Annotated in this window: 56 protein-coding genes, 2 tRNA genes and 1 pseudogene; 25 read left to right on the forward strand and 34 right to left on the reverse strand. The window is 34.3% G+C overall.

Going from position 1 to position 57,671, the window contains the following annotated elements; genetic code table 11:
• Positions 1–104 (forward strand): annotated as a pseudogene (locus tag PHR76_RS03155) (IS1595 family transposase); the annotation flags it as partial.
• A 111-nt stretch (positions 105–215) separates the two neighbouring features.
• On the opposite strand, the gene PHR76_RS03160 reads toward PHR76_RS03155, so the two are convergent.
• Entirely contained in the window at positions 216–1,010 is a 795-nt protein-coding gene (locus tag PHR76_RS03160; RefSeq protein WP_300058485.1) for a DUF2797 domain-containing protein, read from the reverse strand.
• Positions 1,011–1,139: 129 nt separating this feature from the next.
• Here PHR76_RS03160 and PHR76_RS03165 point away from each other — a divergent pair, with 129 nt between their 5' ends.
• Both PHR76_RS03165 and PHR76_RS03170 read left to right on the forward strand, forming a co-directional pair.
• Complete coding sequence (locus tag PHR76_RS03165) at positions 1,140–2,672, forward strand: GH3 auxin-responsive promoter family protein (RefSeq protein WP_300058487.1); 1,533 nt, start codon at positions 1,140–1,142, stop codon at positions 2,670–2,672.
• The gene (locus PHR76_RS03170; RefSeq protein WP_300058489.1) at positions 2,669–2,830 is read left to right on the forward strand and encodes a hypothetical protein; all 162 of its coding nucleotides are present in this window, start codon (positions 2,669–2,671) and stop codon (positions 2,828–2,830) included. The genes PHR76_RS03165 and PHR76_RS03170 overlap by 4 nt, the downstream gene beginning before the upstream one ends.
• 19 nt (positions 2,831–2,849) lie before the next feature.
• Here PHR76_RS03170 and clpX read toward each other — a convergent pair whose 3' ends face one another.
• From clpX to PHR76_RS03205, 7 genes are all read right to left on the reverse strand, one after another.
• A complete protein-coding gene (gene clpX / locus PHR76_RS03175) occupies positions 2,850–4,082 on the reverse strand; it encodes an ATP-dependent Clp protease ATP-binding subunit ClpX (protein ID WP_300058491.1) in 1,233 nt (410 codons plus the stop codon).
• 80 nt (positions 4,083–4,162) lie between these two features.
• Complete coding sequence (gene clpP / locus PHR76_RS03180) at positions 4,163–4,822, reverse strand: ATP-dependent Clp endopeptidase proteolytic subunit ClpP (RefSeq protein WP_300058493.1); 660 nt, start codon at positions 4,820–4,822, stop codon at positions 4,163–4,165.
• A gap of 94 nt (positions 4,823–4,916) precedes the next feature.
• Positions 4,917–6,242 (reverse strand): trigger factor, encoded by a 1,326-nt coding sequence (tig, locus tag PHR76_RS03185; protein WP_300058495.1) that lies wholly within the window; start codon positions 6,240–6,242, stop codon positions 4,917–4,919.
• Between the two features lie 104 nt (positions 6,243–6,346).
• Positions 6,347–6,691, reverse strand: a complete 345-nt coding sequence (locus tag PHR76_RS03190) for a phage holin family protein (RefSeq protein ID WP_300058497.1) — start codon at positions 6,689–6,691, stop codon at positions 6,347–6,349.
• A gap of 34 nt (positions 6,692–6,725) precedes the next feature.
• Positions 6,726–7,490 (reverse strand): alpha/beta fold hydrolase, encoded by a 765-nt coding sequence (locus PHR76_RS03195; protein WP_300058499.1) that lies wholly within the window; start codon positions 7,488–7,490, stop codon positions 6,726–6,728.
• Positions 7,491–7,557: 67 nt separating this feature from the next.
• On the reverse strand, positions 7,558–8,640 hold the full coding sequence (locus PHR76_RS03200) for a glycosyltransferase (RefSeq protein ID WP_300058501.1): 1,083 nt from the start codon (positions 8,638–8,640) through the stop codon (positions 7,558–7,560).
• Entirely contained in the window at positions 8,640–9,593 is a 954-nt protein-coding gene (locus PHR76_RS03205) for a lysylphosphatidylglycerol synthase domain-containing protein (protein ID WP_300058503.1), read from the reverse strand. Before PHR76_RS03205 ends, PHR76_RS03200 begins: the two co-directional genes overlap by 1 nt.
• Positions 9,594–9,649: 56 nt before the next feature.
• Here PHR76_RS03205 and ruvC point away from each other — a divergent pair, with 56 nt between their 5' ends.
• The 5 genes from ruvC (at position 9,650) to PHR76_RS03230 (ending at position 13,335) form a co-directional block, all read left to right on the forward strand.
• The gene (ruvC, locus tag PHR76_RS03210) at positions 9,650–10,201 is read left to right on the forward strand and encodes a crossover junction endodeoxyribonuclease RuvC (protein ID WP_300058506.1); all 552 of its coding nucleotides are present in this window, start codon (positions 9,650–9,652) and stop codon (positions 10,199–10,201) included.
• Between the two features lie 204 nt (positions 10,202–10,405).
• A complete protein-coding gene (gene hemW, locus PHR76_RS03215) occupies positions 10,406–11,563 on the forward strand; it encodes a radical SAM family heme chaperone HemW (RefSeq protein WP_300058508.1) in 1,158 nt (385 codons plus the stop codon).
• Positions 11,564–11,687: 124 nt separating this feature from the next.
• Positions 11,688–12,458, forward strand: a complete 771-nt coding sequence (locus PHR76_RS03220) for a cyclase family protein (RefSeq protein WP_300058510.1) — start codon at positions 11,688–11,690, stop codon at positions 12,456–12,458.
• Positions 12,458–12,964, forward strand: a complete 507-nt coding sequence (locus PHR76_RS03225) for a GNAT family N-acetyltransferase (RefSeq protein WP_300058512.1) — start codon at positions 12,458–12,460, stop codon at positions 12,962–12,964. The genes PHR76_RS03220 and PHR76_RS03225 overlap by 1 nt, the downstream gene beginning before the upstream one ends.
• A 2-nt stretch (positions 12,965–12,966) precedes the next feature.
• The gene (locus tag PHR76_RS03230; RefSeq protein ID WP_300058514.1) at positions 12,967–13,335 is read left to right on the forward strand and encodes an MmcQ/YjbR family DNA-binding protein; all 369 of its coding nucleotides are present in this window, start codon (positions 12,967–12,969) and stop codon (positions 13,333–13,335) included.
• Between the two features lie 258 nt (positions 13,336–13,593).
• Here PHR76_RS03230 and PHR76_RS03235 read toward each other — a convergent pair whose 3' ends face one another.
• On the reverse strand, positions 13,594–14,982 hold the full coding sequence (locus PHR76_RS03235; RefSeq protein ID WP_300058516.1) for a dipeptidase: 1,389 nt from the start codon (positions 14,980–14,982) through the stop codon (positions 13,594–13,596).
• Between the two features lie 206 nt (positions 14,983–15,188).
• On the opposite strand from PHR76_RS03235, the gene PHR76_RS03240 reads away from it, so the two are divergent.
• Together PHR76_RS03240 and PHR76_RS03245 are read left to right on the forward strand one after the other, a co-directional pair.
• Positions 15,189–15,270: transfer RNA gene (locus PHR76_RS03240), tRNA-Leu, on the forward strand.
• A 562-nt stretch (positions 15,271–15,832) separates the two neighbouring features.
• On the forward strand, positions 15,833–17,893 hold the full coding sequence (locus PHR76_RS03245; RefSeq protein WP_366143566.1) for a M3 family metallopeptidase: 2,061 nt from the start codon (positions 15,833–15,835) through the stop codon (positions 17,891–17,893).
• Positions 17,894–17,958: 65 nt separating this feature from the next.
• Here the strand turns inward: PHR76_RS03245 and PHR76_RS03250 are convergent, their stop codons facing one another.
• The 5 genes from PHR76_RS03250 to PHR76_RS03270 all read right to left on the reverse strand — a co-directional run bounded on the left by PHR76_RS03250 (position 17,959) and on the right by PHR76_RS03270 (position 22,434).
• A complete protein-coding gene (locus PHR76_RS03250; protein WP_300058520.1) occupies positions 17,959–18,321 on the reverse strand; it encodes a nuclear transport factor 2 family protein in 363 nt (120 codons plus the stop codon).
• Positions 18,321–19,220, reverse strand: a complete 900-nt coding sequence (locus PHR76_RS03255) for a pseudouridine synthase (RefSeq protein WP_300058522.1) — start codon at positions 19,218–19,220, stop codon at positions 18,321–18,323. Before PHR76_RS03255 ends, PHR76_RS03250 begins: the two co-directional genes overlap by 1 nt.
• 82 nt (positions 19,221–19,302) lie before the next feature.
• Positions 19,303–20,223, reverse strand: coding sequence for a geranylgeranylglycerol-phosphate geranylgeranyltransferase (locus tag PHR76_RS03260; protein WP_300058523.1), 921 nt, complete (start codon positions 20,221–20,223; stop codon positions 19,303–19,305).
• A gap of 88 nt (positions 20,224–20,311) precedes the next feature.
• Complete coding sequence (locus PHR76_RS03265) at positions 20,312–21,250, reverse strand: mevalonate kinase (RefSeq protein ID WP_300058525.1); 939 nt, start codon at positions 21,248–21,250, stop codon at positions 20,312–20,314.
• A gap of 101 nt (positions 21,251–21,351) precedes the next feature.
• Positions 21,352–22,434, reverse strand: coding sequence for a diphosphomevalonate decarboxylase (locus tag PHR76_RS03270; protein WP_300058527.1), 1,083 nt, complete (start codon positions 22,432–22,434; stop codon positions 21,352–21,354).
• A gap of 84 nt (positions 22,435–22,518) precedes the next feature.
• Between PHR76_RS03270 and PHR76_RS03275 the strand changes: the two genes are divergently transcribed.
• Entirely contained in the window at positions 22,519–22,995 is a 477-nt protein-coding gene (locus tag PHR76_RS03275) for a TspO/MBR family protein (protein WP_300058529.1), read from the forward strand.
• A gap of 3 nt (positions 22,996–22,998) precedes the next feature.
• Here the strand turns inward: PHR76_RS03275 and PHR76_RS03280 are convergent, their stop codons facing one another.
• The 5 genes from PHR76_RS03280 to dnaE all read right to left on the reverse strand — a co-directional run bounded on the left by PHR76_RS03280 (position 22,999) and on the right by dnaE (position 30,010).
• Positions 22,999–23,574: a pseudouridine synthase gene (locus PHR76_RS03280; protein WP_300058531.1), complete on the reverse strand. Its 576-nt coding sequence runs from the start codon at positions 23,572–23,574 to the stop codon at positions 22,999–23,001.
• A gap of 227 nt (positions 23,575–23,801) precedes the next feature.
• A tRNA-Asp gene (locus PHR76_RS03285) sits at positions 23,802–23,875 on the reverse strand.
• An 86-nt stretch (positions 23,876–23,961) separates the two neighbouring features.
• The gene (locus PHR76_RS03290) at positions 23,962–24,888 is read right to left on the reverse strand and encodes a DUF58 domain-containing protein (RefSeq protein ID WP_300058533.1); all 927 of its coding nucleotides are present in this window, start codon (positions 24,886–24,888) and stop codon (positions 23,962–23,964) included.
• A gap of 174 nt (positions 24,889–25,062) precedes the next feature.
• Positions 25,063–25,380 (reverse strand): thioredoxin, encoded by a 318-nt coding sequence (trxA, locus tag PHR76_RS03295; protein ID WP_300058535.1) that lies wholly within the window; start codon positions 25,378–25,380, stop codon positions 25,063–25,065.
• A gap of 115 nt (positions 25,381–25,495) precedes the next feature.
• Complete coding sequence (gene dnaE, locus PHR76_RS03300; RefSeq protein ID WP_300058537.1) at positions 25,496–30,010, reverse strand: DNA polymerase III subunit alpha; 4,515 nt, start codon at positions 30,008–30,010, stop codon at positions 25,496–25,498.
• 380 nt (positions 30,011–30,390) lie between these two features.
• Here dnaE and PHR76_RS03305 point away from each other — a divergent pair, with 380 nt between their 5' ends.
• Entirely contained in the window at positions 30,391–32,157 is a 1,767-nt protein-coding gene (locus PHR76_RS03305) for a T9SS type A sorting domain-containing protein (RefSeq protein ID WP_300058539.1), read from the forward strand.
• A gap of 53 nt (positions 32,158–32,210) precedes the next feature.
• On the opposite strand, the gene PHR76_RS03310 is transcribed toward PHR76_RS03305, so the two are convergent.
• On the reverse strand, positions 32,211–32,594 hold the full coding sequence (locus PHR76_RS03310; protein WP_300058541.1) for an RNA-binding protein: 384 nt from the start codon (positions 32,592–32,594) through the stop codon (positions 32,211–32,213).
• 146 nt (positions 32,595–32,740) lie between these two features.
• Entirely contained in the window at positions 32,741–33,223 is a 483-nt protein-coding gene (locus PHR76_RS03315; protein WP_300058543.1) for a DUF6252 family protein, read from the reverse strand.
• A 221-nt stretch (positions 33,224–33,444) separates the two neighbouring features.
• On the opposite strand from PHR76_RS03315, the gene PHR76_RS03320 reads away from it, so the two are divergent.
• From PHR76_RS03320 to PHR76_RS03345, 6 genes are all read left to right on the forward strand, one after another.
• Positions 33,445–34,017, forward strand: coding sequence for a 30S ribosomal protein S16 (locus PHR76_RS03320; RefSeq protein ID WP_300058545.1), 573 nt, complete (start codon positions 33,445–33,447; stop codon positions 34,015–34,017).
• A gap of 12 nt (positions 34,018–34,029) precedes the next feature.
• Positions 34,030–34,554, forward strand: a complete 525-nt coding sequence (rimM, locus tag PHR76_RS03325) for a ribosome maturation factor RimM (RefSeq protein ID WP_300058547.1) — start codon at positions 34,030–34,032, stop codon at positions 34,552–34,554.
• A gap of 88 nt (positions 34,555–34,642) precedes the next feature.
• A complete protein-coding gene (locus PHR76_RS03330) occupies positions 34,643–35,350 on the forward strand; it encodes a methyltransferase (RefSeq protein WP_300058549.1) in 708 nt (235 codons plus the stop codon).
• A gap of 155 nt (positions 35,351–35,505) precedes the next feature.
• Positions 35,506–36,684 carry an acyl-CoA dehydrogenase family protein gene (locus PHR76_RS03335; RefSeq protein ID WP_300058551.1) on the forward strand — a complete coding sequence of 393 codons (1,179 nt, stop codon included), beginning with the start codon at positions 35,506–35,508 and terminating at the stop codon, positions 36,682–36,684.
• Between the two features lie 110 nt (positions 36,685–36,794).
• Positions 36,795–37,577: a DUF3050 domain-containing protein gene (locus PHR76_RS03340; RefSeq protein WP_300058553.1), complete on the forward strand. Its 783-nt coding sequence runs from the start codon at positions 36,795–36,797 to the stop codon at positions 37,575–37,577.
• Between the two features lie 2 nt (positions 37,578–37,579).
• The gene (locus tag PHR76_RS03345; RefSeq protein WP_300058554.1) at positions 37,580–38,296 is read left to right on the forward strand and encodes an SGNH/GDSL hydrolase family protein; all 717 of its coding nucleotides are present in this window, start codon (positions 37,580–37,582) and stop codon (positions 38,294–38,296) included.
• Position 38,297: 1 nt separating this feature from the next.
• Here the strand turns inward: PHR76_RS03345 and PHR76_RS03350 are convergent, their stop codons facing one another.
• From PHR76_RS03350 to trmB, 7 genes are all read right to left on the reverse strand, one after another.
• Positions 38,298–38,627 (reverse strand): 2Fe-2S iron-sulfur cluster-binding protein, encoded by a 330-nt coding sequence (locus PHR76_RS03350; protein WP_300058556.1) that lies wholly within the window; start codon positions 38,625–38,627, stop codon positions 38,298–38,300.
• A complete protein-coding gene (locus tag PHR76_RS03355) occupies positions 38,627–39,679 on the reverse strand; it encodes an NAD(P)/FAD-dependent oxidoreductase (RefSeq protein WP_300058558.1) in 1,053 nt (350 codons plus the stop codon). Before PHR76_RS03355 ends, PHR76_RS03350 begins: the two co-directional genes overlap by 1 nt.
• Before the next feature lie 109 nt (positions 39,680–39,788).
• Positions 39,789–40,031, reverse strand: a complete 243-nt coding sequence (locus PHR76_RS03360; protein ID WP_300058560.1) for a NifU family protein — start codon at positions 40,029–40,031, stop codon at positions 39,789–39,791.
• Positions 40,031–41,188: an Mrp/NBP35 family ATP-binding protein gene (locus tag PHR76_RS03365; RefSeq protein WP_300058562.1), complete on the reverse strand. Its 1,158-nt coding sequence runs from the start codon at positions 41,186–41,188 to the stop codon at positions 40,031–40,033. Before PHR76_RS03365 ends, PHR76_RS03360 begins: the two co-directional genes overlap by 1 nt.
• A gap of 225 nt (positions 41,189–41,413) precedes the next feature.
• Entirely contained in the window at positions 41,414–41,731 is a 318-nt protein-coding gene (locus PHR76_RS03370) for an MGMT family protein (RefSeq protein WP_300058564.1), read from the reverse strand.
• 8 nt (positions 41,732–41,739) lie between these two features.
• Positions 41,740–42,375: a LysE family transporter gene (locus PHR76_RS03375; RefSeq protein ID WP_300058566.1), complete on the reverse strand. Its 636-nt coding sequence runs from the start codon at positions 42,373–42,375 to the stop codon at positions 41,740–41,742.
• Between the two features lie 30 nt (positions 42,376–42,405).
• Positions 42,406–43,080 carry a tRNA (guanosine(46)-N7)-methyltransferase TrmB gene (gene trmB / locus PHR76_RS03380; protein WP_300058567.1) on the reverse strand — a complete coding sequence of 225 codons (675 nt, stop codon included), beginning with the start codon at positions 43,078–43,080 and terminating at the stop codon, positions 42,406–42,408.
• A gap of 70 nt (positions 43,081–43,150) precedes the next feature.
• Here trmB and PHR76_RS03385 point away from each other — a divergent pair, with 70 nt between their 5' ends.
• Positions 43,151–44,230 (forward strand): glycosyltransferase, encoded by a 1,080-nt coding sequence (locus tag PHR76_RS03385; protein ID WP_300058569.1) that lies wholly within the window; start codon positions 43,151–43,153, stop codon positions 44,228–44,230.
• Here PHR76_RS03385 and PHR76_RS03390 read toward each other — a convergent pair.
• Both PHR76_RS03390 and PHR76_RS03395 read right to left on the reverse strand, forming a co-directional pair.
• Positions 44,204–45,247, reverse strand: coding sequence for an ATP-binding protein (locus PHR76_RS03390; RefSeq protein WP_300058571.1), 1,044 nt, complete (start codon positions 45,245–45,247; stop codon positions 44,204–44,206). The genes PHR76_RS03385 and PHR76_RS03390 overlap by 27 nt on opposite strands.
• A 65-nt stretch (positions 45,248–45,312) precedes the next feature.
• The gene (locus PHR76_RS03395; protein ID WP_300058573.1) at positions 45,313–45,996 is read right to left on the reverse strand and encodes a response regulator transcription factor; all 684 of its coding nucleotides are present in this window, start codon (positions 45,994–45,996) and stop codon (positions 45,313–45,315) included.
• A 191-nt stretch (positions 45,997–46,187) separates the two neighbouring features.
• On the opposite strand from PHR76_RS03395, the gene PHR76_RS03400 reads away from it, so the two are divergent.
• The 5 genes from PHR76_RS03400 to PHR76_RS03420 all read left to right on the forward strand — a co-directional run bounded on the left by PHR76_RS03400 (position 46,188) and on the right by PHR76_RS03420 (position 52,760).
• Positions 46,188–48,935, forward strand: coding sequence for a TonB-dependent receptor (locus PHR76_RS03400; protein WP_300058574.1), 2,748 nt, complete (start codon positions 46,188–46,190; stop codon positions 48,933–48,935).
• 183 nt (positions 48,936–49,118) lie between these two features.
• On the forward strand, positions 49,119–50,294 hold the full coding sequence (locus tag PHR76_RS03405) for a hypothetical protein (protein ID WP_300058576.1): 1,176 nt from the start codon (positions 49,119–49,121) through the stop codon (positions 50,292–50,294).
• Positions 50,295–50,405: 111 nt separating this feature from the next.
• Positions 50,406–50,744: a T9SS type A sorting domain-containing protein gene (locus PHR76_RS03410; RefSeq protein ID WP_300058578.1), complete on the forward strand. Its 339-nt coding sequence runs from the start codon at positions 50,406–50,408 to the stop codon at positions 50,742–50,744.
• Positions 50,745–50,855: 111 nt separating this feature from the next.
• Complete coding sequence (locus PHR76_RS03415) at positions 50,856–51,707, forward strand: T9SS type A sorting domain-containing protein (RefSeq protein WP_300058580.1); 852 nt, start codon at positions 50,856–50,858, stop codon at positions 51,705–51,707.
• A 75-nt stretch (positions 51,708–51,782) separates the two neighbouring features.
• Positions 51,783–52,760 (forward strand): acyl transferase, encoded by a 978-nt coding sequence (locus tag PHR76_RS03420; RefSeq protein WP_300058582.1) that lies wholly within the window; start codon positions 51,783–51,785, stop codon positions 52,758–52,760.
• On the opposite strand, the gene tyrS is transcribed toward PHR76_RS03420, so the two are convergent.
• Positions 52,753–54,060, reverse strand: coding sequence for a tyrosine--tRNA ligase (gene tyrS / locus PHR76_RS03425; protein WP_300058584.1), 1,308 nt, complete (start codon positions 54,058–54,060; stop codon positions 52,753–52,755). The two genes, PHR76_RS03420 and tyrS, sit on opposite strands and share 8 nt — an antisense overlap.
• Positions 54,061–54,135: 75 nt before the next feature.
• Here tyrS and PHR76_RS03430 point away from each other — a divergent pair, with 75 nt between their 5' ends.
• Positions 54,136–55,125 (forward strand): NAD-dependent epimerase/dehydratase family protein, encoded by a 990-nt coding sequence (locus tag PHR76_RS03430; protein WP_300058586.1) that lies wholly within the window; start codon positions 54,136–54,138, stop codon positions 55,123–55,125.
• 4 nt (positions 55,126–55,129) lie between these two features.
• Here PHR76_RS03430 and PHR76_RS03435 read toward each other — a convergent pair whose 3' ends face one another.
• Genes PHR76_RS03435 through PHR76_RS03445 form a run of 3 tightly spaced genes read right to left on the reverse strand, consistent with a single transcriptional unit; the run spans position 55,130 to position 57,640 of the window.
• The gene (locus PHR76_RS03435; RefSeq protein WP_300058588.1) at positions 55,130–55,609 is read right to left on the reverse strand and encodes a DUF4296 domain-containing protein; all 480 of its coding nucleotides are present in this window, start codon (positions 55,607–55,609) and stop codon (positions 55,130–55,132) included.
• A complete protein-coding gene (locus PHR76_RS03440; RefSeq protein ID WP_300058590.1) occupies positions 55,569–56,906 on the reverse strand; it encodes a dihydroorotase in 1,338 nt (445 codons plus the stop codon). The genes PHR76_RS03435 and PHR76_RS03440 overlap by 41 nt, the downstream gene beginning before the upstream one ends.
• An 8-nt stretch (positions 56,907–56,914) precedes the next feature.
• Positions 56,915–57,640, reverse strand: a complete 726-nt coding sequence (locus tag PHR76_RS03445) for a polyprenol monophosphomannose synthase (protein ID WP_300058700.1) — start codon at positions 57,638–57,640, stop codon at positions 56,915–56,917.
• Positions 57,641–57,671: the final 31 nt, after the last annotated feature.

Raw genomic sequence — 57,671 nt, forward strand, 5'->3', positions numbered from 1 at the left:
ATCTTCAATTATATCTAAATGAGTTTGTTTACAAGTTAAATAGAAGATATTTTGAAGAAAAACTATTCGATAGATTAGTAATTGCTGGCATTACAGGATTATGACAAAAAACGGACAATCAAAAAAAAAATATAAAACATGACTAAAGTCAGTATTTTATGTTTTTTTTATTCCGAAATTAAAAAGAGAATTTCGAAAACGAAATAGTCAATAACTTATACTTGAATCTTCACTAGATATCCTTCAAAAGTTCGCACATTAAAAACAGTACCGTCATCAAAAAGCAGATATTGTGCTTTGATTCCCATTAATTTTCCATTAAAAACAGGTGTTCTTTCTAAGCTTAAGCTATTCACTTTTTTTGGATAAGTTAAAACAGGAAAATTTAATTCATAAAGATGTGCATCATTTTCACTATAATAAGGAAGCACTTCAGAAGGTAAAAATGTTGCAGAATGAATTCGCTCTTGAACTAAGTCGACGTTTGGCACCTCGTTTTTGAGCATTTTTTGCCAATTTGTTTTATCGGCATAGTGATTTTTAAGGGCAACTTCTGCAATTCCAGCCAGATAGCGATTTGGGACTTCTACAATTGGAATAGCTTGCACTGCTCCTTGATCTATCCAACGCGTGGGCACTTGCGTCCCTCTTGTTACGCCCACTTTTACTTCGCTTGACAATGCCAAATAAACAATATGTGGTTGCAGCTGTACTTTGCGTTCATATGTCAAATCACGATCTTCAATGTCTAAATGAGCCGTACTCAATTCGGGTTTCATAATCCAATCACCAACAGAAGCACTCGACATAAAACAGTCATAACAATAACCTTGTCTGAAAATTTTCTTCTTCTTGCCACAATTTAAACATTGATAGCCTTGAAAGCTAATTTCTATTTCTTTAGCAAGCAATTGATTCATATTTAAAAAACTATTTTCAAATACTAAATAATATTGAATAGGATTTCCATATTCAGTCTGCATTTTTGTAAGCACTCCTTCGTAAATCATTTAGAATAAAGTTTTCTATTAAACGTTCATCGTACACCAAAAATTATTATTTTTGATAAGGTTGTAAAGTTAAGTTTTGTCTTATCAAAATTCAACTCTAACCTCAAAACATTATTAAAATAAATTAAAATGCCGCTACCAATTATCAATTCTATTGCGACTTGGATATTAAAAAAACGAATTCATCAAATTGAATTGTTTATTAAATATCCCAATGAAGTGCAGGAAGAATTACTATTTGCTTTATTAAAAATAGCAGAAAACACAGTGGTTGGAAGACAATACCAATTTAATTCCGTTTTGAATTATGATACTTTTACACAACGGGTTCCTATTTCTAAGTATGAAGATTTAGAACCAATGATTGAACAAACTCGAAAAGGGATGCAGAATATTTTTTGGCCCACTTCCATTAAATGGTTTGCAAAATCGAGCGGTACCACGAATGCAAAAAGTAAATTTATTCCTGTGAGTAATGAAGCTTTAGAAAATTGTCATTATAAAGCGAGTAAGGATTTATTGAGTTTATATTTAAACAACAATGAGGATTCACAATTGTTTGTAGGAAAAAGTTTGCGTCTTGGTGGAAGCAAAGAGTTGTATGAAGACAACAATACCTTTTTTGGAGATTTATCGGCCATTCTAATTGACAATATGCCTATTTGGGCCGAATTTAGTTCGACACCCTGCAACCGGGTTTCACTCATGGGCGATTGGGAAATTAAAATGATGGCCATTGTACAAGAAACAATTCACGAAGATGTTACAAGTTTAGCAGGTGTTCCTTCCTGGATGATGGTGCTTCTTAATAAAGCTTTAGAAGTAACTGGAAAAACAAATCTGACTGAAATTTGGCCTAATGCAGAAGTATATTTTCATGGAGGCGTAAGTTTTGACCCCTACCGCGAGCAGTACAAAAAATTATTTCCGCGAAAAGATTTTAATTATTATGAGATTTATAATGCTTCCGAAGGTTTTTTTGCCATACAAGACCTAAACTATTCCAATGATTTATTGTTAATGTTAGATTATGGCATTTTTTATGAATTCATTCCGATGGATACTTTTGAGACAGACCACCAAAAAGTTGTGCGTTTAGCGGATGTAGAATTATTTAAAAATTATGCTGTTATCATTACGACAAATTCTGGTTTGTGGCGTTATCAAATTGGCGACACGGTTCGGTTTACCTCTTTGAGTCCCCACCGTATTCGAGTAACGGGAAGAACAAAACACTTTATCAATGTGTTTGGAGAAGAATTGATTGTAGAAAACACCGATCAAGCCATTGCAAAGGCATGTCTAGAAACAGATTCGCAAGTTGTTGATTATACCGTTGCTCCAATTTTTATGGAAGGAAAAGAAAAAGGAGCACACGAATGGATTATCGAGTTTAAAACGATGCCAGAAAGCATGTCTTACTTCCATAAAGTTTTAGATGAAACCTTGCAATCGTTAAATTCTGATTATGAAGCCAAAAGACGCAACAATATGACTTTAAATCCGTTAGTAATTAATGTGGCCCGACAGAATTTATTTTATGATTGGTTAAAAGAAAGAGATAAATTAGGCGGTCAACACAAAATTCCGCGTTTATCTAATGAGCGGACTTACCTAGAACAACTATTAAAAATGCAATTTGCAGAACCACCACTCACATGAAAAAACTACTTCTACTTTTAATTTTAGTAACGTTCTATTCTTGTGGCCCTAGAAGATTAGGATGTGGTCCAAGAGGCTGTGATATTAATCTACAAAAGGAAAATCACAAAATTGACTTCATAAAAAATCCTGAAGTAAAAACCTCAGGATTAGTTTAATTTAAATTGTAAGCAAAATTTAAGAAACAGCTTTCAATCGTTGTAACATGTTTTTGTTTAGCGTATGTTCTGCATAACTTTTTTCGATATGCAATGTTTTTTCATCTGAGCTTGGCAAATCATACATAGCATCGGTTAAAATTGCTTCACAAAGCGAACGCAAACCACGAGCTCCTAATTTATATTCCAATGCTTTTTCAACAATATAATCTAATGCTTCTTCAGAAATAGTAAAGGTAACGTCATCCATTGCAAAGAGTTTCGCATACTGTTTAATTAGTGCGTTTTTAGGCTCTGTTAAAATGGAACGTAGCGTTTCTCTATCTAACGGATTCATATAAGATAAAACTGGTAAACGCCCTATTATTTCTGGAATTAAACCAAAATCTTTGATGTCTTTTGGAATGATATATTGCATCAAATTATCTTTATCGATTTGATCTACATTAGCCGAAGCACTGTAACCAACCGCTTGGCGATTTAATCTTTTGGAGATAATGCGTTCAATACCGTCAAAAGCTCCTCCGGCAATAAATAAAATATTTTGAGTATTAACTTCAATGAATTTTTGGTCTGGATGTTTTCTTCCCCCTTTTGGTGGTACATTAACTACGGTTCCTTCTAGCAATTTTAATAAGGCTTGTTGAACACCTTCCCCAGAAACGTCACGCGTAATGGAAGGATTATCGCTTTTACGAGCAATTTTATCAATCTCATCAATAAAAACAATACCTCGTTCTGCTTTAGCAACATCATAATCTGCCACTTGAAGAAGACGTGTTAAGATACTTTCCACATCTTCGCCAACATAACCCGCTTCTGTTAAAACAGTAGCATCTACAATGGTTAACGGAACACCTAACATTCGAGCAATTGTTTTGGCCACTAGCGTTTTTCCAGTTCCCGTTTGTCCGACCATGATGATGTTGCTTTTTTCAATTTCGACGTCATCATCGTTGTTTTTTTGCATTAATCGTTTGTAGTGATTGTACACTGCAACCGACATTACTTTTTTAGTTTGATCTTGTCCAATAACATATTGGTCTAAAAACGCTCTGATTTCTTTTGGTTTTTTGAGCACTAAATCTCCTAAACCATGAGAATGTTTGTTTTGCTTGAGTTCTTCCAAAACAATTCCGTGTGCTTGGTCGATACATTTATCACAAATGTGAGCATCAATACCCGCAATTAACAAATTGGTTTCTGGTTTCTTTCTTCCACAGAAAGAGCATTCTAGCATTTCTTTTGCCATGTTTTTATAGTCAAAAGTCGAAAGTCGAAAAGTCGAAAGTCATCTTAATATAACTTTAGAATTAAAACTTTAAACCTAGTTTATTTTCTTCGTAAAACTTCATCAATCATTCCGTATTCTTTTGCTTCATCAGCTATCATCCAATAGTCGCGTTCGCTATCTTTATGCACTCGATCAAAGTCTTGTCCTGAATGTTGCGAAATGATTTGATATAATTCATTTTTTAATTTCAACATTTCACGCAAATTGATTTCCATGTCGGTGGCAACTCCATGAGCTCCGCCAGAAGGTTGGTGAATCATCACACGAGAATGAGGTAACGCAGAACGTTTTCCTTCTGCTCCAGCACATAACAAAACAGCTCCCATCGAGGCGGCCATTCCTGTACAAATGGTTGCAACATCTGGTTTGATGTATTGCATGGTATCATAAATTCCAAGTCCAGCATAAACACTTCCGCCAGGGGAATTGATATAAATCTGAACATCTTTAGAAGCATCTACACTTTCTAAAAATAACAATTGGGCTTGAATTATATTGGCTACATAATCATCTACGCCTGTTCCCAGAAAGATAATTCTGTCCATCATTAAACGCGAAAAAACGTCCAATTGTGAGACATTCATCTGACGTTCTTCAATAATGTAAGGAGTCATACCGCTTACAATTTTATCATAATACATACTATTCACACCATGGTGTTTCGTTGCATATTTTTTAAATTCTTTTCCTATATTCATCTTTGAAATAATACTTTTAGTTGTGCTCCTTTTCAATGTAAAAGAGCGTCAAATATACATTAGACGCTCAAAGATACTACTTTTTTTACTATTTTTATTCTCCATACATTTCTTTAACGAACTCTTCGTAAGAAACTTCTTTTGATTTTGCTTTTACTTTATCTTTGAACAAATTAAGCATTTTTTCACTCATTACTTGTTCTGATAGTCTGCGTACTTCATCTTGGTTAGAAAGTACTCTGGCTACAATTCCATCAATATCCTCTTGCGTTGGATTCATTTGGCCAAATTGAGCCATTTGCTTCTTAATTAACTCCGTAGTAAACGCTTTTAAATCTTCGAAATTAATTTGCAACTGATTCTCAGTCATTATTTTACCTTCAATTAATTGGTAACGCAATCCTTTCTCTGATTTTTCAAATTCTGCTTTTGCTTCTGCTGCAGTTAGTTGTTTCTCTCCAGAATTTTGAAGCCACTTAATTAAAAATTCAGAAGGTAAATCGAATTTGGTATTTTCTAATAAAAATTCAGTTACGTCATTTAGAAATTTCTGATCCGCTTGTTGCATGAACTGCTTTTCTGCGTCTTCTTTAATTTTTGCTTTTACTTCTTCAACAGAAGAAACCACTCCTTCGCCAAATAATTTATCAAATAATTCTTGATTTAATTCTGCTTTTTCGCTGTTTGTAACACCATCAATGGTTGCAGAAACAATAATATCTAAACCGTGCACTGCATCATGGTCTACTTTTAGATAATCCATCAACTTATGGTCGTCGTCAAATAAACCTTTGGTTTCTAGTTCAACTACATCACCAACTTTTTTCCCGATAAATTTTTTAGCCGTCTTTTTATCTTTAAAAACGTCTAATTCGATAGAAGTTGAATTATTGATTCCGTTTGCTTCATTCGTAAAAGTCAGTTTTAAATCGTCGCCTTCTTCAACGGTATCTTTAGAAATCAATTTTCCGTATTGTTTTTGAACACGTTCGATTTGATCATTCAACATTTTATCGTCGGCAATAATTTTATAGCTCGTCAAGTTGTTTTTTGCTGACAAATCAACAGAAAACTCAGGAGCTAATCCCAATTCGAAATCAAAGGAAAAATCTTCTTTATTCCAATCAAAATCCTCACTTACTTTTGGAAGTGGATTTCCTAAAATATCTAATTTTTCTTCGGTTAAATACTTATTCAAATTTTCTTGCAATACTTTGTTTACTTCTTCTAACAAAACGGCTTTTCCATATTGTTTTTGAATTAAACTCATTGGCACTGCTCCTTTTCTAAAACCAGGAATCGAAGCGGTTTTACGATAATCAGCCAATACTTTTTCAACTTTGGCAGCATAATCATTTTTGGAAACTTCTACGGTAACTACCGCGTTCAAAGCATCCACATTAGTTCTTGTAATATTCATCTCTTGTGATTTATAAACTATAAATTGGGTTGCAAAAGTATAAATTTTTTGCAACCCAACCAAGTTTTTATCCGATTGAATTTTAGTAAATCAGCCTTACTAATCTACGAATCGCCTCCTGTTATTTTATAGGCAATAGTCTGAAAAACAGAGAGAATAACACTGAAGAACAACGCTGTCCAAAACGATTCTACATGAAAACCGCCAACAATGTTGCTACACAGCATCACAATCAAAGCATTGATTACTAATAAAAATAAGCCCAGCGTCAAGATGGTGACTGGCAACGTTAGAAGCACCAAAATAGGTTTAACAAATAAATTAAGCAGTCCTAAAATAATGGCTACATAAATTGATTGCACATAACTTTCAACGTGAACGCCCGGTAACAAATAAGCGATTAACATCACTAATCCTGCCGTAATTAAAATTCTAATAAGTAAATTCATCTCTATTAATTTTTAATAAAAATACAAAAAAATATTATGCTTTTAAAAAGTTGAATGCAAATTCATAAAAAAGTGCGGGATTTTCAGCATGAAGCCAATGGCCAACATTAGGAATGGTTACAAATTCTGCTTTTGGAAATTGTTTTTGAATAGCTTGAAAATCATCGTCAAGTATATATCTTGAATTTCCGCCACGAATAAACAAAGTCGCTTTCTCAAAATGCAAATCATTGGGCAAAGCGGAACCGACTTCTTCTATTTTTTGATTGAAAACAGCTAAATTAAAACGAAAATCTAATTGCCCCGGTTCTTTCCAAAACAAACTTTTCATTAAAAATTGACGTGTTCCAAAATCTGGAATATATTTTTTTAGTAGTTCATCTACGTCACTCCGCTCCGGTTTTTGTGTAAAATCTACCGCGTTTAAACCCGCTAAAATTTCTTGATGATGCGGCTTATAATATTTTGGACCAATGTCTGCTACAATTAATTTTTCAACTAAAATAGGATGTGTTGCGGCTAAAAACATCGCCACTTTTCCACCCATGGAGTGGCCAATAATATCAATCTTAGTCAATTGATGAAATTGACAATAAGCCACAATATCTTCTGCCATATTGGTGTAAGAAAAACCTTCTGCATGAAAACTTCGTCCGTGATTTCGCAAATCAAGCATGTGAACTTGAAATCCATTTTCGGCAAATTGAGTACCAATAGTTTTCCAATTATCAGACATTCCCAAAAAACCATGGAGAATTAACAAGGGTTTTCCTGAACCTTCAATTTTTGAATACAACATTTTTTAAATTTTTTATTGAATGTAATAAAGAGGCAAGTTACACTTTTTTAGAGTGATGAACAAGTGATTAAAACGCTCTTCCTTTCCATGTATAATTACCGAACAAGGAATAAATAGCTACAAAAGTGCTAAAAAATGGATAAACCAAAGCCGTTAATAAAACCTTTCGCTGTTGAATTTGATACAGTTGAGCTGCTTGATTAGCTAATAAAACATCAATTAAAACTTTAATCAAGAAAAGAAACAGTAATTCATAATGACCCCAAAACAGGTATGGAAGACTTAATAACACACTTAAATTAGCTATAAAAACAAATAAAGCAACCAGCTTTCCGAAAACACTTGTATAAGCCGTTGATTTTCCAGCCCAACGTACGCGTTGTTCAAAAAGTGCTTTCCAAGTAGCCGCAGCTTGCGTTTGCACCACAAAAGAAGATTTTAGTAAAAAACCCACTTTTTCTGGAAATTGAGCAACTGCTTTTTGCAATAAAAAAACATCATCACCACTTGGTTGATCTTCATTTCCTTGAAATCCGTTAAGGTTTTCAAATAGCTTTTTGGTATAGGCAAAATTAGCCCCGTTGCACATAAATAGTTTTCCTAACCCAAAGCTTCCAACTGTAACGGCTTGCAAAGCCAGCATCTCATTTTGTTGAAAATCATTCAGAAAACAAGCTGTCGGTTTAAAAAAAACGGGGCCAGCCACCATTTCTTTTTGGGTACTTTCGATATACTCACTTAAATCGGTTAACCAATTTTTCGGCAGTATACAATCGGCATCAGTGGTTACTATCCAATCATATTTTGCTAACGGAATCGCTTTTAGAATCGCTTCTTTTTTGGGCGATTTAGAAATTCGATTTAAATGAAGAATTTGATGCGAAAAGTTAAGTATTGGAAACTGAAATCCGTCTGTAGAATCATCATCTACAAATAGAACTTCCATTTGAGACAGTGGATAATCCAATGCTTCTATCGATTTAATTAGCGTTGACAATTGTTTTGCTTCATTCCGAAAAGGAATAATAATCGAAAAGAAATGGGTTGGTTTTGATTGTTTAGGAAATCCTTTCTTTACCTTTTTAAAACCGCTAAAAAGCCAAAAACACAGCAGTATATAACACGTAATGGAGAAATAAATAAAAATCATCAGGCTTTTCGATTTGGATTATATTTTAGAACATAAAAACTGCCAATGACTACTGGAATTACTAAATTTAAAAACCACATCGCCAATGTTACAGAAAGAATTATCCATTCATTCACCCCTAAATTCCCGAATAAAAAAACGGCAACACTGCCTTTAATCACGACATCCATTAAATGAATACTCGGTATAATCGACGCTAAAAAATACATCGTAAAAATAGTCAACATCGCATCTGGATATGGAATTTCCACTTGAAAAATAAGCAATAAAAAATAAAATTGATGCGAAAAAAGCAGGTAACGAATGAACGAATATTGCACATTTGCAAAATGTTTTCGAGCAGGGAAAAGTTGCATTTTAATTTTTAATTTCTCAATAGAAAAACCATAAAAATTTAGCCGTTTGAAATAAAAAAGTAAAATTAAAAAAACAAGTACAAGTAGCACGGGCAACCAAAACAAAAAACCACTTTCTTGGATAAGAAAATTTAAATTAAAAGGGGATAATACAAAATAAAACAGCAACCCTACTAGTCCAAATAGTACGGTAACCATCATCTGTGTGAAATTGCCTAAAAAATTCAAGAAAACGATTCTTTTGGATTTTTCTTTGGAATAATAAAGACATTTTGCGATGTATTCTCCTACTCTATTCGGCGTAAATATTGATGCGGTTAACGAACCAAGCGATTGTTCGGCAGCTTGATTAAAAGAAATTTTATGAAAACTAGACACCAAATTTTTCCATTTTAAAATTTCAAAAAACCAATTTAATAAGCTAAGTAGCACGATTCCAACAAAACTAAAAAAAGATATTTTTGCGGTTATCCATTTGAAATTTACAGCGTTTTTATCTTGAAATTGGGAGTATAAGTAATAAAAAGCAAAGCCCACCAATAAAAATTTAGTGAGAACCAATAAGAAATGTTTAGCTTTGTGTGCTATTGAAATCATTCTTGCAAAGTAACAAAAACTTTGAACTTGAAGCTTTAAACCTGAAATAAAATCTTTTGACAAACGAACGCATCATATTAGGAATTGACCCTGGAACCACCATTATGGGTTTTGGTTTAATTAAAGTCGTCCATAAAAAAATGGAATTCATTCAGTTGAACGAGTTAATTTTGAGTAAGTACGATGACCACTACACCAAATTAAAAGTAATTTTTGAGCGAACCATCGAACTCATCGAAACCCATCATCCGGACGAAATTGCCATTGAAGCTCCTTTTTTTGGCAAAAATGTGCAATCCATGCTCAAACTCGGAAGAGCTCAAGGCGTTGCGATGGCCGCTGGATTATCACGACAAATTCCAATTACGGAATACGAACCTAAAAAGATAAAAATGGCCATCACCGGAAACGGAAATGCCAGCAAAGAACAGGTTGCCAAAATGCTGCAACAATTGTTAGGATTAAAAGAATTGCCCAAAAACCTCGATTCCACCGATGGATTAGCCGCTGCAGTTTGTCATTTTTTTAATTCTGGGAAAGTAGTGGGCGAAAAAAGTTATACCGGCTGGGATGCTTTTGTAAAGAATAATGAATCGAGAATTAGATAATTTGAAAATGTGCCAATTTGAAAATTATTTTCAGCACGCTATTCCATTTCCAAATTAATAAATTTCAAGAAGAAAGAGTAAATGCTTTTGTAAAGAATAATGAATCGAGAATTAGATAATTTGAAAATGTGCCAATTTGAAAATTATTTTCAGTACGCTATTCCATTTCCAAATTTTCAAATTAATCAATTTTCAAATTAAAAAATGTCAGGAATCTACATCCATATCCCCTTTTGCAAACAAGCTTGTCATTACTGCGACTTTCATTTTTCGACTTCCATGAAAAAGAAAGACGAAATGATTTTGGCTTTAGCGAAAGAAATTGCTTTGCGTAAAAATGAAGCTGAATTCGATACGATAGAAACTATTTATTTTGGTGGTGGAACCCCAAGTACATTAACGATTGTTGATTTGCGATTGTTGATTGATGAAGTTTATGCCAATTATAAAGTAGTTGACAATCCAGAAATTACGCTCGAAGCCAATCCAGACGACTTAACTTCCGACTTGTCATTCCAAGAAAAAAAAAATCGCTTTGAAGAGCTCAAAGCAATCGGCATAAACCGCCTTTCAATAGGCATTCAATCTTTTTTTGAAGACGATTTGAAAATGATGAATCGGGCTCACAATGCGAATGAAGCAAAAAAATGTCTTGAAGAAGCCTCAACCTATTTTGATAACATTTCGCTTGATTTAATCTACGGCATTCCGGGTATGAGTAACGAAAAATGGATTCAAAATATTGAAACGGCCTTATCTTTTGATATTCCGCATATTTCGAGTTATGCTTTAACGGTAGAGCCAAAAACTGCTTTGCATTCGTTTATTCAAAAAGGAATTATTGCTGCACCAGAAGATGAAGTTGCCCAAGAGCATTTCGAAATCTTAGTCGAAAAACTTGAAGAAGCTGGATTCATCCACTACGAATTATCCAATTTTGGAAAAGAAAACTATTTTTCAAAAAACAATTCTAGTTATTGGTTGGGTAAAAAATACCTCGGCATCGGTCCATCGGCACATAGTTATGATGGTAAAATACGCGGCTGGAACGTGTCGAATAATGCGTTATACCTTAAAGCTATTCAAGAAGGAAAATTACCGCTTGAAACAGAAACGCTATCAACAACCGATCGATATAATGAATATGTGATGACGGGATTGCGAACCATTTGGGGAATTTCTCTCGAACGAATTAAAACCGAATTTGGACAGAATTATTTGGATTACCTCAACCAACAAGCAGCAAAATATATCGAAGACCATTTGCTTTTTGTGGATGAAAACATCTTGCGAACAACTCGAAAAGGAAAGTTTTTGAGTGATGGAATTGCTTCAGATTTATTTTTATTAAATTTGGAATAAATTAACCACAAAGTACGCAAAGGTTTACTAAAATTTATCATCACCATTAAACGTCTTAGCGTACTTTGCGGTTATAAAAACACATACAATTTACTTTGCAAATCTTTGCGGTTAAAATAAAAATATGTTAGCTACCATCACCCACCTAAACAAAGCCTTCCGAGTCGATTTATTAAAACCTATTGATATTTCGCTACCGTTAACCAATGACGATTCAAATCCGATTGCCTGGTATATTGAAAAACCACAAATTGAACCCGTAAAATCTGGTGATTGGATTGGGAAAGTTGCTGAAGGAAGTTCGACCAATTTCAACAATATTTTTTTTAATCCGCACGGACATGGAACGCACACTGAATGTTTGGGTCATATTACCAAAGATTTTTTCAGCATTAATCAAACGCTGAAATCATTCTTTTTTACAGCGGAACTCATTTCTATTCAACCCGAGCAACAAGGAGAAGATTTTGTAATTACCAAAAGCCAAGTCGAAAAAGCATTGGGAAATACAAAACCGGAAGCCATTGTCATTCGAACATTACCGAATGTAGACGAAAAAAAAACAAAGAATTATTCCCATACTAATCCGCCTTATTTGCATGAAGAAGCGGCTGAATTTATACGCGAAAGCGGTATTCAACATTTGTTAATCGACTTACCAAGCGTAGACAAAGAAAAAGACGACGGAAAATTATTGGCTCACAAAGCATTTTGGAATGTAAAAGATGTAAATGAGTTGAATGGTGAGGCACGAAAAAATGCAACGATTACCGAGTTAATTTTTGTTGAGGAAGAGGTAAACGACGGAACTTATTTATTAAATTTACAAATTGCTTCGTTTGAGAACGATGCGAGTCCGAGTAAGCCCATTTTGTATAAAATTGAACATAATTAATGGAAATTATAGCGAGTCAAAAGAATGACATAGCCCTTATTTTCGAGCTTTATGAAGCCGCCACTCGTTTTCAGAAGAAAGTGGGAACGAATAGTTGGAAAGGTTTTGAACGTACAATGATTGAAGAAGAAATAGCCGAAAAAAGGCATTTTATCATCCGAGAAGATAATCAAATTACCGGCACTTTTGTACTTGCTTTTAGCGATCCTATTATTTGGAAAGAAGCAAACAAAGAACCTGCAATTTATATCCATAGAATTGCCACACATCCTGATTTTAGAGGTCGTAATTATGTTCAAAAAATCACGAATTGGGTAATTGATTATGCCAAAGGAATAGGAAAAAAATATGTTCGGCTAGACACTACGAGTGGCAATGAGCTTTTAAACAACTATTATATAAAATGCGGATTTACTTTTAAAGGAATTAGCGAAATAGAATGGACAAAGGAACTTCCGGCACATTACAAGGACGGAGCTTTTGCCTTATTTGAAATAAAAATTTAAAAATGAACATTCAACAACTTTACGAATATTGTCAATCAAAAAAGGGTGTCACCGAGCATTTTCCATTTGATGAAGATACGCTTGTATTTAAAGTAGGTGGAAAATTGTTCTGTTTGACTTCCTTAAAAGAATGGGAAAACGGAACGCCATCGTTAAACTTAAAATGTGAACCCGAAAAAGCTCTCGAACTTCGAGCCCAGTTCGACGCCATTTTGCCAGGGTATCACATGAGTAAAATTCATTGGAATACCGTTGCTTTTCACAGTGATGTTTCAGATAAAATGATGCGTGAACTTATTGACCATTCGTATGAATTGATTTTTTCTAGTTTGACGAAGAAAATTCAAAGTGAAATTGATTTAAAAACGTAATTATATAGCTTTTCTATGATTTGAAACACTAGAAAGATTTGTACACCTTCTCGCACCCGGGATGGCAGTAGAAAGCCCGGAACCAAAAACACCAATTTTTTTTATGCTAAAAAAGCGACTGAAAAAAGCTCTTTTTGGCTTTTAAAAAATGGTGTTTTTAGTGAGGACTTGCAACGTACAGCCCGATTTGGGGCCATAAAAAATCCGCTTACTCAATGAAGAATAAACGGATTGATATTTTTGCGTCTTTGCGAGAGACTATTTGCTCAACTCCACAAAATATTTATAAAACAACGGTATCGTTTCGATTCCTTTAAGGTAATTGAAAATTCCGAAATGCTCGTTGGGTGAATGAATCGCATCTGAATCTAAACCAAAGCCCATTAAAATTGTTTTCGATTTCAATTCTTTTTCAAACAAAGCCACAATCGGGATGCTTCCTCCAGATCGAACCGGAATTGCAGGCACACCAAATGTTTCTGTATAGGCTTTATTTGCCGCTTGGTAGCCAATACTGTCAATTGGCGTTACATAACCTTGTCCGCCATGATGCGGCGTTACTTTAACTTTCACCGCTTTAGGGGCGATACTTTCAAAATGTTTGGTAAATAATTCGGTGATTTCTACCCAATCTTGGTGCGGTACTAAACGCATCGAAATTTTAGCAAAAGCTTTACTGGCAATTACGGTTTTTGCACCTTCGCCAGTGTAGCCACCCCAAATTCCGTTAACGTCTAATGTCGGTCGGATGGAATTCCGTTCGTTTGTAGTATATCCCGCTTCACCATAAATATCACCAATGTCAATTGATTTTTTATATTTTTCTAATGAAAACGGAGCTTTGGCCATTTCTGCTCTTTCTGCAGTGGTTAATTCTTCTACTTTTTCGTAAAAACCGGGAATGGTAATGTGGTTATTCTCATCGTGAAGCGAAGCAATCATTTTAGTCAACACATTGATTGGATTGGCAACGGCACCGCCATATAAACCAGAATGTAAATCGCGGTTTGGACCAGCTACTTCAACTTCGACATAACTTAAACCGCGTAAACCGGTTGTGATAGAAGGCTGTTCGTTGGAAATCATTCCCGTATCGGAAATTAAAATGACATCGTTGGCTAATTTTTCTTGGTTACGTTCTACAAACCAGCTCAAACTTTTAGAACCGACTTCTTCCTCACCTTCAATCATGAATTTCACGTTACAAGGCAAGCAATCATTTGCAATCATGTATTCAAAAGCTTTCACGTGCATATACATTTGTCCCTTGTCATCACAAGCTCCACGAGCAAAAATGGCTCCTTCTGGATGAATTTCGGTTGTTTTAATAACAGGCTCAAAAGGGGGCGATGTCCACAATTCCATTGGGTCGGGCGGCTGCACATCATAATGACCATAGACTAAAACGGTAGGCAAATTTTTGTCGATGATTTTTTCTCCGTAAACAATTGGATATCCAGGTGTTTCACAAAGTTCAACAAAATCACAACCTGCTTTTTCAAGGCTTGCTTTCACGGCATCGGCGGTAGCAATTACATCATGGGCATAGGCAGAATCTGCACTCACCGAAGGTATTTTGAGTAATTCAATTAATTCAGAAATAAATCGTTCTTTGTGTTGTTGAACGTAGTTTTTTATGTTGTTCATAGTAAATTGTATAATAAAATCAAATATACGAATTGAAAATTTAAAATTCCAATAATGAAACTGCAAATTCTAAATGCTACGACAAACTAGGCGTTTTCGAAATAGTCAAAAATTGCTGAAATTTGAAGTTGAAATTTTTTTATTGGAATTTGGAATTTCCCATTTGGAATTTAAAAAAAAGCAGTATATTTGCACTCACAAATTTTGCGGATATGGTGAAATTGGTAGACATGCCAGACTTAGGATCTGGTGCCGCAAGGCGTGTAGGTTCGAGTCCTATTATCCGCACATAAAAATTTATAAATCCCTTAGAGCCAATGTTTTAGGGGTTTTTTGTTTTTATATTCTCCCACTATTCCCCTAAAAATTTAATTTTTATCTTTTTCTTCAAATATATTTTTCCCTATAATAGGAATTGTTTAACATAAAAAATAGCTTCGTTATCCAAAATAATAGGGAGAAATTCGGTACTCCCATTGCTATAAAAAGGAATAAATCTGCTTATCGGATAATAAAAAGCCGGAGGCGGCTTGACCAAATTATCATCAATATCTAGGAACAAGAAGTTAAAAATAAAACCGCAATAAAAATAAATGGCATTACTTTCATAATGTTAAAATTAAAGGCAAGGGAGACAGATGCTAAGGAAGTTGAGAAGTGAAAAAACTTCTCATTAAAAAGATTCAACAAGCAGAATGCTTACTGGTCATTATTCATAAAATTTAGTTAATTCAAAATGCAACTTAACTATTACGCTTATTTTAGTCGAAAATTACGTAGTACAATGAAAAATCAGTTTTTTTTACTGCTATCCGTTGGATTAATCACTAACCAGATAAATGCACAAGAAATGAAAGCAGTTTACGCAAGCAATCCGTTTTTATCGGTCTATAAAACACCTTTTGGTGTTCCGCCTTTTCATTTAATCAAAAACGAGCATTACCAGCCCGCTATTATGGAGGGGATTTCGCAACAGCGGAAAGAAGTGGATATTATCGCGAATAATAAAAGCTTGCCCACGTTTGAAAACACCATCGTTGCTTTAGAAAATTCGGGTGAACTCCTTGACAAAGTCTCTACCGTTTTTTATAATATCAATTCGGCTAATACAAATGCGGAAATTCAAGAAATCGCCAATACTGTTGCACCGAAAATTTCAGCTCATAATGACAATATTTATCTGAATGATAAACTTTTTTTAAGAGTAAAAACTGTTTGGAATCAAAAAGAGCAACTCAATCTCACCGTAGAGCAACAAAAATTAGCAGAAAAAACATTTAAGCGTTTTGTTCGAAGCGGAGCCAATTTATCTGATACAGACAAAGCTAAACTTCGAAACATCAACAGTGAATTGGCGGTGTTGACTTTAAAATTTGGACAAAATATCTTAGCCGAAACCAATAATTACGAATATGTTGTCACTAAAAAAGATGCATTAGAGGGACTTCCAGAAGAATTGATTATAGCCGCTGCTGAAACAGCAAAAGGAAAAGGAAAAGATGGGAAATGGGTGATTACACTCTCTAATTCGAGCGTCATGCCTTTTTTGCAATACAGCTCCAATCGTGCATTACGTAAAGAAATTTGGGAGGCTTATCAAAATCGCTGTAACAACGGAAATGTTTTTGACAACAACGCCAACGCCATCCAAATTTCGAATTTAAGATTAGAAAAAGCCAACTTACTAGGTTATAAAACCCATGCTCAGTATGTTTTAGAAGAAAGTATGGCAAAATCGCCTGAAAAAGTAATGGAATTTCTAAATCAATTATGGACTCCAGCCTTAGAAAAATCAAAAATAGAAGAAGCTGAAATCAAACAAATGATGGTAGCTGACGGAATTCAAGATGCGGTTCAACCTTATGATTGGCGGTATTACAGCGAAAAAATACGAAAAGAAAAATACGATTTGGAAGAGCAGGAATTGCGACCCTATTTTAGCTTAGATGCCGTAACCAATGGTGTTTTTATGGTTTGCGATAAATTATATGGTTTACAATTTAAACAAGTAAAAGAGGTGCCAACATATCATAATGACGTTACCGTTTGGGAAGTCACCGAAAAAAACGGCAAACATTTAGGTTTACTCTATATGGATTTTTACCCAAGAGCCTCTAAACGAGGCGGAGCTTGGATGACTTCTTACAAGCAGCAAAGTAAAGAAGAGGGCAAACGAATTGCTCCAATTATTTCGATTGTTTGTAATTTTTCTAAACCAACAGCAGACACGCCGGCTCTTTTCACTTTTGATGAAGTAACAACGTATTTTCATGAATTCGGACATGCCTTGCATGGCTTATTATCTGATGTGACTTATAAAAGTTTATCAGGAACTAATGTCCCGAGAGATTTTGTAGAATTGCCCTCACAGGTCATGGAAAATTGGGCAACCGACCCAGAAGTCCTAAAAATGTATGCGAAACATTATAAAACAGGCGAAGTTATTCCAGACGCTTTACTTCAAAAAATTGAAAATTCAGGCACTTATGGTCAAGGATTTGCAACCGTTGAATATTTAGCATCTGCTTTTTTAGATATGGATTTTCACACACTAACGTCACCTTTAACAGGTTCTGCCGCAGATTTTGAAACCGCTTCAATGAAAAAAATCGGATTAATTCCGTCTATCATTCCAAGACACAAAGCCAATTATTTTAGCCATGTCTTTGCCGGTGGCTATTCCGCAGGTTACTATAGTTATATTTGGTCGGGTGTTTTAGACACCGATGCGTTTGATCAATTTAAGAAAACGTCTCTTTTTGACCCAACAAAAGCCAATTTATTTAGAACTCAAATTCTTGAAAAAGGTGGTACCGAAGAGCCGATGGAATTGTATAAAAAATTCAGAGGTAGCGAGCCAAGTATTGAGCCATTGTTGAAAAAACGCGGATTAAATTCGCCCACAAAATAATAAATTAGGTTACGATTAATTCCAAAAAAAATCCCGATTTGAATTGCTCAATCGGGATTTTTTAGTTATCCGTGGTACACTCTTGAAAAGACAATTTTTCCGTCTCTGATGTCGAGCACTTCTGCCACTAACAAATCGGGTTCATCATTGACAGAGCGAACATATTCCATAAAAACACGTGTTTCATTAGCGGTTAATGAAGTGACTTGGTATTTCAAGGTTGGAAGTCGGTCAAAAGCCTCTTTCCACCAGGTTCGCATCGCTTCTTTTCCTTCTACAAGTCCGTTTGTTTCTGGTTTTCTTATTTTTAATTTCGGACTAAAATGCTGTGCTTTTTCATCATAAAGCGACAATAATTGGTCCAAGTTATGATTATTAAATGCCTCAAACCATTTATAGGCAATCGACATATTGACGGCCGAATTCATTAAAAATTCTTAAGATTAATGATTTCCTGTTCTGTTAAGAATCGCCAATTTCCCCTTGGGAGATTTTTTTTAGTTAATCCCGCAAAGGATACGCGATCTACCTTAATAACATCATAACTAAATTTTTCAAAAATCGCCCGTACTACTTTTACATTCGGTGTACGAAGTTTAATTCCGATTTCTGTTTTCGGTTGGTCATCGATATAACTAATTTCATCAACATATAGGCGGTGTTCATCAAACGAAACACCTCCTGCAATTTTTTCTAAATCTTCAAATTTTAAATTTTTATCAAGAGAAACGTGATAAATTTTAGGCGATTTTTGATTTGGCAATCCAAATTTACGAATCATATCCGTATCATTAGTAAACAACAATAAACCCGTTGTGTTTTTGTCCATTCTACCAATAGCTTGTATTCTCGCTTTTGTTGCGTTTTTGACCAATTCAAAAACATTTCGCATATCGCGGTCGTCTTCTACCGAAGTCGTAAAGTTTTTTGGTTTATTTAATAAAATGTATTCTTTTCGTTCTGGAATAATGGTAGAGCCATCAAAATTAACCACATCGCCAGGTTTTACTTGATAACCCATTTCTGTGACAACAATTCCATTTACTTTTACATTACCTGATTGAATATAAATATCGGCATCTCGACGCGAACAAGCTCCTGAATTTGCAATATATTTATTTAATCGAATATCATCCGATTTTACTTTTGGTTTGGCTGGTGTTACTGCTTTTGTGGATTTTTCTCCAGCTACTGGAGTATCTCCCGCCTTTTTAGGCTTTTGAGACCGTTTGGCCATGGCAGGTTTTGGCTTACTAAAACCTCCTGGTTTTCCTTTTGTAGTTCTGTTGGAAGTTGATTTTCTGCTGCTTCCGTCTTTTTTGTTCATTGTTCAATATTTTTGCAAAGATACGCAATTCGAACTTGGTTTTTCATTAAGAGTAAAAATCAGCTAAAATGTTATTGCTTTTTTAAATGGACAAAACAGCTTTGCCATGAATTAAGACAGAAGGTTTTATCAAGACGATACTAAAAACACCCGCCACTATAATAAATTTAATTATGAGATGGAGGAGTAAATAACTTTCTTTTGAATTGGATTTCCAAAGTTTAAGCAAGAAAAAAATCAACGCAATAAAACTAAGATAAAAATAGATATCCATGTAACCCACATCATAGACTTCAATAAGTACGTAGACTGGAATTATCGAACAAAACACTAAAAAAGTTATGATTCGTTTCGAAAAAACTTCCCCTAAAATTACTGGAATCGTTTGATAATTAGATACAATATCGCCTTTTATATTTTCTAAATCTTTAATCATTTCTCGGATTAAAATCAATATAAATAAAAAGGCAGCATGAGCTGTAATGACATAATATTTTTCGTTACTCACATTTTCGAGTAAACCTTCTACTTTAAAATAATACAATAAAATACCGAAAAAAGGAAGAACAGCCAAAAAAGCAGCCATTAGATTACCAACAATTGGATATTTTTTTACTTTATGTGAATAAAACCAAATCAGAAAAATATAAACCGAAAAAAACAAGACCGCTCTCCAGGAAATAAACATCGAAATAAAAAAAACAAAAAAGTTTAAGCCAAAATAAACATAGAGTTTTGTTTTTTGCGAAACCAAACGGTCTAGCATTGTTTTGTTTGGCTTATTAATTAAATCTTTCTGGCTATCATAAAAACTATTGATGATATAGCCCGAAGCAATGGTTACAGAAGATGCCAATACAATAAGAAACAAATGAAAATCTAATAAAACCTCTAATGCTCTTACATTTGGCGATAAAATAAAGATGGCAGCTAAATATTGAGCTAAAATAATAATCGGAATATTGTAACCACGCACCACAGAAAACAAACTGACTATTTTCATTAAAATCAATTTATTTTTTCTGTTTAATGCCATAGGTATATAAAAAAATCAAAACGAATTGTTTTGATTTTTACTTTATTTAGTGGAGTTAAAATTGATAAACTACTTCTAGTTTATAGTCTTTTAAAGTTGATTTTGCTTTTTCTAAATCTTGGGTAAAGCCAAGAATATAGCCGCCACCACCAGAACCACAAAGTTTTAAATAGTAGTCGTTGGTATCAATTCCTTTTTGCCAAATGGTGTGGAATTGCTCCGGAATCATCGGTTTAAAATTATTTAAAACAACTTTTGACAGTTTTTTAGTATTGGCAAATAAAGATTTCATATCGCCTTGCAAGAAATTTTCAACACACGCATCGGTATGTTTCACAAACTGACTTTTCAACATTCTTCGAAAACCTTGGTCTTTTAAGTTTTCCATAAAAATAGTAACCATCGGAGCTGTTTCGCCCACGATACCAGAATCTAACAAGAACACCGCTCCTTTGCCAGAAGTTACTTGTGACGGAATGCCTGCTGGTTCAATATTATCTTTAGAATTAATTAAAATAGGCAAACTCAAATAGCTGTTAAGCGGATCTAAACCAGAGCTTTTTCCATGAAAAAAAGATTCCATTTGAGCAAAAATCGCTTTTAATTGCAATAATTTTTCACGGGTTAAATTCTCTAAAACGGTAATTTTATCATCGGCATATTTATCATAAAAAGCAGCAACCAGAGCACCGCTACTTCCCACGCCATAACCTTGCGGAATGGAAGAATCAAAATACATTCCACGGGCAATATCTTGATAAAGATTTTTCAAATTAAAACGCACTAATTCTGGCTGTTCTTCTTGTAATTTTGCTAAATAATCTGAAAACCGCTTTAAACTTTCATTTGATTTAATGGCTTCAGCAGAAGGATTCTCAGACACTTTTAAAGCACCATTATAAAAATTATAAGGAATAGAAAGTCCTTTTGAATCTTTTATAATTCCGTATTCACCGAAAAGAAGAATTTTTGAGTAAAAAAGTGGTCCTTTCATGTACTTTTTTTATTTATTTTTTTCTAAAATAAGCGTATGCTATTAATTTTATTTAATCGAACGAAAAATGATGTTGCTAAATTTTAATAAAGATATACTTTTTAATTCAAAAACAGTGCACCATCGCCAATTTCGTCACAAATATACTGCCCATTTTGACAATATACAACTAATTCATTCTTAATAAATTGCAAAACTTTCTCCTGAAAGTTGGCGGGATACAACACATGAACGTTTGCACCAGCATCTAAAGTGAAGCAAACAGGAATAGTTGTTAGTTCCCGAAATTTCCATATTTTATGAATAATTTCTAGCGTATTGGGCTTCATCAAAATAAAATAAGGCCTCGAAGTCATCATCATCGCATGAAGTGTTAGGGCTTCACTTTCAACCAATTGAATAAATTCTGTTAATTCACCATTAGTTAGAATTTCTTTCAGTTTCGTTAAATTATGATGAGCTTGTTCAAACCGTTTTTCAGCATACGGATGGTCGTTCATCAAATCGTGTCCTACCGTACTGGAAACCTGTTTTTCACCTTTATCCACCAATAAAATAGTATCTTGATATCGATGAAAATAAGGATGAACCGATTCATAAGCGACACCAAATAAATTGGAGCTGCTTGGCGTTTCTGCATGATTTCCCCAAATTACGACTTCGCCCTTTAGACTTCTGCAAGCACTTCCAGAACCTAAACGAGCCAGAAAAGATGCTTTTTGAAAAAAATAATCTTCTGTCATTGAGGGATTCAATGCTTTTTCTATTCCCATCAAAGTAAAAGCCAACGCTGCCATTCCGGATGCTGAGGAAGCAATTCCAGAACTATGCGGAAATGTATTTTGTGTATCAATCACAAAATGATACGTTTTTAAAAAAGGGAGATAGATCGCAATTCGTTCAAAAAATTGTTGAATTTTAGGGCGGAAAGCGGGTTTCGGAGCACCTTCAAACAACAAATCAAAAGAAAAACCTTCGTTAGGTTGAATTTTTGAGAAATCCAGTTTCGTAATCGTTTTACAATTTTTTAACGTAAAACTCAACGAAGGATTTGCTGGAATTTGATTTTCTTTTTTACCCCAGTATTTTACCAACGCAATATTACTTGGTGCAGAAGCTGTAAAACTGCCTTTTTCAAGGGTTTTAGGATATGCTTGCGGAATAAAATCAATAGAAGATTGCATCTTTTTTTTGCTGTAAAGATACATTTTTTGCTTAATTGCTTTCTACTCCTTATTGAATTTGTTATTTTTGGATAAAAAGAAACGATGTCAAAAACTGTCAAAATTATCATCTTGGTTGTTGTCTGCTTAGCCGTAGGATATGGCTCTGGTATTGTGACCCAATCGGCTATTGAAACTTGGTATGTTACTTTAGAAAAACCTTTTTTTAATCCGCCCAACTGGCTTTTTGCACCTGCTTGGACTACATTATATATTTTGATGGGAATTAGTGCCGGAATAATTTGGAGTAAAATGGACAATATGCCTAAACTGGTTAAAAAAGCACTTTGGGTTTTTGCAATTCAGCTTATTTTGAATGCATTATGGAGTTTTTTATTTTTTGGGATGCAAAATCCGTTACTCGCATTAATCGAAATTTTACTGCTTTGGCTACTCATTTTTGAAACCATGAAAGTGTTTAAACCCATTGATTCACTAGCGAGTAAATTACTGATTCCCTATATTTTATGGGTGAGTTTTGCGACATTGTTGAACGCAAGTATTTGGTGGTTAAACAAGTAAAATTTAGAGAATTTCTAAAATAGCATTAATTTCTTTCACACACCCTACATTCAAATCAGCTAATTGGATGTTTCCCACGCGAACTCTTATTAATCGCAAGGTTGGAAAACCCACGGCGGAGGTCATTTTTCTAACTTGTCTAAATTTTCCTTCGGTGAGTGTAATAGAAACCCATGAAGTTGGCCCGTGTCGTTCATCACGGATTTTTTGAGAACGGGCGGGGAAATTGGGGACTTCAATACGAGTTGCTTGACATGGTTTAGTTTTATATTTAGTGCCTTTAAACCCAATCAAAACGCCTTTTTGCAGTTGTTCTACGGCTTCTTGCGTGATAATTCCATCTACTTGGGCATAATACTCCTTTTCGACTTTTTTACTGCGAACAACTTCACTCATCATTCCATCGGTGGTGAGTAGCAATAAACCTTCAGAATCTTCATCTAAACGGCCGATTGCCATGGTTCCAGCGGGGAAATCATGTAATTCACCCAAAAGTTTTTTGGTTCGTTTCAATTCATAAATAAATTGGCTAAGATAGCCGAAGGGTTTATGGATTAAAAAGTGACGGTGGTTTATCATTTTAATGTACAAATACGCAATGAAATTCCTTCAATAGTCGGAATAACAAAGAGAGCAGAATAACTTTTCTAAAGCAAAAAAGCCATCCCGAAACGGGAAAGCTTTTCATTGGTCTAACTACTAAACCTGCTACGCTTTACAAGGGCGTAGCTAAACAACACAACTTTCTTTGATGCTTTATTGGGGCAAAAAAGGTTTCCATTTCTGAAAACCTTCTCCCAATTTAGCGGTCTGGACGGGACTCGAACCCGCGACCCCATGCGTGACAGGCATGTATTCTAACCAACTGAACTACCAAACCATCGCTTTATTGCGGTTGCAAATATACAACGTTATTCCGTATCTGCAAGTATTTTTCTTGCTTTTTTTAAACCAACTTCCAAGTTCCTATCCAAACATTTGTTTTTCAACTAAATATGTCGTTAATATTTTTTCGAAATTGGCTCCTACATTGACGGGAACGTATTTTATTTTATTCTGTGCACACGTCATGGCCACTTTTTTGAAATAAGCTGTTGCCATTTTTTCATAGTTTTCTTTGATGTTTTCTGCAAACAAATCGATTGTTTCTCCTGTTTCAACGTCAATAAACTTACGTGGAGCATTATCAAAATCAAAATTAAGCTCTCTTTTTTCATCAATTACATGAAATAAAACCACTTTATGTTTATTGTGTTTCAAATGTTGTAAAGCATTGAACAAAGCTGTTTCTTCACCAGTTTGAAACATGTCTGTAAACAAAATAATCATGGAACGACGGTGTAATTTTTCTGCAATTTGATGCAAAAAAGTTACTGTTTCGGTTTGTTTTGCAACTTTAGGGTTTTCTATTAAATCTTCTAATTTGCTCAAAATCATGCGATGGTGCCGATCACTTCCTTTCTCTGGTGCGTAATACTCATAGTTATCTGAAAACACACTTAATCCAACAGCATCGCGTTGTTTTTTGAGCAAATTCATCAAAACTGCGGCAGCTAAAACCGAAAACCCGATTTTACTTTCATAAAAAGACTCGTCATTTTTTAAAGCAGGATAATGCATTGAAGATGAATTATCGATAATTAAATGACAGCGTAAATTGGTTTCCTCTTCATAACGTTTAGTATATAAACGGTCGGTTTTGGCAAATAATTTCCAATCGATATGTTTAGTGCTTTCACCAGCATTATACGTTTTGTGCTCTGCGAATTCGGCTGAAAAGCCATGAAAAGGTGATTTGTGCATACCTGAAATAAAGCCTTCCACAATTTGGTTAGCTAACAATTCAAGATGCTCAAAACTGGCTATCTTTTGTATTTGTGATTCGATGTTCATCTTTCAAAGATAAATAAAGATTTTTTGATATTTAGATTTTCAGATTGTAGAATTATAAAGTGAGGTTTATTTATAAAAACCGGTAGCGATAGTAAAATTTAAAATGAATTTAGAAAATTGGAATAAAAAAAGGCCTGAAATCTCAGACCTTTTAGAATTTTATTTTACAATTTTTTACAACAATGCATCAATTGCATCGGTATATGTTTTTTTAGGAGCAACGCCTACTTGACGACCTACTACTTCTCCGTTTTGGAAAACCAAGACCGTTGGGATATTGCGTACACCATATTTTGCAGCAAATTCTTGATTTGCATCTACGTCTACTTTTCCTACGATTGCTTTTCCTTCATATTCCGAAGAAATTTCATCGATTACTGGGCCAACCATTCTACAAGGTCCACACCATGCTGCCCAAAAATCTACCACTACTGGTTTGTCTGATTTTAAAACTACTTCGTCAAAAGTAGCGTCTGTAATTACTAATGCCATATTTTATGCTTTTAAATTAATATTCTTTTATTATTGCAAATTTAAAAATTTAAAACTTAATAAGGTGTTAATTGAAAATTAGTTTTGATTATGACTCTATTAGGATAATTGATAGTTAATTCAATCTAAAATCAACTTGTTTTTTTTCTAACTCGCTTAATAATTCATTTGAAATTTGAATTTTTAGTTTTCTGCTCGGCATTTGTAGTTGGTTCACCACTTTAATTTCTACCTTAGGTTCCTGAATTTCAACGTCTATTTCCTCTAGATTTTCCATATCTAAATCGTCTTCTTGAATGATTTCTATTGGTTTCAAGGCTATCTCGGTTTTTAGTTTTTCAAATTCCATTACCTCAAAAGTAACCGTTTGATTTCCTTGAAATTTTTTAAAAACAGCACTTAAATCAGCTATTAAATCTTCTTTTAAGGCTTTAATATCCATTTGGATTGTCAGTTTTTTAGCAAATTGTGGTAACACGTCTTGCAAATACTGTATTAATTGAAATTGAATTCGAGCGTCTCCTTTTTTACCTGTTTCCTTATTTGCCCAGCCTTCTTTGACTAGTATTTTGATGAAAGTAAAATTATTTTGAATTAAAAAATGTCTAAATTTTAAGTATTCTTCTCCATAAATTCTAAAATCATGACTTTCATCATAGCCTTCCAACGTAAACGAACCCCAACCTTTTCCGTTTTGCGAAACACGGTGTTGGACATTGGTGATAATTCCGCCAAAAGTTAAGTTTTTATTCACATGTTGTTCCAAGTTTTTAAGCTGTTCTAACTTTGAATTACAGAAATATTTCATCTCAAATCTAAAATCATCTAATGGGTGACCTGAAATATAAATCCCAACTACTTCTTTTTCTTTGGCTAGTTTTTCCATTGCATTCCATTCGTCACAAGGCGGAACTAATGGTTCTGGAATTTGCACTTCACTTGCTTCGCCAAACAAACTTACTTGTGCAGAATTTTCGTTTTCTTGAAATTTAGCTCCATAACGGATTGCTTTTTCTAAAAACGTAATCGCATCGCCTTCCTGAAGAAAATATTGAGCCCGATGTGTCATCGAAAAACAATCAAATCCGCCAGCCAAAGCTAAATTTTCAAATGCTTTTTTGTTGGCCGATCGCAAATCAATTCGTTTAGACAAATCAAAAATAGACTTATACGAGCCGTCTTTTTTTCTATTTTCCACAATCGTTTCCACTGCTCCTGCTCCAACTCCTTTAACGGCACCCATTCCAAAACGAATGGCTCCCTCATCATTTACCGTAAATTTATAAAACGATTCATTCACATCTGGACTTAAAACATTCATACCCATCCGTTTACATTCTTCCATAAAAAAGGAAACTTGCTTAATGTCGTTCATATTATTAGACAGCACGGCAGCCATATATTCTGCTGGATAATGTGCTTTTAAATAAGCCGTTTGATAACCAATCCAAGCATAACAGGTAGAGTGTGATTTGTTAAAAGCATATTGTGCGAAGGCTTCCCAATCTTTCCAAATTTTTTCTAATTTATCAGCTGCATGGCCTTTTTCTACCGCTTGATTAATGAACTTTGACTTCATTTTATCCAGCACTTCTTTTTGTTTTTTACCCATTGCTTTTCGAAGCACGTCAGCATCACCTTTTGAAAAACCGGCTAATTTTTGTGAAAGCAACATGACTTGCTCTTGATAAACGGTGATTCCGTAGGTCTCACCTAATAATTCTTCGCACGCTTCCAAATCATATTCAATGGCTTCTTCACCATTTTTTCGTCTTACGAAAGACGGAATATATTCTAATGGCCCTGGTCGATATAAAGCATTCATCGCAATTAAATCACCAAAAACAGTCGGTTTTAAATCTCGAAGGTATTTTTGCATCCCAACCGATTCATATTGAAAAATCCCAACTGTTTCGCCACGTTGAAACAATTCGTAGGTTTTTGCATCATCAATTGGAAAAGCATCAGGATCTAATTCTATACCACTTCGATATTTGATTAATTTGACAGTATCTTTAATTAAGGTCAGCGTTTTTAGACCTAAAAAGTCCATTTTGAGCAATCCGGCACTTTCTACAACCGAATTATCAAATTGTGTGACAAATAATTCAGAGTCTTTTGCAGTAGCTACCGGCACAAAATTGGTAATATCATCGGGTGTAATAATTACTCCACACGCGTGAATTCCTGTATTTCTTAGCGAACCTTCTAACACTTTGGCTTGTTGAATAGTTTCTCCAGCTAAGTCGCCTTCATTTGCAATTTCGATTAATTGCTTGATGTTTTCGAAATCATCCGAACGAACCGCTTTTTTTACCTCATCGATATTATCCGTCAAAAAACGAGCTAAACTCCATTTTGAAGGCATCATTGTTGGAATTAATTTGGCTAATTTATCTGCTTCAAAAAGAGGTAAATCCAACACACGAGCCGTATCTCGCAACGACGATTTAGTAGCCATTTTACCATAGGTAATGATTTGAGCCACTTGATTGGAACCGTACTTTTTAATTACATAATCCATGACGCGACTTCTTCCTTCATCATCAAAATCAATATCAATATCGGGCATGGAAACCCGGTCTGGATTAAGAAAACGCTCAAAAAGCAAATCGTATTCTAAAGGGTCAATATTGGTAATCCACAGACAATAGGCTACCACAGAACCCGCTGCTGAACCACGGCCAGGCCCAACCGAAACATCCATCGCTCGAGCGGCTGCAATAAAATCTTGTACAATTAAAAAGTAACCCGGATAACCTGTGTTTTCAATTGTTTTTAATTCAAAATCCAAGCGTTCTTGAATTTCAGGCGTTATTTCAGCGTAACGCTTCTTGGCTCCTTCGTAGGTTAAATGACGGAGATACGCATTTTCGCCTCTTTTTCCTTTATCTGTTTCATCTTCTAAAACTAAGAATTCATCTGGAATATCAAATTTTGGAAGTAAAACACCACGAGCTAAATCAAAAATTTCAATTTTATCAACGATTTCACTAATATTGGTAATTGCTTCGGGCAAATCGGCAAACAATTTTTTCATGTCTTCGCCCGATTTGAAGTAGTATTCCTGATTAGGCAATCCGTAACGGTAGCCTCGACCACGACCTATGGGTGTTGCTTGTTTTTCGCCATCCCGAACACACAATAAAATGTCGTGAGCATTCGCATTTTCTTTATCTATATAAAACACATTGTTGGTCGCCACCATTTTGACCTCATGTTTTCTGGCCAATGCAATGAGCGAGGTGTTTACGCGGTTTTCGTCTTCTTGATTGTGCCGCATTAACTCGATGTAAAAATCGTCGCCAAACTCTTTTTTCCACCAAAGCAGGGCTTCTTCTGCTTGATTTTCGCCTATGTTTAATAATTTATTGCTAATTTCTCCAGTTAAACTTCCCGATAATACAATAATATCTTCTTTATACTGTTGAATAACTTCTTTGTCAATTCGAGGAACATAATAAAACCCTTGCGTAAAGCCGATGGATGACATTTTAGCCAAATTATGATATCCTTTTTTATTCTTGGCTAACAAAACGACTTGATATCCGTTATCTTTTCGAGTTTTATCTTTGTGGTTTTCACAGACGTAAAATTCACAACCAACGATGGGTTTTAAAATTTTCTCTGTTGGCGTTTCTCCAGCATCTTCCGCTGCTTTATTTTTAGCTAAAACCGATTTGTTATGGTATAAAATATCGCGAACAAAATGAAAAGCACCCATCATATTACCGATATCGGTCATGGCAACGGCGGGCATCTTATTTTGAACGGCTGCTTTGACTAAATCGGCAACCGAAATAGTAGATTGCAAAACCGAAAACTGTGTATGGTTATGCAAATGCACAAAATCAACATCGGCGAGGGTTTTATGATTTTCTGCTAAGGTAACTTTTGAAACTTCATTTGGCTCTTGCTTTTGGAGCTGCAACCGGATGGCATTTGAAGCCTCTTTAAGGTTGATATGTTTTAATCCGATCAGTTGAATTTCTTTCGGATTTTGTTCATTAAAATTTTTAAAATAATCGGCAGGAACATCAAGCTCTTCTTTGGTAAAAATTTGACGTTTAATCAATTCCAAAAAACATCTTGTCGTTGCTTCTACATCGGCTGTCGCATTGTGAGCTTCTGCGAAAGGTTGATTAAAAAGATATTGATGCAACTCTGTTAGAGTTGGCAATTTGAATTTACCACCACGACCGCCGGGCAAACGAAGTAAATCTGCTGTAATTTCGGTACATGTATCTAAAATGGGCATAGAACTTAGGATTGAATCAACATTTAGCCGATGGAATTCACACCCCATGATATTGACATCAAAACCCACATTTTGTCCCACAATATATTTTGCTTTTCCAAGAGCAATATTGAATTTTTGAGCGACTTCTTGTAAAGAAATACCTTCTTTTTCTGCTAATTCAGTCGAAATACCGTGAATACGTTCAGCATCATATGGAATATTATAGCCATCTGGTTTCACCAAATAATCTTCGTGTTCCAGTAGATTTCCCATTTCGTCGTGCAATTGCCATGCAATTTGTATACAACGAGGCCAATTGTTGGTGTCGGTAATTGGAGCATCCCATCGTTTGGGTAATCCTGTCGTTTCGGTGTCGAATATTAAATACATATTGAAAAAATTAAAAAAGAAATCTCAGGTTTTTAATTCCAAAAAGGAAAATCAAATCTCGATAAATAAGTGGAAAATCTAAATTAGCGAGGTTTTCAAAAGTACATTTTTGAATAGAAATTTTCAAGTTTAGTTATTAACATTGAAATTTTAATCAATAAAAAATGAGTTTAGACCTATTTTAATTTAATTCAAATAAAATAAACTTATCTAAAGACTTGTAAACATTTGAAAAACAAAAATTTAACATAAAAAAGTAAGAAAAAGTTTGTTACTGTGTTTTTTTTTATAAATTTACTACGGATATCCAAATAACCTAGTTTATTCTTTGAATTTTAAAATCTTAAAAAAAGGTAACTTTAGGATTTTTTTTAAAAAAAATGCAAAAAACTTACATAATATTATTTTTTTATTTAATCATATTTCCTGTAAATGCACAGTTCAACTATGAACGTTCATGGGGAACATATTATGGAGACGAAATGGTACAATACAGATCAAGTTGTATTGATGCTATAGGAAATCTCTATATAGTTGGTTCTATTTCAAAACTAGATGAAAATTTATTTCCTTTATCAACACCAAATTCACATCAGCCAATTTATGGTGGTGGAGAAAAAGATGGATTTATAGTAAAATTTAACCCAGAAGGCAACTTAGTATGGTCAACTTATTTCGGTGGAAATGATTCAGATTATATTGGTGACATTTTAATAATACGAAATGATATTTACATCATTGGTGAAACTCAAAGCACAAACGGAATAGCCACATCAAATGCCTACCAATTAGAATTAAACAACACTCGAAATCATTTTATTTCAAAATTTAATATTGATGGTGAAATTATTTGGAGCACCTATTTTGGAAGTTCAAGCCCACAAAACTCAATAATCATTAATGACAGATCAAAAACAGTTGGACTTACGGCAGATGAAGATGAAAACATTTACTTTTACAGTAATATACAAACTGATAATTTAAGTACAAATGGTGTGTTTCAAGAAAACAGAGCAGATAGTCGTTTTTTACTATCTAAATTCACTGGCGAAGGTCAGCGAATTTGGTCAACTTATTATGGCGTAAATGCTTCTCAAATTTCATCAATAGCTTCAACATCAACTGGTATAATAGTTGCTGGGCAAAGTGTTGATTGCCCACCTTTTTTTCAACCAAATACATACTTTGCAACAATTAATGCTCACCAAATAAACCCAGGAAGTTGTTCTGACGCTTTTATTTCAAAGTTTTCATTTGATGGACAACGTATCTGGAGTACATATTATGGCGGGACAAGTAATGAATGGACATGGTCCTATTCAGGAGAAATATTAGCTATAAATAATTCTATATATTTAGGGAGCATTACTTCAAGCAACAATAATATTACTACTCCTAACTCTTTTCAACCGGAAAAAGACCCAGGAACGTCCCATTTTTTAGTCAAATTTAATGATGAAGGTGAACGAGTTTGGGGTACTTATGTTGGCAAGCAACCTAACGCAAGTGGCTTTACTGGTTTTGAGATGACGAGTTTTTTAACAAGTGATAACGAAAGTAACATTTTACTATCTGGAAGCACAGTTTCAAGTGTAAACATAGCAACTTTAGGAAGCTATCAAGAAAATATTACCTCTAGTTCAGATAATTTTGTAATTAAATTTACACCCGAAGGCAATCGCCTTTGGGGCACTTATTATGGAGGTTTAAGCCCTGATTTTTTTGGACAGACACAATGGTTCGATAACTCTTTTTATTTGATAGGAAGCTCTAAAAGCCAAACCATGATTAGTACTCCAAACGCTTATCAACCAAATTACATAAGTAATAACCTCGGATATAGTATGGATTATTCTAATATTTCTATGGCTAAATTCGATCCTATTCCATTAAGTACTAACGTAAATAATCAAAATCCATTTGTAATCTATCCCAACCCAACTGATGGTAAATTTGAAATTCAACTAACAAAATCTACTTCTTCAAATTTTGACATTGAAATACACAACAATTTAGGTCAACTCATTTTAAGTCAAAAAAATACTTCACAAAGAGCGTTTTACTTAAAAGATGTTGCTCATGGTTTGTATTTTGTCAAGATAAAATCAGAAGAAGGGATTGCTGTGGAAAAAATGATAGTTAAATAAAAAACCATCCTGAATTCTCAGAATGGTTTTTGTAAATCTATTAAGAAAAAATACTAGTATCTTCCTCCACCACCACCACGGCTGTTTCCACCACCGCTGTAGCCACCGCCACCACGACTGTTTCCACCACCGTTATAACCACCACCACCATTACCGCCTGAACGGTTATTGTTGAAGGTTCTTCTTTCTCCTTCTGGTTTTGGTTCCGATTTGTTTACAACAATAGCACGACCTTGAACAGTAGCTCCGTTCAATTCATCAATTGCTTTAGACGCTTCTTCGTCATTTGGCATTTCAACAAAACCAAATCCTTTACTTCTTCCAGTAAATTTATCAGTTATTACTTTTACAGAGTCAACTGCTCCATAAGCCTCGAAAGACTCTCTTAAATCTGCTTCCTCAATACTGAAAGGAAGACTTCCTACAAAAATGTTCATATTAAAAATATTAATTGATACAAAGGTAAGCGAATTTATTTGTAAACTACTATAAATGTGTGTTTTATTTCAACTAAACAACAATAAATTATAAAAAGCCATCTCGTACTGAACAAGATGGCTTTTAAAATTGGGATAAATTTAGGTTAATCAGCTAATCCAATAACGGGTACTTTATAAAAAACACCTTGATTAAAATTGATTAGTTCTCCGCCTAACGGATTATTTTCATCGTTCACGGCATTAAATCTAAAATTACCCGAAACAGTACCTTTATCAGAATCAAATTCAGTAATTACAATTTGACCACTACCACCGATGTCTTTTCCGGTTTGATACGTAAGCACCGTGTCTTCATAATTCTGTTCAAAAGTAGCGTAGCGAGCATTACTATTGCCCAACACATAGGTTCCTTTGTTTTTTGACGAGGTGTGCAGGACAATTGTTTGCAGTCGGGCCAAACCTGTAATCGTCAATCCGCCGTTTTCATCTAAAACAGCTTTAGAGTCAATGGCTCGCCAAAACACATTGTCTAATTTACCTTGCATTGCGGGCGTATTGAATGAAGTGTCATCCTCACAAGAAACAAAAACTAAAGCAAGTAATAGGATAGAAACTATTTTTTTCATTTTAAAAAAAGTAAAGTTTAAATAATAAGCTAGATTTGAAACACAAAAATAGTTTTTCTTTACAATAAAGCACTTTGTTTTTTGTTAAAAACGAAGAAAATTAGAACAATTATACCGTTTTTACATTTTTTTACAGCATAGGCTTTAATTTCAAAAAAAAGAATTACATTTGCACCCTTAATTAACAGAGGTCGAGAACCTCACAATTTAATCATACGATTATGCCAGTAAAAATTAGATTACAAAGACACGGTAAAAAAGGAAAACCTTTTTTCTGGATTGTGGCTGCTGATTCAAGAGCCAAAAGAGATGGTAAATTCTTAGACAAAATCGGAACTTACAATCCAAACACTAACCCAGCTACTATTGATTTAAACTTGGACAGTGCTGTTAAATGGTTACACAACGGAGCTCAACCAACCGATACTGCAAGAGCGATTCTTTCTTATAAAGGAGCGTTATTAAAACATCATTTAGATGGTGGTGTTAATAAAGGTGCTTTAACACAAGAGCAAGCAGATGCTAAATTAGCAGCTTGGTTAGATGAAAAGACTGGAAAAGTTACTTCTAAAAAAGAAGGCTTAACAAAAGCACAAGAAAAAGCGAGAGTTGAAGCTTTAAAAGCTGAAAAAGTAGCGAATGAGAAACGTGCTGCAGCAGCTGCTGATGCCTTGAAAGTTGATGAAGTTGTTGAAGAAACTACTGAAGAAGTTGCTGAAGTAGCTGCTGAGGAAACTCCGGCTGTTGAAGAAGCTCCTGCAGCTGAAGAAACAAGCGAAGAAAAAGAAGCTTAATCTCTGGCGATAATGCGTAAAGAAGAATGTTTCTATCTAGGCAAAATCGCTAAAAAATTTAGTTTCAAAGGGGAAGTTTTAGTCTATTTAGACACAGATGAACCCGATTTATATGAAAATATGGAATCAGTTTTTGTTGAATTAAACAAAAATTTGGTTCCATTTTTTATTATAGAATCCTCCTTGCACAAAAATGATTTTTTACGCGTTAAATTTGAAGACGTCGAAACAGAAGCCGATGCAGATGCCATTATGGGAAGTGAACTTTACCTTCCTTTATCTTTTTTGCCCAAATTGACTGGCGATAAGTTTTATTACCATGAAGTCATTGACTTTGAATTAGAAGACCAACGTTTGGGGATTGTGGGAAAAATTGTTTCTATCAATGATTCTACCGCACAACCTTTATTTGAAGTTTTAAACGGCGAAGTAGAAATGCTAGTTCCGATGATTGATCAATTTTTAGTGAAAATTGATAGAGAAAACAAAAAAGTCGTGATGGATTTGCCGGAAGGGCTTATTGAGATGTATTTTTAAAGTTTTTAGTAATTAGTGACTAGTAGTTCGTTGGCAGTCAGTAAATAATTCTAAAATCAAAAAGCGTTAATCTTCAATCAAAAATCATATGTTTTCATTCAAAAAATTTAGCGTAAAACAAGATAAATGTGCCATGAAAGTGGGCACTGACTCTGTTATGCTTGGTGCTTGGTGTCCAATTGAAAATAATCCCAAATCCATATTAGATATTGGAGCAGGAACTGGAATTTTAGCCTTAATGCTAGCTCAACGCACACAAGCACAACAAATTGATGCTGTTGAAATTGACGAAGACGCTTACGAACAATGTGTAGAAAACTTTGAAAACTCACCTTGGAGCGATAGATTATTTTGCTATCATGCTGGATTAGACGAACTAGTTCAAGACCCAGAAGATGAATATGATATTATTATTTCCAATCCTCCTTTTTATTCTGAGGATTTTAAAACCGATAATCCTCAAAGAGATTTGGCACGTTTTCAAGATGCTTTGCCTTTTGAAGACTTAGTTGAAGCTGCTGCTTTATTATTATCAGAAAATGGCCTTTTTGCAGTTGTCATTCCTTATAAAGAAGAAGAACGGCTTATTGATTTGTGTGCCGAATTTGAACTTTATCCAGTAAAAGTGACACGTGTAAAAGGCTCGCACACTACCCCAATTGTTAGAAGTTTATTGGCTTTCAAACGTTATGAACTATCTGTTTTAACTGCCGATGAATTGGTTGTTGAAATTAATCGTCATGAATATACAGATGATTATATTAATTTGACGAAGGATTTTTATTTGAAGATGTAAGTCATTTCCAGTAATCAAATTCTTAAAAATATAACAATCGTTCATTGATTTGTTACATTTCTTTGTGTAAATTTGCAAACGATTTCGTTATGAAGATTTTATACAAATAATAAGATTGCATCGCTTCACTGCGTTGCATTCGCAATGACAATACTATGAGACCAGATTTATTTCAAGCTCCTGATTATTACAACCTTGATGACTTACTTACAGAAGAACACAAATTAGTTCGTGATTCTGCCCGTGCATGGGTAAAGAGAGAAGTTTCTCCAATTATAGAAGAGTATGCTCAACGAGCAGAATTTCCAAAACAAATTATTAAAGGTTTGGGTGAAATTGGTGGCTTTGGCCCTTATATTCCAGAAGAATATGGTGGTGCTGGATTAGACCAAATTTCGTATGGTTTGATTATGCAAGAGATTGAACGCGGTGATTCTGGTGTTCGTTCCACTTCATCGGTACAATCATCGTTAGTGATGTATCCCATTTGGAAGTTTGGAACAGAAGAACAACGTATGAAATTTTTACCAAAACTTTCCACAGGAGAATTTATGGGCTGTTTCGGATTAACGGAGCCAGATCATGGTTCAAATCCAAGCGGCATGACGACTAACTTCAAAGACATGGGCGACCATTATTTGTTGAATGGTGCAAAAATGTGGATTTCTAATGCTCCTTTTGCTGATGTTGCGGTAGTTTGGGCAAAAAACGAAGAAGGAAGAATTCACGGTTTGATTGTTGAGCGTGGCATGGAAGGCTTTACAACACCAGAAACGCACAACAAATGGTCCTTACGGGCCTCGGCTACAGGAGAATTAATTTTTGATAATGTAAAAATTCCGAAAGAAAACTTATTACCAGGAAAATCAGGCCTTGGAGCTCCGATGATGTGCTTAGATTCAGCTAGATACGGAATTGCTTGGGGTGCGATTGGAGCGGCTATGGATTGCTATGATACCGCTTTGCGTTATGCAAAAGAACGAATTCAATTTGACAAACCCATTGCTGGTTTTCAATTACAACAAAAAAAGTTAGCCGAAATGATTACCGAAATTACTAAAGCACAGTTGTTAACTTGGCGTTTAGGTGTTTTGAGAAATGAAGGAAAAGCAACTACTGCTCAAATTTCAATGGCCAAAAGAAACAATGTAGACATGGCCATTCACATTGCACGAGAAGCAAGACAAATACTTGGCGGAATGGGAATTACAGGCGAATATTCTATTATGCGACACAGTATGAATTTGGAATCTGTCATTACCTATGAAGGAACGCACGATATTCATTTATTAATTACTGGTGCCGATATTACCGGGATTCCAGCATTTAAATAAGATAAAACAATATATAAAATTGATATAAAAAGCTTCTCTTCATCGGGAAGCTTTTTTACATTTGTATAAACTATACCTGCACAATTTTCGTATCTATTAAAAAATACACCATGAATTCTAAGCACATTCTATCGCTTTTAGAACCTTACCAAGAGAAACTACTCAACCATTCGTTGTATAATCAATTAAAAACAATTGATGATTTACATCTTTTTTTGGAGAATCACGTCTTTGCCGTTTGGGATTATATGTCGCTTCTTAAAGCATTACAAAACAAATTAACAGGTACAACTTTGCCGTGGATGCCCGTTGGAAACCCTTCGATTCGTTATTTAATCAATGAGATTGTATTGACAGAAGAAACAGATTTGTCACTCGATAAATATCGCCAAAGCCATTATGAGATGTATGTGGATGCCATGCAACAATGTGGAGCAAATTCTGCGTTAATTGCCGAATTTCTTGAAGAAGTAGAAAGCACTAAAAACATATTCGTTTCTATTAAAAGAAGCAAGCTACATTCTGAATTAAAAGCTTTTTTAGATTTTACCTTTCGGGTTATTGAACAAGGTGAATCACATGAAATTGCTGCTGCTTTTACTTTTGGAAGAGAAAATTTAATTCCGTTACGATTCACTGAAATTCTAAAGAATTTTCAAGTTGCTTTTCCTGAAACCGATTTGTCTAAACTCATTTATTATTTTGAACGACAAAGCGAATTAGAGACCAAAGAACGAAAAGGCTTGGCTATGAAAATGACAGAAGAGCTTTGTGGTGAAGACGAACGAAAATGGGATGCTGTTGCTTCGGTTGCAGTGGATGCTTTGGAAAAAAGAATAAACCTTTGGAATGCAATTGAAGAAATGATTCTTCAACCAGAATTAAGTTTTTAATTATGAGAAATCCACTATTCCTTTTATTATTTTCTACTCTTTTATTGTTGACTAATTGCAGCAATGAGGACAATTCGAGTAATTTGATTCTACCTATTACGGTAAAAAAAATAAAACTATTGGCTTTAGGCGATAGTTATACCATAGGACAAAGTGTTTGTGAAACGTGTCGATTTCCAGTTCAACTCCAAGATAGTTTGCGAAATAGCATAAAGGAAGATGAACAAATTGATTTGCGGATAATTGCCCAAACTGGGTGGACTACTTCCAATTTAAAGTCGGCTATAGCCAATGAAAATCTAAAATCAGAATTTGATTTTGTGACGCTCTTAATTGGTGTGAACAATCAGTATCAAAACAAACCTTTTTCGGTTTATGAAACTGAATTCCCAGAATTATTACAAACTGCCATTCAATTGGCCAAAGGAAATTCCAATCGCGTTATGGTGGTTTCAATTCCCGATTATGCTTTTACGCCGTTTGGTCAAAGCAATTCAAATCCAACTACCATCAGTAATCAATTAATTAATTACAATCAGTTTGCAAAAAACCATGCAGAATCACTTGGCGTTAGTTTTGTAAACATTACCGACATCACACAATTAGGTTTAGAACAACCAAATTTAGTTGCATCAGACGGTTTACATCCTTCCGAATTAGCGTATTCAAAATTTGTGGAACGTATTTTACCGATTGCAAAAGTAAAATTAGGCTTGTAATTTATTGTGCTGGAGCGATTTCAATTTCTAACCCTTCTAAATCTTCTGTTAGATGAATTTGACAGCCTAATCGGCTATTCTCTTTTACATGATAGGCTTCTGAGAGCATTGCTTCTTCATCATCATTGCGTTCAGTTTGAAGAACATCGTTTAAAACATAGCATTGACACGAGGCACACATAGCCATTCCGCCGCAAACACCAACGGTTCCTTCTTCTGCTAATTCATACATTCGAATTAACTCCATCACATTTAGGTTCATGTCTGTTGGAGCTTGAACTTCGTGAAGTTGTCCGTTTCTATCGGTGATTTTTATGGTAATGTCTGTCATTATTCAATAGATTTAACCACTGCTTTCTCCGCTTCTTTTCGAGTTCCATCAAATCCATCTACTCCAGAAACAGTTGTATATTTAAGGACGTATTTTTTTCCAGGATTTAATCGGGCATAGATGCTTTGACACATCAAAGTTGCTTCATGAAAACCACATAAAATTAATTTTAATTTTCCGGGGTATATATTCACATCGCCAATGGCATAAATTCCTTCAATATTAGTTTGATAATCCAAGGCATTGTTCACTTTAATTGCATTTTTTTCGATTTCTAATCCCCAATTGGCAATAGAGCCCAATTTAGGAGTCAAACCAAATAAAGGAATAAAGAAATCGGTTTCAAGAATTTCTTGCTGACCATCTCTTTCAATCGTGATGGCGTTGAGATGGGTTTCGCCATGCAAGGCCAATACTTCTGCTGGAGTAATTAAATTAACCAAACCCAGTTTTTTATATTCTTGTAATTTTTCAACAGAGTCTAGTGCTCCTCTAAATTCATTTCTTCTATGAATTAAGGTGACTTCTGAAGCAACATCTGCTAGGAAAATACTCCAATCTAAAGCAGAATCGCCACCGCCAGCAATCACGATTTTTTTATCTCTAAATAATTCTGGATCTTTTACAAAATATTCAACTCCTTTTTCTTCGTATTTTGATAAATTTTCTAGGATTGGTTTACGTGGTTCAAACGTTCCTAATCCTCCTGCAATGGCTACCGCTTTGGCTTGGTGTTTTGTGCCCTTATTTGTCGTTACGATAAAACTACCATCGTCTAATTTATCAATCGTTTCAGCCGTTTCGCCTAAGGTAAATCCAGGTTGAAACTGCTTAATTTGCTCCATTAAATTAGTGACCAAATCACCTGCAAGTACTTCTGGATAACCCGGAATATCATAAATAGGTTTTTTTGGATATAGTTCCGCTAACTGCCCGCCGGGTTGCGGAAGTGCGTCAATTAAATGACATTTTAATTTTAAAAGGCCTGCTTCAAATACAGCAAAAAGGCCCGTAGGGCCAGCTCCAATAATTAGTATATCGGTTTGTATCATTGTTTACGCTATAAGTATATTTTATCCTTCAAAATTAAGTTGGTTTCTCGGGTTAGAATATGATTTATATCAGTTTTAATAATTTTATTATAAGCTTCTGAAAATTAGATTATTCGGAAACATTTTCAACGGTTTCGATTTGTGGGAGATACTTTTTAATGGTCGTTTCTACCCCAGCTTTCAGCGTCATTTGATTGACACTACATCCAACGCAAGCTCCTTCAAGTCTTACTTTCACGTGCTTTCCGTCAATCACATCTATAAGCGAGATATCGCCTCCATCTGATTGTAAAAAAGGTCGAATTTCGTTCAATGCTTTTTCGATTTCTAAATTAATTTGTTCTGCTGTCATTATTTTTTTCCTTTTACAGCTGAACAACCAGCCATTGTTGTTATTTTAATTGCTTCGCTTGGCGGCAAATTCTCATTTCTATCGACCACTTCTTGCACTACATTTCTAGCAATTTCTTTAAAAGCATCAACTGTTGGAGAAGCTTCTTGCATGGCATAGGGACGCCCAAAATCGCCTGCTTCGCGAATACTTTGCACTAACGGAATTTCACCAAGCAAAGGAACGTTTAAATCTTCGGCTAAATTTTTAGCTCCTTCTTTGCCAAAGATATAGTATTTATTATTTGGAAGTTCTTCTGGTGTAAAATAAGCCATGTTTTCGATAATTCCTAAAACTGGCACTTTGATTGCGTCAGATAGAAACATTGAAACTCCTTTTCTTGCATCGGCTAAGGCGACTGTTTGTGGTGTACTCACAACAACTGCTCCTGTTATTGGCAACGACTGCATAATAGAAAGATGAATATCACCTGTTCCTGGTGGCAAATCAATTAATAAAAAATCGAGTTGACCCCAATCTGCATCAAAAATCATTTGATTCAATGCTTTTGCAGCCATTGGTCCACGCCAAATAACAGCTTGATCTGGTTTTGTAAAGAAGCCGATTGAAAGAATTTTTATTTCATAACTTTCTACAGGTTTCATTTTGGACTTCCCGTCAATTTCTACAGAAATTGGTTTTTCGTTTTCTACATCAAACATGATTGGCATCGATGGACCATAAATATCGGCATCTAAAACACCAATACTGAAACCCATTTTTGCCAAAGTAACCGCAAGATTTGCTGTCACGGTCGACTTTCCAACACCTCCTTTTCCAGAAGCGATGGCTACAATATTGCTGATTCCAGGAATTGCTTTTCCTTTAATTAAATTAGGATTAGCCGCTTTTTCATTGGCAGCCGCTTGGGCATCAACTTTAATATTTACTTTAATTTTTGCTTTTTCATAAACCTTTTCATGAATGACTTTCATGATGTCTACTTCTGCTCTTTTTTTGATATGCAAAGCAGGTGTAGACAAAAGCACTTCTACAACAACCTCATCGCCAAAAGTGAGTACGTTTTGAATTGCTCCACTTTCAACCATATTTTTGCCTTCTCCAGCCACAGAAATTGATTCTAAGGCTTTCAAGATTTCTTTTCTATCTAATTTCATTATTATTCTGAATTTGTATGAGTATACTTTTTAGTATGATTCCTGTTTATTTAAACTGAATATGAATTGCAAAGATAGGGAGAAGTTTAGTAGTTATAAAGCAACAAAGTTTAAAGTTTTCTTATAATTGAAGTAGGATAATTTATGATATTTGAAGTGGTAACTCATACTCTTTATACGAACAACTAAAACGATTTTTTTTAACATTTTAAAACGGATTAAACACTAAAAATCGGGTTTCCAAAAATGGTTTTCAAAATCAACAATTTGATTGTTAACCACTTCAATTCCCTCTGATTCTAATAGTTGTTGCATTAAATTGGCGCCCTCAAAATGATGTTTTCCGGACAACAAACCTTTTCGATTCACAACACGATGAGCGGGAACATCTTCTAAATTATGGGAAGCATTCAGTGCCCAACCAACCATTCTTGCAGAACGAGCGGTGCCCAATGCTTTTGCGATAGCACCATAGGAAGTCACGCGTCCGTAAGGTATTTGGCGAACAAGGATATAAACACGTTCAAAGAAATTCTCTCCCATATTTATCTTTAGTCTTTCATAACGATCTTAAACAAAGTTATTAAAGTTACGATTCCCGTAATTGTTCCAATAATATAATTGATGTTTTTGGCGATAAAAGAATTGTCGTGATCTCGTTTTTTGAAAAATGAAATATAGGCTAAAAAGATTAAAAAGGCAGCCACAGCAGCACCTGTTGAAAAAGCATAAATAAAATAATTATCAAAATAAAAATAGTGATAAGAGGCCAAAGTCACACTGATAAAAACGTAATATGGAATTGGAAATAAATTTAAAGAAGAGAGTAAGATGCCCATGAAAAACCGACTAGATTTACTTCGCATTTTGATTTCTTCCTTCTTTTTTGGATTTTTCATCTTTTTTCCACTCCAAAAAAAGTAAAGCGTAAGCAAAAAGAAAAGTACAAATCCAATTTCTTGCAAAAGCACTTTGATGTCGGCTCTGTTATCTATAAAACGGGCAAATAGAATCGCAACTAACGTTTGAAAAAAAACCACCAGTGATGCTCCAAATGCGAACCAAACCGCACGATTTTTTCCGTCACGCATTCCTACTTTGGCTGCTGTCAAATTCAGTAAACCAGGCAAAGCAGTGCCTACTGCAGCAGCTGAAAATCCGAGTAAAATAGGTAAAGTAACATTCATTCAATCTGTTTTTAATGACAAACGAGTCGGTTATTTAATTCGAAATTGGATATACGTTATTGGTTTGTCTTGAGCTAAATATTGTTTTTCATAAAACGTTTGAATCGCCGTTACTACCGCAGGAGAGCCTTCGTTTTTATACACATTGTGGTTTGCATAAATGACTTCATGTCCTTCACCATGTAACAATCCGAGTGTATAGCCATGCATAAATTCGCTATCCGTTTTTAAATTCATGATTCCGTTTGGTTTCAGAATTTTTTTATAGCGTTGTAAAAATTCGGTATTCGTCATCCGATGTTTCGTTCGCTTATATTTAATTTGGGGGTCGGGAAAGGTAATCCAAATTTCATCTATTTCTTGTTCGGCAAAACAATACTCAATTAATTCAATTTGTGTGCGAAGAAATCCGACATTATGCAAACCGTTTTCTACAGCTGTTTTTGCTCCACGCCAAAAACGGGCTCCTTTGATATCGATTCCGATAAAATTTTTATCGGGAAAGCGTTCTGCCAATCCAACCGAATATTCTCCTTTGCCACATCCCAACTCTAAAATAATTGGATTATCATTTTTAAAAAAGTCTTTATTCCAATTGCCTTTCCATTTAAAATTACCTTCTACCACTTCTTCTCGAGTTGGTTCTAGCACATTTTGAAAAGATTCATTTTCTTTAAAACGCTTTAATTTATTCTTACTTCCCACTACTATTTAATTTTTTTGTAAAATTAGGGAAATATACTTAATCAAAAATAGTGTACTTTTACTTTTATTAATGAGTTATCAAAAGGTGGAAAATAATCATTTAAAAATATTAGTTGCTCCATTAAATTGGGGACTTGGTCACGCTACACGTTGCATTCCTATTATTGAAGCACTTTTGACCGAGGGATTTGAACCCATTATTGCCTCTGACGGGATAGCCTTGCAAATTTTAAAGAAAGAATTTCCATCACTGCTTTTTTTAGAATTGCCCTCGTATCAAATTGAATATCCTGCAAAAGGAGCTTCTTTTAAATGGAAAATGATAAAGAACAGTCCCAAAATGTTTGAAGCCATTTACCAAGAAAGACAGTTGGTGAAAAAATGGGTGAAAAAATATCAATTGAGCGGCTTAATTTCAGATAATCGGTTAGGGGTTTATTCTAAAAAGATTCCTTCGGTTTTTATCACGCATCAATTAAATGTTTTATCGGGAAACACGAGTTGGATTTCGAGTAAGCTGCATCAGTTTATCATCAAAAAATACATGGAATGCTGGGTGCCAGACCATAAAGAATTTCCGAATTTATCAGGAAAACTAGGCCATTTAGAGCATCCGCATTTTAAAATCAATTACATTGGAGCAATAAGTCGTTTTAATAAGATAGATCTTCCTAAAAAATATGATTTGATGGTCATTTTATCGGGACCAGAACCTCAACGAACTTTATTAGAAAACCGTTTGTTCAAAGAAATAAAAAGATATAAAAAAGAAGTGGTTTTCATCAAAGGTTTGGTGGAAACGGAGCAAAAAGTAGAACAAATAGAAAATGTAACTTTTTATAATTTCATGACCTCCTCGCAATTAGAACGAACGTTTAATGAAAGCGAACTGGTGTTATCCCGTTCAGGCTATACGACCGTGATGGATTTAGCAAAACTGGGCAAAAAAGCGTTTTTTATTCCTACTCCGGGTCAGTTTGAACAAGAATATTTAGCCAAGAAATACAAAAAAGAAGGATTCATACCAATGGCCAAACAAGATAAATTTATTATTGAAAACTTAGCCGAAATTGAGCTCTATAAAGGATTACCACAGTATGAGGAAAGTCCAGATTGGAAGAAATTATTTTTGCTTTTCGAGTGTGAATGAGAATTCAGATCCCATGCCAAATTGACTTTCGACATATATTTTTTCACGATGTGCTTCAATAATGTGTTTCACGATAGCCAAACCTAATCCGGAACCACCTTCAGACCGAGCTCCACTTTTATCAATTCGATAAAAACGTTCAAATAATCGCGGAATATGTTGTTTTTGAACCCCTTCCCCATTATCGGTAATTCGAATAATTACTTTTTTGTTGACAAAAGACTCTATACTAACCTCTGTTGTGCCGCCGTTTCTTCCGTATCTAATGGAGTTCATAATTAAATTGGTTACAACTTGCTGAATTTTATCCTTATCGGCCTTGACAAAAATTGGATTGCTATATTTAGAATCGAATGTTAGCGTGATTCGTTTATTTGCCGCACCCATTTCTAATAATTCAAATACATTTTTTATTACTTCTACGATATCAAAAATAGTATATTCTAAATTTAAATCGCCCGTTTCCAATTTGGTGATTAAATCTAAATCTTTGACAATATAGATAAGCCGTTCAACACCTTTTTCTGCTCGTTCTAAGTATTTTTTACGAAGCACTTTGTCGTTTGCAGCACCATCTATTAACGTAGAAATATATCCTTGAACCGTAAATAAAGGTGTTTTTAATTCGTGCGAAATGTTTCCCAAAAACTCGCGTCGGTATTCTTCACGAACTTTTAAAGTTTCTATTTCTAATTTTTTATCGGTAGCAAATTTTTTGACTTCCTTGGTCAACGTGGCCATATCGGTAGTGATGGGTTGGCTGCGAAAAGTAGTAGAATCTAACAGTGATACATCATCGTATATTTTTTTAACCCGACGATAAATAAAGCGTTCCACCCGATATTGTAGCACAAAAAAAGAAAAGATAAAAATAGCTGAAGAAAATCCAAAAACTAAATAATAATTCAGCTCTCCAAAAAAATAGAGTGTTACTAGTAAAAATCCAAACGAAAAAAAAGCAATATATAAAGCTGATTTTACTGCAAATTTGTATGTTTTTTTAAAATTAACGGCCATAACAAATGGTTTTTTCTAAAGCGATTCAAAGGTATAGTAATTAATCATTTAAATAAATGAAATGCTTAAATTTCAAATTTATAGCCTACTCCTTTAATAGTTTTAAAAAATTCATCTCCAATTTTTTCTCTAAGCTTACGGATGTGTACGTCGATGGTTCTACCACCAACAATAACTTCATTTCCCCAAACTTTATCTAAAATTTCTTCGCGTTTAAAAACTTTTCCAGGTTTAGACGCTAATAAATAGAATAATTCAAATTCTTTTCGTGGTAAAATAATTTCTTTTTCATCTTGAATAATTTTATACTCCTCCCGATTTATTTCGATGTTTCCTACAATTAGCACATCTTTATTTTGCTCATCTTCTTTTAAACGTCGCAATAATGCTTTGACTTTACTAACTAAAACTTTAGGTTTAATCGGTTTAGCAATATAGTCATCTGCACCTGCCTCAAATCCAGCTACTTGAGAATAATCTTCGCTTCGAGCAGTTAGAAAAGCGATAATGACATGACTTAATTCAGGTATTCGCCTTATATTTTCACAGGCTTCCATACCATCCATTTCGGGCATCATCACATCCAAAATTATTAAATGAGGCAACTCTTTTTTAGCTTTTAGAATGGCTTCTTTACCATTTGAAGCAGTACTTATTTGATAGCCTTCTTGAGCTAGATTATAACCTACAATTTCTAATATATCTTGCTCATCATCAACCAATAAGATTTTAATATCTTTTTTTTTCATGCTTTCTAATTTGTGCATTTGTATTGTAATGATGTTGTAAAGATAAAGATAATACAAAATCAAATACGCTCTTAACTATAATTTAATCTCATAACCTTTTAATAACCTACTTGTATCAAAATCATAACGAGGAGATAACCTGAGCTTTACAAGTTCAAGGCTATTTTTGCACCAAAATTAAAACCATCAAAATGAATTTTAAAATTGTATTTCTTTTCTTAATCAGTTGTACGCTAACATTTGCTCAAAAAGGAACTGTTACTGGTACTTTAACCGATAAAGATATGAATAACGAACCTCTTCCTTTTGCGAATGCTTTTTTAAAAGGAACCCCTTCAGGAACTACTACTGATGAAAATGGTGTTTATGAATTTTCTGCAGAGCCAGGGAATTATATATTGTCTTTAAGTTTTTTAGGTTACGAAACAATTGAAGTGTCAATTGTTGTAAAAGCAAATGAAACTATTACTGTTAATAAAGCATTAACAGCTGGTGGCGGATTTATGTTAAGCGATGTAGTGGTTGAAACAACTACAAGTAAGGAACGTGAAAGTGCCTTGTTAATTGACCAAAAAATTTCAGTTGATATTAAACAAAGCATTGGTGCACAAGAAATGTCACGAAAAGGAATTAGTGATGTGTCTTCTGCAGTGACAAAAACAACAGGAATCACAAAACAAGAAGGTTCTGGAAACATTTTTGTGCGAGGTTTAGGAGATCGTTACAATTCTTCCACAATGAACGGACTACCAATTCCATCAAATAATCCAGAAAAAAAGAATATCAATTTGGATATATTTTCAACCGATATTTTGGAATATGTTTCGATCGACAAAGTGTACAACAGTAAATTATATGGAGATTTTGCTGGAGGAAATATTGATATTATTTCTAAAGATTTTAGCGGGAAACAGTACATTAAATTAGATGTCGAGTCTAAAATCAATAGTAATGCGATTAGTGAAAACAATTTTACATTACAAAACGGCCCATCTGGAAGTGGTTTTACAACTTATGCAATACCAAACAATCCTTTAACAGAATACAACTATAATTCTTTAGGTTTAGATAAAAAATCGCCAATTGCTAGTTCTTTTGGAATCTCGGGAGGTAAATCATTTCAAGTTGGCGAAGTGAGTAGATTGAACTTTTTTGCCACTGCATCATTTAGCAATCAATATTCTGCTATTGCGGATGGATCTGCAAAAGGTGGTGTGAATGAAGCTGGAGTTATCAATAAAGATTTTGAAGAATTTGTTTCCTTAGGATATACTACAAATACAACCCTAATGGGGAATTTAGGTTATAAAATCAATAGCTCTAATAAAATCAATTTCAATTCGGTTTATGTCAACTCTTCTTCACAAACAAAAGAAGAATATTCTGGTCTTATTGTAGATATAGCCAATGACGGAAATGGATTAATTAGACGTTCAACTTATGTGAAGAATAACTTATTTATCAATCAGCTTATAGGTGAACATAAATTTAATGAACGCACAAAGTTAAATTGGGCTGCAGCCTTGAATAAGGTGCAAGGCGACATGCCAGACCGAACACAAAATATCTTTCGAAAAGAAACAAACGGTTATGTTTTATCTAATATTTCTGCACCAGACAATCACCGTTATTTTCAGTATTTAGAAGAAAATGAAACTGTTGGAAATGCTTCTTTAGAATATAAATTCGACAAAAAAGAATTTATCTACAAAGGAAAATTCACTTTTGGATATAATGGCCGATATAAAACCAGAGATTTTGAAGCAACTCAATTCAATTTCAAGTCAAATACAGGTTTTACAAATACGATTGTTGACCCAGATAATTTAGATGCATTTTATAACCAAGAAAATCTTAGCAATGGTTATTTTTCTATTGCAACATTCAGAGGAAATTCTCAAGTAAGCAATGCCTTAGCTCCGCAGACATATGATGGAGAATTATTGATTCACGGGGCTTTTTTAAATACAGAGTATAAATTCGAAAAACTTACCGCATTAGTTGGATTACGAGGAGAATATATTTTTCAGAGTGTCAAATGGAATACGCAATTAGAACCAAGTGGCGGAAAAGACGAGCTAGAAAAAATTGCTTTTTTACCAAGTTTAACAATGAAGTATGAGCTTAATGAAAAACAAAATCTTCGTTTAGGATTTAGCAAAACCTATACGTTACCACAATTTAAGGAAAGAGCCTTATTTGTTTATGAAGAAGTAACTGAGGTAAAGGTTGGTAATCCTGATTTGTATGCTTCAGATGATTATAATTTCGATTTAAAATGGGAATTATTCCCTAAAAATGAAGAAGTTGTTTCTGTTACAGGATTTGGAAAATACATCTTAAATCCAATGAATGAAGTTACTATTTCTTCTTCAACAAATGATATTTCATTTATAAACACAGGTGATTTTGGCTATGTGGCTGGTGCCGAAGTTGAATTAAGAAAATTACTTTTTGAAGTAGAAGGAACTAATTCTCAAAAATTATCCGGCGGATTAAATGCTTCTTATTTATACAGCAATCAAGAGTTAAATACCCTTAAAGTTATTAAAGAAACAGATTACAACGTTGTATTCACTAATGAAGAGGGTAAATTTACAGGAGCTTCCGACTTACTATTAAATGCAGATGTTACTTTTATAACAGAATGGAATGAAAAAGAAAGTAATTTTTCAAGCACAATAGCTTATGCCTATTTTTCTGACAGAGTTTATGCTATTGGAACAAACGGTCGCGGTGATTTAGTTGACAAAGCTTTTGGTTCACTAGACTTTGTGGCAAAATCAAAATTAACAAAGAATCTAGGCGTGAATTTCATTGCTAGAAATTTGCTTGACCCAACAATCAATAGAGTACAGGAAAATAGTTCTGGGGATATTAATGTTTTGACTTATAAAAAAGGATTAAACTTTAATTTAAGCATTAGTTATCAATTTTAAAAAAATAGGATATCTGTTATAAGAGTGATTTCGATCACTCTTTTGCTTTTATAGAATCCGAACATTCGAAACATTGCCTTAATACAATGAGCTACTTTCTTAAAATAAGTTTGACATTCGCTTAACTTTTAACCAATACTAGTAACCCATCTTTGCACAAATAAACAACACAAAAATAAAAAAATGAAAAAAACAATTTTAAAAGTAACCGGTTTAATTGTACTTGCCTTAGGGATTTTCACAAGTTGCACTACAGATGAAGAAGATTCATCGTCTTCAAGTTTTGTTTTAGACCCAAACAATTTTCAGGGAACAATTTCTGATGGTGAAGTAATCTTAAACGCAGGAACTGTTTACAAATTAACAGGAAAAATTCAAGTAAATGAAGGAGCAACTTTAATAATACCAGCAGGAACTATTATTGAAGGAGTTGGTGGTACAGCTTCTTATATCGCAGTAACTCAAGGAGGAAAAATTAATGTGAATGGAACAAGTTCTAATCCTGTGATTTTCACAAGTGGTTTAGCAACTAAAGCTCCTGGTGACTGGGGCGGATTAGTTATTTGTGGAAAAGCTCCGATTAACCGAGTAGACGGCGGAACAGGAACAGCACAATCTGAAGTAGCCGATTTAACTTATGGTGGCACAATCGCTAATGACAATTCTGGTTCTATACGATATTTACGAATTGAATATGCCGGAGCTGCATTTAACAGCGAAAAGGAATTCAACGGAGTTTCTTTATTTGGAGTAGGTTCAGGAACAACTTTTGAATACGTTGAAGCCCTAAATGGTTCAGATGATGGCTTTGAATTTTTTGGTGGAACTGTAAATACTTCTAATTTAGTTTCAATTGGAAATGAAGACGATCAATATGATTGGACAGAGGGTTGGAATGGAACAAATTCTAATTGGTATGGAAAAGTTGCAAATGGAAAAGGAAACCGAGGAATTGAAGCAGATAATTTTGAATTGGGATTTTTAAATATGCCAATAGCTAATCCAACGATTACAAATATGACTTTAGTTGGACCCGGAAGTAGTGCAGAAGTTACTGTATACCCTGAAAACCAAGCTATTAAATTAAGAAGAGGGACGAAAGGAATTTTTTCAAATGTTTATTTAGAAGCATGGAAAACTGGTTTTGATATAGAACATGATGAAACTATTAGCTATGTAGGAAGCTCTTTAATGGCTACTAATGTTAACTTTAACGATGTTCCTACCCAAACGAAAGGCAAAAAAACTGATGGAACTAGTGAAGATGTTTCTACCGCTGTTACTGTTGGAACAGGAATGGGTGCCGGAAACGGAAGCGGTGCTCCGGGCTGGTCTTCTGGCTGGGCAATTGGATTCTAATTAAAACAAAAAAAAGTTATTTAAAATCCTGAATTAAACAATTCAGGATTTTTTTTACTTTGGTATGATATTTGAAATATTTTATTACCTTTGTTAGTGTAATTTATGATGATGACGAAAAAATACTTATTTACTTTTTTAACTATTTTGTTTCTTTCCTTGACCGTTTCGGCTCAAGAAGGGAGGACTCAGCAGTCTTCTAAGTTACAAGAAACTACAATAGAAGGTTTAAGCTTTTATCCTAATCCTGTGAGCAATGGCAAAATATACATCTCATCAAAGTCTTCTTTAGCTAAGGAAATAATCATCTTTGATATTATTGGTAAAATCGTTTTACAAACAATCATATCATCAAAAGAGCTGAACGTTTCGTCCTTATCACCAGGTATTTATATGATTAAAATCAAAGAAGGAGAAGCGACTGCTACCCGAAAATTGATTATCAAGTAGTTAGATTACTATTTATTTACAATTATTAACAATACTTTTACCTACATTTTTTTATTACTCAAGAAAATGTTAGTACCTTTGTCACATAAATTATTTTAAACATTTATTAAAATGAAAAAACTTTACACTCTATCTTTAATTTTGATGTCCGCTTTTGGATTTTCACAACCTGTATTAACTGCTTTCGTAGACGGGCCATGTCCTGGTGGTTTACCAAAAGTATGTGAAATTTACGCTAAAGGAACTGTTGATTTTACACAATTTTCTGTTCAAAATCAAACTAATGCTAATACCACTTGGGGAACTGCAGTAGATTTATCTTCTTTAGGAACAAGAACAAATTCGTTTGTTTATATTATTTATACAAACGCTAACATTGCTGTAGCTACTACGGAATTTCCAATGATTGTTGCTGGTAATAGCATAGAAAACAACGTAATGAACCTTAATGGTGATGACCGTTTAAGAATTATCAACACTTCATCAGAAGCTGTTATTGATCAATTTGGCGTGAGTGATATTGACGGAACAGGAACTTCTTGGGAATGGTTAGATACCTATGCTAAAAGAAATAATGGAACTGGTCCTGACGGAGCTTTCATTGAATCAAATTGGACTATTGCTCCAATCAATACTTTAGATACTGCTGGTTCTTGTTTAACACCTCCTGGCCCACAAGTTCAAACAATTGTTAACTTAGGTTCATATACTTTAAGTTTAAACAAAAATGCTATTGCCGGTTTAAAAGTATATCCTAATCCAGTAGAGAACGGAACATTATATATTTCTACTGACATCAATGCAGAAAAAAGTATCCAAATTTATGATATCCTTGGAAAACAAGTATTAAATAAAGTTACTGCTGCTGAATCAATCAATGTTGCCGCTTTAAAATCTGGTGTTTACATTGTGAAAATCACAGAAGAAGGTAATACTGCTTCTAGAAAATTAGTGATTAAATAAGTTCACTTTTATTATACAAAAAAAGCATCAACGAAAGTTGGTGCTTTTTTTATTCTTATTTTTGCAAAAAAAACATTGACTCCATCTGAAATTTTCTCATTAGCTTCTTCAAAATCATTTGAAAAAATGGCACTCAAAGTGTTTCGTTTTCAATTTGAACAGAATGCAGTTTACCGAGAATTTTGTCAGTTTTTAAAAAAAGACAAGGCAAACGTTAAAGCAATTGCTGATATTCCTTTTTTGCCGATTCAGTTTTTCAAAAGCCACCAAGTAGTCAGTTCGGCATCTCCCATTGAAGTTATATTCACAAGTAGTGGCACTACCGGAATGGTGAATAGCCAACATGCGGTAACCGATTTAGCCTATTATGAGCAAAGTTTCCGAACTGCTTTTGCTCAGTTTTATGGTTCAATTGAAAATTATGTCATCTTAGCACTACTCCCTTCCTATTTAGAGCGTGAAGGCTCATCATTGATTTATATGGTTGATGATATGATAAGAAATTCCAATAATCCAGACAGTGGTTTTTACCTCAACAATTATAACGAGTTAATTGAAAAATTAGAACAACTTGATAATTCAGGTCAAAATGTATTGTTAATTGGCGTGACTTATGCTTTATTAGACTTAATTGAAAAGAAAAAATTTCAATTAAAAAATACGGTTATCATGGAAACAGGCGGTATGAAAGGCAAGCGTAAAGAAATGATTCGCGAGGAATTGCATGCTGCTTTAAGAGAAGGTTTTGGCGTTTCTACCATTCATTCGGAATATGGGATGACCGAATTATTATCACAAGCCTATTCATTTGGAAATGGTATTTTTGAATGTCCGCCTTGGATGCACATCTTAATTCGTGATACAGAAGACGCCCTCAGCTATCTTGCCGACGGAAAAACAGGTGGTATAAATATCATTGATTTGGCGAATGTTAATTCGTGTTCCTTTATTGCTACGCAAGATTTAGGCAAAAAAAATCCCAATCACTCTTTTGAAGTATTGGGACGTTTTGACGCGAGTGATATTCGTGGTTGTAACTTATTGGTTATATAAATCGCAAGATAAAATAGGTTTTCTTTCCGCGTTGCAATAAAACAAATTCATTATTGATTAAATCTTCTTTTGTAATCGAAAAATCTTCTGTTACTTTTTCGCGATTTACAGAAATAGAATTTTCTTTTAATGCTCTTCTTGCTTCTCCGTTAGATGACATAAAACCCGATTTACTGGCTAACGCATCTACAATAGTAATTCCTTCCGCCAAATCCGCTTGAGCTAATTCTGCTTGAGTAATACCATCAAAAACATCTAAAAAAGTTTGACTATCCAATTCTTTTAAATCAGTTGAAGTAGAATTTCCAAATAAAATAGAGGATGCTTTAACCGCTTTATCATATTCTTCTTGAGAATGAACAAAAACCGTAATTTCTTCGGCTAATCTTTTCTGTAACAAACGCAAATGCGGTTCAGCCCTGTGTTTTTCAATTAAATCATCAATAGTCGCTTTATCTAAAAAAGTAAAGATTTTGATATATTTTTCGGCATCTACATCAGTTGAATTAAACCAAAATTGATAAAATTTATACGGCGAGGTTTTGTCGGCTGTTAACCATACATTTCCGCCTTCCGATTTTCCAAATTTAGAACCGTCAGCTTTGGTGATAAGCGGCGTTGTTAAAGCAAAAGCTTTACCTCCTTCTTCTGAATTCACGTTCATTCTTCGCACCAATTCAGTTCCCGTTGTAATATTTCCCCATTGGTCTGAGCCCCCCATTTGCAATACACACTGGTGGTGTTTGTGCAAATAGTAAAAATCATAACCTTGAATTAATTGATACGTAAACTCCGTAAACGACATTCCTTCGCCTATTTCGCCACTCAAGCGTTTTTTGACCGAATCTTTCGCCATCATATAGTTCACGGTAATTCGCTTACCAATATCGCGAGCAAATTCAATAAACGTAAAGTTCTTCATCCAATCATAGTTATTTACTAAAAGAGGCGCATTTGCGTCGGCCGAATTAAAATCTAAAAACCGAGAAAGCACATTTTTAATACCTTCTACATTTTTATTAAGTGTTTCTTCATCTAACAAATTCCGCTCATCTGATTTTCCAGATGGGTCGCCAATCATTCCAGTAGCACCACCGACAAGGGCAATGGGTTGATGCCCAAAATTTTTTAAATGAACCAATAAGATAATCTGAACCATGCTGCCAATATGCAATGAATCTGCGGTAGGATCAAATCCGATGTAAGCAGTTGTTGCTTCTTTCAACAATTGTTCTTCCGTTCCCGGCATCATATCGTGAAACAAACCTCGCCAACGTAATTCTTCTACTAAATTTTTCATTTAAATTAATTTTGGCAAAGATAGTTTTAATTCGATAATTTGAAAATGTACAACGGAAACATTTATCTTTGTTTTATGAATTTAGTTACTGGCGGAACCGGATTAGTGGGAGCACATTTACTCTTGCATTTAGCACAAAAAGGCGAAAAGTCAAAAGCGTTGTATCGCAATGAAATCACCATTCACAAAACCAAAGCATTATTTGAACAATTTCAAAAATCAGAATTATTTTCTGAAATTGAATGGGTTGAAGGTGATTTAAATGATATTCCTGCTTTAGAAATAGCTTTTAAGCACTGCACATTAGTTTATCATTGTGCTGCTTTGATTTCCTTTGACCCCACAGACGAAGCGATATTGCGAAAAGTAAATATTGAAGGAACAGCCAATATGGTTAATTTATCATTGGCTTTTGGAATAGAAAAATTTTGCTATGTAAGTTCAATCGCTGCTTTAGGTGATTTAAATGAAAGCGAAACTATTATTACTGAAGAAAGTGAGTGGAATCAAGAAAAAGCACATAGTGATTATGCCATTTCGAAATACGGTGCCGAAATGGAAATTTGGAGAGCCCAACAAGAAGGATTAAGTTGTGTTATTGTAAATCCTGGAGTAATTTTAGGTACGGGTTTTTGGGACTCTGCAAGTGGTGAAATTATTACTAAAATAAAAAAAGGAATGCCTTTTTACACCTTGGGCTCTAGCGGTTTTGTAGCTGTTGAGGACTTGGTTAACGTAATGTTTTTATTGATGAAAAGCTCCTTTTCTGGAGAACGTTTTACCGTAATAGCAGAAAACATCGATTTTAAAACCTTATCCAATTGGATTGGGCAAAATTTTAACGTAAAGCCTCCCTATTTATATGCAAAACCCTGGATGACAATGTTGGCATGTCGAATAGACTGGGTATTATCAAAACTCCTACTTAAAAAGAGAATATTATCTAAATCAATGGTGAAATCGCTGCACACAACCGCTATGTATTCCAATGACAAAATAACTAAAACCTTATCCTTTACCTTTAAACCTATTCGGGTTTACCTCAAAGAAATCAGTTCACTTTAGCTAGCTATTCCTTTTTTAAAAAAGTATTTCTACGTTTATTTTTAGTAGAGTCAATCACCGTTTTTGTCGATGGTATTGGTCTTTTCACTACGGCCATGGCACTATCCGCTTGTTTTTTTTGCTCTCCCAATTGGAGCTCTACCTTTTCATACATTTTTTTATAATTTTTTAAATCAGCAGCATAATAAAGGTTGTTTTCAACAAATTGCAAACTATCAATTTTATATTTTTTATAAATATAGGTATACGGATTTATTTGATGTTGTTCTAAAATAACTGGATTGTTAGATTTAATGGCTTCTAGCACACTTAAATCATATATAATAGAAATCATTGTTTCTTCTTCAATAAACTTTTTGGGTTTTTTAGCCTTCTCTTTTTGACAAGAAAAAGTCAATAATCCTATAAAAAAAAGAATGAAGATGCCTTTTATATTCATTTTATTATCGGTTAAAAAGTAGTCGTTTACCCACTTTAATTTCATTCACTTTTGAGTTGTGATAAACCAATTGTCCGTTCACAAAGGTATGCGTAATACGCGATTTAAAATTAGTGCCTTCAAAAGGAGACCAACCGCATTTGTAAAGAATATTCTCTTTTTTAACGCTCCAAGGTTTTGCGGGATTTATCAAAACCATATCGGCATAATAACCTTCTTTTAAAAAGCCTCGTTTTTCTATTTTAAAAATTTTAGCAGGATTATGGGCCATTTTTTCGACAATTTTTTCAATAGAAATTTTTCCTTGATGAAAAGCTTCAAACATTGCCACGACCGCATGTTGTACTAAAGGTCCGCCCGAAGGAGCTTTAGTATAGATTTGATTTTTTTCTTCAAGTGTATGCGGTGCGTGATCAGTAGCAATCACATCGATGCGATCGTCTAACAAAGCATTCCATAAAGCAGTTCGGTCTTTATCAGTTTTTACTGCTGGATTCCATTTGATAAGATTACCTTTCGTATTATAATCGTCATTCGTGAACCATAAATGATGGACACAAACTTCTGCCGTAATTTGTTTTTCTTCCAATGGAATTTTGTTGGTAAACAATTCCATTTCTTTAGCTGTAGAAAGATGAAAAACGTGAAGTCTTGCTCCTGTTTTCTTCGCCAAAGCGATGGCTTTAGAGGAAGACAAATAACAGGCTTCTTCACTGCGAATTAAATGATGAAATTTAACTGGGATATCTTCGCCATATTCTTCTTTATACTGAGCTAAATTTGTCTGAATCGTCTGTTCATCTTCACAATGTACCGCAATTAACATTTTGGTTGAAGAAAATATTTTTTCTAAAGCCTCTTGGTTATCCACCAGCATGTTTCCGGTTGAAGAACCTAAAAACAACTTTATTCCAGCCACATTTCGTGGATTGGTTTTTAAAATTTCGTCTAAATTCGTATTGGTTCCTCCCATCATAAAAGAATAATTGGCATGAGAAGAATTGGATGCAATTTGGTATTTATCTTCTAATAATTCTTGCGTAATCGCATTGGGAACCGTATTGGGTTGTTCAATAAAAGAGGTTATTCCGCCTGCAACGGCAGCTCTGGATTCTGATGCTATGTCTCCTTTGTGAGTCAAGCCCGGTTCACGAAAATGCACTTGGTCATCAATGGCTCCTGGAATTAAATAATTTCCTTCTGCATCAATCACTTTAAAATCGGGTTTTGCACTAATACTATCTGCAATTTCAACAATAAATTCACCATCAACCAATACGTCGCCTTCAACGATTTTTCCTTCGTTGACAATTTTAGCATTCTTAATTAAGATTTTATTCATTTTTATAATTACAGTCGGTTGAACATTTTTTGAAAACGCAATGAAATGACGCCAAAAACAGCTTCTTTAATAATTCCATTATTCATTTTTGATTTTCCTTGCGTTCTATCTGTAAAAATAATGGGGACTTCTATAATCTTAAAACCTTTACAAAAAACACGGTATTTCATTTCAATTTGAAAGGCATAGCCCACAAATTGAATTTTATCTAAATTAATGGTTTCTAAAACCGTTCGTTGATAGCAAATAAATCCCGCGGTGGAATCGTGAATCTTCATTCCGGTAATTAAATTCACATACACCGATGCAAAATAAGACAGCAACACACGGCTTAATGGCCAATTTACCACATTCACTCCACGCACATAGCGAGAACCGATTGCCATTTGTGCTCCATCCATTGCACAAGCATCGTGCAGCCGTTCTAAATCAATTGGATTGTGTGAAAAATCGGCATCCATCTCAAAAATAAATTGATAATCACGTTGTAAAGCCCATTTAAACCCATGAACATAGGCCGTTCCTAATCCAGCTTTACCCGTTCGTACTTCTAGAAAAAGAGTATTTGGAAATTCAAGCTGAAGTTCTTTTACTTTTTCAAAAGTTTTGTCGGGAGAATTATCATCAACCACTAATATATGAAATGTTTTTTGTAATGCAAAAACGGCTCGAATAATACGTTCTATATTTTCGATTTCATTATAGGTTGGAATCACAACTAATCCACTGTTCATAAATACCATAAATTTCATAGCAAAAGTAAAC

It is taken from the genome of Flavobacterium sp. (genome assembly GCF_028689845.1).
Classification (GTDB): Bacteria; Bacteroidota; Bacteroidia; order Flavobacteriales; family Flavobacteriaceae; genus Flavobacterium.

Excerpts from the sequence above, each read along its gene's own strand:
- clpX (WP_300058491.1), bottom strand. The coding sequence starts at position 4,082 with ATGGCAAAAGAAATGCTAGAATGCTCTTTCTGTGGAAGAAAGAAACCA.
- PHR76_RS03160 (WP_300058485.1), bottom strand. The coding sequence starts at position 1,010 with ATGATTTACGAAGGAGTGCTTACAAAAATGCAGACTGAATATGGAAAT.
- PHR76_RS03225 (WP_300058512.1), top strand. The coding sequence starts at position 12,458 with ATGGAAATTATAGCGAGTCAAAAGAATGACATAGCCCTTATTTTCGAG.
- PHR76_RS03200 (WP_300058501.1), bottom strand. The coding sequence starts at position 8,640 with ATGATTTTTATTTATTTCTCCATTACGTGTTATATACTGCTGTGTTTT.
- PHR76_RS03375 (WP_300058566.1), bottom strand. The coding sequence starts at position 42,375 with ATGAATGTTACTTTACCTATTTTACTCGGATTTTCAGCTGCTGCAGTA.
- PHR76_RS03395 (WP_300058573.1), bottom strand. The coding sequence starts at position 45,996 with ATGAAAAAAAAAGATATTAAAATCTTATTGGTTGATGATGAGCAAGAT.
- PHR76_RS03315 (WP_300058543.1), bottom strand. The coding sequence starts at position 33,223 with ATGAAAAAAATAGTTTCTATCCTATTACTTGCTTTAGTTTTTGTTTCT.
- PHR76_RS03430 (WP_300058586.1), top strand. The coding sequence starts at position 54,136 with ATGAATTTAGTTACTGGCGGAACCGGATTAGTGGGAGCACATTTACTC.
- hemW (WP_300058508.1), top strand. The coding sequence starts at position 10,406 with ATGTCAGGAATCTACATCCATATCCCCTTTTGCAAACAAGCTTGTCAT.
- trxA (WP_300058535.1), bottom strand. The coding sequence starts at position 25,380 with ATGGCATTAGTAATTACAGACGCTACTTTTGACGAAGTAGTTTTAAAA.
- clpP (WP_300058493.1), bottom strand. The coding sequence starts at position 4,822 with ATGAATATAGGAAAAGAATTTAAAAAATATGCAACGAAACACCATGGT.
- PHR76_RS03265 (WP_300058525.1), bottom strand. The coding sequence starts at position 21,250 with ATGAAAGGACCACTTTTTTACTCAAAAATTCTTCTTTTCGGTGAATAC.
- PHR76_RS03390 (WP_300058571.1), bottom strand. The coding sequence starts at position 45,247 with ATGGCCGTTAATTTTAAAAAAACATACAAATTTGCAGTAAAATCAGCT.
- PHR76_RS03330 (WP_300058549.1), top strand. The coding sequence starts at position 34,643 with ATGTTTTCATTCAAAAAATTTAGCGTAAAACAAGATAAATGTGCCATG.
- PHR76_RS03410 (WP_300058578.1), top strand. The coding sequence starts at position 50,406 with ATGACGAAAAAATACTTATTTACTTTTTTAACTATTTTGTTTCTTTCC.
- PHR76_RS03190 (WP_300058497.1), bottom strand. The coding sequence starts at position 6,691 with ATGAATTTACTTATTAGAATTTTAATTACGGCAGGATTAGTGATGTTA.
- PHR76_RS03235 (WP_300058516.1), bottom strand. The coding sequence starts at position 14,982 with ATGAACAACATAAAAAACTACGTTCAACAACACAAAGAACGATTTATT.
- PHR76_RS03255 (WP_300058522.1), bottom strand. The coding sequence starts at position 19,220 with ATGAACAAAAAAGACGGAAGCAGCAGAAAATCAACTTCCAACAGAACT.
- tig (WP_300058495.1), bottom strand. The coding sequence starts at position 6,242 with ATGAATATTACAAGAACTAATGTGGATGCTTTGAACGCGGTAGTTACC.
- PHR76_RS03275 (WP_300058529.1), top strand. The coding sequence starts at position 22,519 with ATGTCAAAAACTGTCAAAATTATCATCTTGGTTGTTGTCTGCTTAGCC.
- PHR76_RS03250 (WP_300058520.1), bottom strand. The coding sequence starts at position 18,321 with ATGAATTCGGCCGTCAATATGTCGATTGCCTATAAATGGTTTGAGGCA.
- dnaE (WP_300058537.1), bottom strand. The coding sequence starts at position 30,010 with ATGTATTTAATATTCGACACCGAAACGACAGGATTACCCAAACGATGG.
- PHR76_RS03260 (WP_300058523.1), bottom strand. The coding sequence starts at position 20,223 with ATGAAAATAGTCAGTTTGTTTTCTGTGGTGCGTGGTTACAATATTCCG.
- PHR76_RS03165 (WP_300058487.1), top strand. The coding sequence starts at position 1,140 with ATGCCGCTACCAATTATCAATTCTATTGCGACTTGGATATTAAAAAAA.
- PHR76_RS03385 (WP_300058569.1), top strand. The coding sequence starts at position 43,151 with ATGAGTTATCAAAAGGTGGAAAATAATCATTTAAAAATATTAGTTGCT.
- PHR76_RS03205 (WP_300058503.1), bottom strand. The coding sequence starts at position 9,593 with ATGATTTCAATAGCACACAAAGCTAAACATTTCTTATTGGTTCTCACT.
- PHR76_RS03415 (WP_300058580.1), top strand. The coding sequence starts at position 50,856 with ATGAAAAAACTTTACACTCTATCTTTAATTTTGATGTCCGCTTTTGGA.
- PHR76_RS03270 (WP_300058527.1), bottom strand. The coding sequence starts at position 22,434 with ATGCAATCTTCTATTGATTTTATTCCGCAAGCATATCCTAAAACCCTT.
- PHR76_RS03195 (WP_300058499.1), bottom strand. The coding sequence starts at position 7,490 with ATGTTGTATTCAAAAATTGAAGGTTCAGGAAAACCCTTGTTAATTCTC.
- PHR76_RS03245 (WP_366143566.1), top strand. The coding sequence starts at position 15,833 with ATGAAAGCAGTTTACGCAAGCAATCCGTTTTTATCGGTCTATAAAACA.
- PHR76_RS03345 (WP_300058554.1), top strand. The coding sequence starts at position 37,580 with ATGAGAAATCCACTATTCCTTTTATTATTTTCTACTCTTTTATTGTTG.
- PHR76_RS03440 (WP_300058590.1), bottom strand. The coding sequence starts at position 56,906 with ATGAATAAAATCTTAATTAAGAATGCTAAAATTGTCAACGAAGGAAAA.
- PHR76_RS03335 (WP_300058551.1), top strand. The coding sequence starts at position 35,506 with ATGAGACCAGATTTATTTCAAGCTCCTGATTATTACAACCTTGATGAC.
- PHR76_RS03400 (WP_300058574.1), top strand. The coding sequence starts at position 46,188 with ATGAATTTTAAAATTGTATTTCTTTTCTTAATCAGTTGTACGCTAACA.
- PHR76_RS03340 (WP_300058553.1), top strand. The coding sequence starts at position 36,795 with ATGAATTCTAAGCACATTCTATCGCTTTTAGAACCTTACCAAGAGAAA.
- PHR76_RS03320 (WP_300058545.1), top strand. The coding sequence starts at position 33,445 with ATGCCAGTAAAAATTAGATTACAAAGACACGGTAAAAAAGGAAAACCT.
- PHR76_RS03220 (WP_300058510.1), top strand. The coding sequence starts at position 11,688 with ATGTTAGCTACCATCACCCACCTAAACAAAGCCTTCCGAGTCGATTTA.
- PHR76_RS03170 (WP_300058489.1), top strand. The coding sequence starts at position 2,669 with ATGAAAAAACTACTTCTACTTTTAATTTTAGTAACGTTCTATTCTTGT.
- PHR76_RS03280 (WP_300058531.1), bottom strand. The coding sequence starts at position 23,574 with ATGATAAACCACCGTCACTTTTTAATCCATAAACCCTTCGGCTATCTT.
- PHR76_RS03355 (WP_300058558.1), bottom strand. The coding sequence starts at position 39,679 with ATGATACAAACCGATATACTAATTATTGGAGCTGGCCCTACGGGCCTT.
- tyrS (WP_300058584.1), bottom strand. The coding sequence starts at position 54,060 with ATGAAAAATTTAGTAGAAGAATTACGTTGGCGAGGTTTGTTTCACGAT.
- PHR76_RS03350 (WP_300058556.1), bottom strand. The coding sequence starts at position 38,627 with ATGACAGACATTACCATAAAAATCACCGATAGAAACGGACAACTTCAC.
- PHR76_RS03405 (WP_300058576.1), top strand. The coding sequence starts at position 49,119 with ATGAAAAAAACAATTTTAAAAGTAACCGGTTTAATTGTACTTGCCTTA.
- PHR76_RS03360 (WP_300058560.1), bottom strand. The coding sequence starts at position 40,031 with ATGACAGCAGAACAAATTAATTTAGAAATCGAAAAAGCATTGAACGAA.
- rimM (WP_300058547.1), top strand. The coding sequence starts at position 34,030 with ATGCGTAAAGAAGAATGTTTCTATCTAGGCAAAATCGCTAAAAAATTT.
- PHR76_RS03365 (WP_300058562.1), bottom strand. The coding sequence starts at position 41,188 with ATGAAATTAGATAGAAAAGAAATCTTGAAAGCCTTAGAATCAATTTCT.
- PHR76_RS03310 (WP_300058541.1), bottom strand. The coding sequence starts at position 32,594 with ATGAACATTTTTGTAGGAAGTCTTCCTTTCAGTATTGAGGAAGCAGAT.
- PHR76_RS03370 (WP_300058564.1), bottom strand. The coding sequence starts at position 41,731 with ATGGGAGAGAATTTCTTTGAACGTGTTTATATCCTTGTTCGCCAAATA.
- PHR76_RS03305 (WP_300058539.1), top strand. The coding sequence starts at position 30,391 with ATGCAAAAAACTTACATAATATTATTTTTTTATTTAATCATATTTCCT.
- PHR76_RS03230 (WP_300058514.1), top strand. The coding sequence starts at position 12,967 with ATGAACATTCAACAACTTTACGAATATTGTCAATCAAAAAAGGGTGTC.
- PHR76_RS03435 (WP_300058588.1), bottom strand. The coding sequence starts at position 55,609 with ATGAAATTAAAGTGGGTAAACGACTACTTTTTAACCGATAATAAAATG.
- PHR76_RS03445 (WP_300058700.1), bottom strand. The coding sequence starts at position 57,640 with ATGAACAGTGGATTAGTTGTGATTCCAACCTATAATGAAATCGAAAAT.
- PHR76_RS03290 (WP_300058533.1), bottom strand. The coding sequence starts at position 24,888 with ATGAACATCGAATCACAAATACAAAAGATAGCCAGTTTTGAGCATCTT.